We start from the raw sequence: 56308 nt of genomic DNA on the forward strand, positions 1-56308 counted from the left end.
CCCTCGCCGTTGGCCTCGTTGTGCTTCTCGTTGTAGGAGACGAGGTCGTTGAGCGTGAAGCCGTCGTGGGCGGTGACGAAGTTGATCGACGCGGACGGGCGGCGCCCGTCGTTCTCGTAGAGGTCGCTCGAGCCCGTGAAGCGGGAGGCGAACTCCCCCAGGCTGGAGGGCTGGCCCCGCCAGAAGTCGCGCACGGTGTCGCGGTAGCGCCCGTTCCACTCCGTCCACAGCGGCGGGAACCCGCCCACCTGGTAGCCGCCCTCGCCGACGTCCCACGGCTCGGCGATGAGCTTCACGCGCGAGACGACCGGGTCCTGCTGGATGAGGTCGAAGAACGCCGACAGCCGGTCGACCTCGTGGAACTGGCGCGCGAGCGTCGAGGCGAGGTCGAAGCGGAAGCCGTCGACGTGCATCTCGGTGACCCAGTAGCGCAGCGAGTCCATGATCAGCTGCAGGGAGTGCGGGTGCCGGACGTTGAGGCTGTTGCCGGTTCCGGTGTAGTCGGTGTAGTAGCGCTTGTCGCTGTCTTCCAACCGGTAGTACGCGGCGTTGTCGATGCCGCGGAAGCTGACTGTCGGACCCAGGTGGTTGCCCTCCGCGGTGTGGTTGTAGACCACGTCGAGGATCACCTCGATGTCGGCGGCGTGCAGGGCGCGCACCATCGCCTTGAACTCCTGGACCTGGCCGCCGGGGGTGCTCGAGGAGCTGTACTTGGCGTCCGGGGCGAGGAAGCCGATGGTGTTGTAGCCCCAGTAGTTGGTCAGGCCCCGGTCGAGCAGGATCGCGTCGTTGGCGAAGTGGTGCACCGGCATCAGCTCCAGCGCGGTCACTCCGAGTGACTTCAGGTGGTCGATGATCACCGGGTGCGCCACGCCGGCGTAGGTGCCGCGCAACTCCTCGGGCAGCTCCGGGTGCCGTTCGGTGAGGCCCTTGACGTGCGCCTCGTAGATCACGGTGTCGGCGTACTGCCGCTTGGGCGGGCGGTCCACGCCCCAGTCGAAGAACGGGTTGATCACCACCGACTTGGGCATCTGGGTGGCCGAGTCATCGTCGTTGCGGCTGTCCGGGTCGCCGAAGTTGTACCCGAACAGCGACTGGTCCCAGTCGAACTGGCCGTGGATCGCCTTGGAGTAGGGGTCCAGCAGCAGCTTGTTCGGATTGCACCGCAGGCCGTGCTCGGGGTGATGCGGGCCATACACCCGGTAGCCGTAGAGCTGGCCGGGCTCGATGCCCAGCAGGAAGGCGTGCCACACCAGGCCGTCGACCTCGGGCAGCTCGACCCGGGTCTCGACGCCGTCACTGTCGAACAGGCAGAGCTCCACCCGCTCGGCGACCTCGCTGAACAGGGCGAAGTTGGTGCCTGAGCCGTCATAGGTGGCGCCCAGCGGGTACGCGGTTCCTGGCCAGATCTGCATGTGTTCCCCTCATTGCACGCGAACGCCGAAACCTTCAACGTCGCCGGATGCTCGCAGTTGGCCAGGCGAGCGGTCGCTCGGGCCTTGGCGCCGAGCCTTTGCGGTCAAGTCTAACCGAGCGCCGATCAGGCCCCGGAAGCTCCGGTGCGCGCAGGCCTGACGCGCGCACCGTGCTAGGTGATGATGTGCGGTGCGGCCTTACCGCTCCTCGGCCGGGCGGACCTGGGCGGTGGCGGGCTCGGCGCCGTCGGCCGAGCCGGCTGGCAAGGCCGAGGCGGTGCTCGCTGAGGCCGTGCCGGCTGAACCGGTCGACCCGGCCAAACCAGCTGAACTGGCCAACGCCGCCGCGGTGAGTCCCTGGTGCGCCAGCAGCGAGTCCGGATCGCTGTCCGAGCCGCGCACGATGGCGGCCTCGGGCTGCAGGGCGGCCGGCGGGAGGTTGGAGTCGAACCAGCCGTCGGTGGCGATCTTGTCGCCGGGCTCGGTGTCGGCGGAGGTGGCCGGGCCGGCGCTGGTCGCGGACAGCCAGCTGGGCGTCGAGCCGCCGGGCTCAGAACCCGAACCGCCACCGGCCACACCGGCCAGTCCTGCCAAACCCTCCAAGGCCTTGGAGAACTCGCTCGGCACGATCCACATCTTGTTCGCGTCGCCCTGGGCGATCTGCGGCAGGGTCTGCAGGTACTGATAGGCCAGCAGCGCCGGGTCGGGCTTGGCGGCGTGGATGGCGTTGAAGGTGGTCTCGATCGCCTTGGCCTCGCCCTGGGCGCTGAGGTAACGGGCTGCCCGCTCACCCTCGGCGCGCAGGATCTTGGACTGCCGCTCGGCCTCGGCCGACAGGATCGCCGCGGTCTTGGCGCCCTCGGCGTTCAGGATCTGCGCCGCCTTCTGGCCCTCGGCGGTCTTGATCGCCGATTCGCGCTGCCCCTCGGCGGTCAGGATGATGGCGCGCTTGTCACGGTCGGCGCGCATCTGCTTCTCCATCGCGTCGCGGATCGAGGGCGGCGGTTCGATCGCCTTGATCTCGACCCGGGAGACCCGGATGCCCCACGGCCCGGTGGCCTCGTCCAGCACCCCGCGCAACTGGGTGTTGATGCCGTCCCGGCTGGTCAGCGTCTGCTCCAGGTTCAGCGAGCCGACCACGTTGCGCAGCGTGGTGATGGTGAGCTGTTCCACGGCCTGGATGTAGTTCTGGATCTCATAGCTGGCCGCCCGCGGGTCGGTGACCTGGAAGTAGATGACCGAGTCGATGCTGACGGTCAGGTTGTCGGAGGTGATCACCGGCTGCGGCGGGAAGCTGACCACCTGCTCGCGCATGTCGATCAGCGGGCGCATCCGATCCACGAAGGGCAGCAGGATCGCCACGCCCGGACCCTGGGTGCGGGTGTAGCGGCCCAATCGCTCGACCACGGCCGCGCGGGCCTGCGGAACGATCCGCACGCTGCGCGCCAGGGTCACGATCACGAGCACCGCGATGATCAGGACGGCGAACAGAATCGCATCCATGCCGGCTTCCCCCTTGTTGGAGCTCCGTTGTTCGAGTTTTGTCGATGACGGTTCGTGGGTGGAGTTGTAGATGACGGTTCGTGGGTGGAGCTGTAAGTGAGAGATTAGTCGGTGGGAAGGTGTCGCCGGTGGCGGTGTGGAGAGGGAGAGTCACCGGTCCGGGCTGGTGATACCGCCGGGGCTCAGCGTGAGCTGTCCCAGACCAGCGCGGTGGCGCCGTTGATCTGGATGACCTGGACGTGGCTGCCCACCGGGATCACCTGGGTCTCGTCATAGGCCCGGGCCGACCACTCGCCGCCGGCGAGCCGGACCCGGCCATCGCGCGCGTCGACCTGGCTGGTCACGATCGCCTGGGTGCCGATCAGCGCCTCGACGCCGGTCCGGGCGGTTCCACTGCCCTGCAGGTGGCGCTTGGCGACCGGCCGCACCACCAGCAACAGCGCCAGCGCGCCGCCGACGGCGACGGCCACCTGGACGGCCGGTGGCGCTCCGGCGGCGGCCGCGATCCCGCCGGCCGCGGCGCCCCCGGCGCACATGATCAGCACGAGATCGAGCGAGAGGGTTTCTGCCCCTGCCAGTACGGCGGCCACGATCAGCCAGATCAACCAAGCCTGCATGAGCACATCGAACCACGGTCTCCTGAGGGCGACATCTCATATCACCTGCCGCAGGCACAATGGTGCGGTGTTCAGCTCGCTGGCTCCGGCCCGCCGCCGCCTTGCCCTGGGCAGCTGCGCCGTGGTCCTGATCCTGCTGGTGGCGGCGGTGATCGCGGTGCTGGCCGGCCGCGGCGACGGCCAGGCCACGGCGCGGGCGGTGCCCCAGGACCAGCCCGGCCCGGTGCTGCTGGTGCCCGGCTACGGCGGCTCGGTCAGCGGGCTCAACGTGCTGGCCGGCCGGTTGCGCGAGCAGGGCAAGGACGTCGAGGTGCTCAGCCTGCCCGGCGACGGCCAGGGTGACCTGGCGGCCCAGGCGAAGGTGCTGGCCGCAGCCGCCGAGGCCGCGATCGAGCGGACCGGCGCGCCGTCGGTCGACGTGGTGGGCTACTCGGCCGGTGGCGTGGTGGCCCGGTTGTGGCTGAGCCAGGCCGACGGCGCGGCCCCGGTCCGCCGGCTGATCAGTCTGGGATCGCCGCAGCACGGCACCGCGCTGGCCAGCCTCGGCGCGCTGTTCGCCGGGCAGTGCCCGATCGCCTGCCAGCAGCTCGACCCGGCAAGTGACCTGCTCGCCAGGCTGAACTCCGGTTCCGGCAGCGAGGTGCCCGAAGGCCCGGTGTCCGTCTCGCTGTGGACTGCCCGTGACCAGGTGGTGATCCCACCGGAGTCGGCGGTGCTGGCCGGGGCGCTCAACATCAGGATCCAGAGCGTCTGCCCGGCTTCGGCGGTGACCCATTCGGGACTGCTGAGCGACCCGCTGGTGGCGGCCATGGTGGCGGCCCAGTTGCAGCCCTCGGCGCCGGTGCCGCTGACCGCTCACGACTGCGCCCGGCTCAGCTCGTGACGGCGCTCCGGCTGGTGACGGCGCTCCGGCTGGTGACGGCGCTCAGCTGGTGACGTCGCTTCGGCTGGTGACGTCGCTCAGCTGGTGACGTCGCTCAGCTGGTGATGGCGCTCAGCTGGTGACGGCGCTCAGCTGGTCACGTCTTTGGTGGTGAAGTTCGCCCAGGCCGCGCCGAGCAGCACGCCTACGTAGACACCCTGCAGCGCCACCCCGCGCAGCACGTTGCGCCACATGATCGGATCGCGGAACAGGTCGATGAAGGACAGCCAGTACCTGGTCGGCAGGTAGGGCTGCAGCGCGCGTGAGGCGTCGATGGTGATCAGCAGCGAGGACCCGATCAGGATCGCCAGCGCCCCCATGCTGGCCGACAGCGCCGAGTCGGTCACGGTCGACAGGAACAGCGCGACCGCGGCGACCCCGAGCATCGAGAACGCCACGTACGCGATGGCGATCAGGGTCCGGGCGGTGATCTGGCCGGAGGTCAGGCTGGTGCCCGAGACGCTGGTGACCGCCGCGGTCGCCGGCTGGTTGCCCAGCAGCAGCCGGCCGACGAAGTACCCGGTGCCGGCCACCACCACCACCGCCACCAGGACGAAGGCGAACACCGAGACCAGTTTGGCGACCAGCAGCCGGGTCCGTCCCACCGGCCGGATCAGCAGGTAGCGCAGGGTGCCGCTCTGGGCCTCGCCGGCGATGGTGTCACCGGCGACCACCGCCACCGCGACCGGCAGGAACAGCGGCAGCACGATGGCCAGCGCCGCCACCGCGAACAGCGAGCCGTTGGACAGCACCGCCGACAGGAACGCCGGCCCCTGACCCGGCCGCGGGCCGACCCCGGTGATCGCCAGCAGGATCGCCACGATGGTCGGCAGCGTGTCGAGCAGGACGATGGTCATCCAGGTCCGCGGCCGCCGGAACAGTTTGAGCAGTTCCACCCTGATCATCGGGGCTCCGCCGTGGTCATCGGGGCTCCGCCGTGGTCATCGGACCTCCACCCGGTCATCGGACCTCCACCCGGTCAGCGCTGGGCCCGGTCAGTTCCAGCACCGCCTGCTCGAGGGTGCGGCGTTCCGGCCCCAGCTCGCGCACCCGGATGCCCTGCCCGACCAGCAGCGCGTTGAGGGCCGCCGGGTCAGCGCCGCGAACCAGCAACGTCTCGCCGTCGCGATGCTCGACCCGGCCGTCGAGCAGTGCCAGCGCCGCCGCGGCGTCCGGGGTACGCACCAGCGTTCGTCCGGTCGGCGCCTGCAGCTCCTCGAGCTGGGACTGCACGATCAGCCGGCCCCGATCCAGCACCCCGACCCGGGTGCACAGCTGCTCCACCTCGGCCAGCAGGTGACTGGACAGGAAGATCGTGGTGCCGCCGGCGTGCAGCTGCAGCAGCAGGTCGCGGATCTCGCGGATGCCCTGCGGGTCCAGGCCGTTGGTGGGCTCGTCGAGCACCAGCAGCCGCGGCTTGCGCAGCAGCGCCGCGGCCAGCCCGAGCCGCTGCCGCATCCCCAGCGAGTACGCCTTGACCGGCCGCCGGCCCACTCCGCCCAGGCCCACCTGGTCCAGCGCCGCGGTCACCCGGTCGGATCGGTCGGCCCGGGCGCCGCGAGCCCGCCGCGGACCGCTGGCGTCGAGCAGGCTCAGGTTGGCGCGACCGGAGAGGTGGCCGTAGGCAGCGGGACCTTCGACCAGTGCCCCGACCTGGTCCAGCACCCGACCGGCCGCCGACGGCACCGGTTGGCCGAGCAGTTCGATGCTGCCCGCGGTGGCCATCACCAGGCCGAGCACCATCCGCACGGTGGTGGTCTTGCCCGATCCGTTGGCACCGAGAAAGCCGTAGATGTCACCGGCCCGGACGTCGAGGTCGACCGAGTCGACCGCGGTGAGCGAGCCGAACCGCTTGGTCAGAGCGCGGGTCCTGATCACGGGCCCAGCTCCGAATGGGCGGGCAGCTCGGCGGCGGCCCCTCTCAGCGTCGCGGCGGTCAGGGTGCCGATCAGCAGCCAGGCCGAGTCAGGTTGGGCGGGGACGGACAGCAGCAGGTTGAGCGGGCCGACCGACAGGCGCAGCTGCGACGCATTCGGGTCGCCGCCGGTGGCCTCGGCCAGGTCCTCGATCAGCGAGTACGCGATCCGGTCCGGCAACGGCACGGCGAGCAGCTCGGTCACCCCGCGGCCGTACACCCCGACGCTGCCCAGCGTGGGCAGGCGCTGGTTGCGTTCCAGGCCGGCCAGCCGGTCCGGGGGCACCACGCCGGCCCACTGGTCGATGGCGGTGACCAGGTCCCGCGATGACCTGTTGGAGATGTTGGCGTCGGCCGGCGGCAGGAAGGCGGTGACGGCCGCCGAGGGCTCGGCGGGGGAGAAGTCGAGAAAGGTGCTGGTCAACGCCGGGGCGCTGGACTGCTTGCCTCGCGCCTGAACCCGTAGCGGCAGCCCGGTTTCAGGGTCGGCCCAGACCTCGACGTGGGCGATGCTGCTGGCCGGCTGGTCGGGGGTGACCCGCAGGCCTTGCGCATCGCGGCCGGCGATCCGGTCCGAGCCGATCCGGGTGGCCTCGCGGGGCAGTGCCTGGCTCAGCAGCCGGCGGCCGAGTTCGGGGGGCAGCAGGTCGGCCGCGGTCGGAAACCGGACGTCGGCAGCCACCGCCGAGCCGGTCCGGTCCACCGTGTTGGACTCGTAGTTCCAGGTCCAGTCGCCGTACTCGTCGTGATGGATGCCGGTTTCGCCGGCGAGGCTGATCGCGTCGACCCGCCAGTCCGTGCTGGAGCGGTGCCAGACCCGAAGCTGGGTGCGCCCGCCGAACAGGTCCGCTATCGAACCGAACCGGTCGGTGACTGGCAACGCCAGCCCGCCGGTGGCCTCGGCGTAACCGCTGTAGGGCCGGTTGCCCGATGCGTTGATCAGCCGCAGCAGTTCGGCCGCCGACAGGTCGCTGTTCCTGGCGGGAACAGCGGCCACCAGTGCCGGCAACGCGGCCAGCACCGCGGTGGCGGCAAGCACGGCGAGCCAGCGCCGGACTGTGGTCATCCCTCACCGTACTTCGAGTGCGGGCCGGCGGCTCAAGCTTCTGGACTGGACGGGTGGATGCCATGAGGCTGGGGCTATCCGCGGCTATCCGCTGCGGCATAGTGGCTGGCATGGCGCACCCGATGACCGACGAACAGGCCAGAGCGTTCCTGACCGAGGGCACCCGGACTGGCAAGCTGGCGACCACCATGGCCGATGGCCGCCCGCACGTGGCGCCGATCTGGTTCATCCTGGACGGACCCGACCTGCTGTTCATGACCGGCGCGAACACCGTCAAGGGCCGCAGCCTGCGGCGCGACCCGCGGGCGGCGCTGACCGTCGACCTCGAGGAGCCGCCGTACGCCTTCGTGATGGTGCAGGGCAGCGTCGAACTCTCAGAAGACCTCGACGAGATGCTGCCGGTGTCGACCGCGATCGCCCGCCGCTACGTCGAGGAGTCCGAGGCCGAAGCGTATGGCCGACGCAACGCGGTAGCGGGCGAGCTGCTGGTGCGGTTGCGTCCGGACAAGATCGTCGCGGTCGCCGACCTGATGGGCGAATGAGGTCACCGACCTGATGAGTGAGCGAGACTCACTGAGGTCCTCGCAACGCCGATATCTCGATCCGGGCGCCGCCGGTGCTTCCGCCGCCGATCATGCGCTCGGCGCTCCGGTCAGCCATCCCGGCCATGATCGATGGGAATGGCCAAGCCAAGGCGAGGCCGAGCCTAGGCGAGGGCGAGGCAGGCGAGGCCGAGCCAGGTCAGGCGAGGCAGGGTCAGGCGAGGCAGGGCCAGGGCGAGGCAGGGTCAGGGCGAGGCAGGGGTCAGGGCGAGGCAGGTCAGGCGGGTATCGCCGTCAGTGTCACCGGTGATTGCGTCGGGGTGTTTGGCCGGCGTCGATCCATCGCGGCGGCACAAACCAGGGCACCCCGGCTTGCATGACGATGCGCCAGCCGTGACTGTCGATTCGATCATGGTGGTGATCGCACAGCAACACCAAGTTGTTCAGATCAGTCTGGCCGCCTTGGGACCATGGGATTACGTGATGCTTTTCGGTCCATTCCGGAGGATCGGTGCAGCCCGGAAAGGCGCAGCCCTTGTCTCGGGCGATCAACGCCAATGTCTGCTTCTCGGTAGCGCACCGCTGGGTGGTGCCGTAATTCAGGACGCCACCCTTGCTGTTGTGCACCACCCAGGCGACGCAGGCCTGATCGGCGATCCGCAGCGCCTGATCGACGGACATCTTCTGTCCGAAGCTGGTTGCCGCGAGGCCGGTCCGGGTTTCGAACTGCTCGACCGTCATGGTGATCAGCACGGTCGCCGGCAGGCCCGCTGATCTGGGAAGCTCCGCTGAACGTTGGGCGATCTTCAATACCGACCGTAATGCGTCGTGCATGCGCTGCCCGGCGGTGCGCTCGTCGCGGTCACCGTCGGCGGAGGGCTTCGGCGCCGCCAGCGAGTGCAGGACCGTCAACGCCAGGGCGGCCGTTTCGGTATCGAGGTCCGCGGTGAGCCGATGCATTCCCTCGCCATTCGGCACGCAGCTCAAGAACCGACGCCGCTGCTGCAACCGCTCGTCAGCCAGCGTGCCGTCCGGAAGCAGGGTGTCCAGCAGTTGCTTGGCGATCCCCGCCAGCGTCGCGGCGTCGAAGAGTTCAGCCTGTTCGACCAGGAACATCTCAGCCTTGGCCAGTTCATCGACGGGCAACTGGGCACCGCGCAGTGTGCCCAGGCACCGGATGATCACGTCCACCTGCTTGCTCGTCACCATGCCCGCGGCGCGAGCAGCCGCCAGCCCGGGCAGCAGCGGCGGGCTGATCTGGCCGGACAGCTGCACCCGGGCACCGAGCTCATGGGCATGCCTGACACGTGCGCCGCTCTCTGAGGGCGCCAGATTGAGCAGCCCCGCGACGAACTGGCTGGTGCCCCGCAGCACATACCGTGCGGGGATGCCGCGGGCTTCCAGTTCCGGGATGGTGACGTTGTCGAACGACTCGGCCATGCGGCGGATCTTCTCCACTGCGCGGATCACGTCCAGCAGTTGGCGCTCATCAAGGGCCGTCAGATCGCACGAGGTCAACTCGGACACGGCGGCCAGTGCGGCGTCGGCTGCAGCCACCACCTCGCCCGCCAACGCCGTTGTCATACCTGAAATCTAGAGCAGGGGTACGACAGAACCGGCCAGACAAAGCCATATGAGCAAAGGCAAATACGGCGTTGAGCGAACTGCCAGGTGACGGCCAACCAGGCAGCCGCCCAACCAGGCAGCCGCCCAACTATGCAGGTGGCGTCGGAACCTCGGCGGTGATGCTGACCTCGCCGGGTTGGGCCTTGGGCATCAGGATCCAGAGGATGGGGTAGAGAAGCACCTGGCAGCCGGGTAGCACGAGCAGGACGAGCAGGAACAGCAACCGCGCGGGCCAGGGCTCCAGGCCGATCCTGCGGCCGAGGCCTGCGCAGACGCCGCCGAGGATGCGCCCTTCGCTCGGGCGGGTGAGCCCGTGGCGGCGGAACAGGTCGTGGATGGACCCCATGATGTTCGTTTCTCCTTCGATTCGTTGGCCGGTAGGCCCGCGCCGCTCGGTGCGGCTCGATGTACCAAGCATCGGCCGCAGGTGGCATCCAGGCATCGGGGACGGCCCTGAGAATCACCCTCGTTGTCGCGCCCGGCTGGTCAGGGTGGGGGAGGGGTAGCCACCCGCTGTCGTGTGCTCGCGCGCCAGCTGACTCGCCGGTCAGAACCGGTCAGAACCGGTCAGAACCGGTCAGAACCGGGCAGGATCGGCGCCGTCCGGTTCGGCGCCGTCGAGAAAGCTCCGGACCACGGACAGGAAGCGCTCGGTCTCCTCGACATGAGGCATGTGGCTGGATTTGTCGAAGATTCGCCAGCGCACATCGGGAATCTGCTCGAAGAATGGCCGCACCGCGACCGGTGCCGCCTCGTCGTAATGGCCGGAGATGATCAGGGTGGGAACCTCGATCTGCGGCAGCCGGTCGATGACCGACCAGCTTCTCAGCGAACCGATGCAGTGGAACTCACTCGGTCCGTTCATGGTGTGGTAGACGGTCGGGTTGTCCTCGATCGCGGCGAAGCTCATCGCAACCTCGGGTGGATTGGGAACCACTCGACACACGTGGCGGTCGTAGTACACCTTCATCGCCTCGTGGTACTCCGGTGAATCCGTGGTTCCGGCCCCCTCGTGCTGACGCAGGGTCTTCTCGACCTCGGCCGGCAATTCAGCGCGCAGCGAATCCGCCGCCACGCTCCACAGCCGCATCGAAGCCGGTGAATCGGCGATCACCAGCCGCTGCAGGCCGGCTGGTCGGCGAACCGCGAACTCAGCGCCCAGCATGCCGCCCCAGGACTGACCGAGCAGGTGATAGGAGTCGGCTATTCCGAGGCCCGCCAGCAGGTTGTCCAACTCGGCGACGAAGAGTTCCACCGTCCAGTAGCTCGGGTCCGCGCCTGGCAGGTGGGTGGATCGGCCGTTGCCGATCTGGTCGTAGTGGATCACCGGGCGCCCGTCGCGGGCCAGCGCGCTCAGCCGCAGCAGGTAGTCGTGGGTGCAGCCGGGCCCGCCGTGCATGACCACCAGAGGGACGACTCCGCTGTCCAGGTCACCGGTGACGCGGTACCAGGTCCGCGAGCCGTCGAAGGCGATGGTGCCCTCGCGGTCCGCCGGCAGGATGTAGTCCGGCTGATCGTGCATACAGAGCCCTCTCGACGCCGGTGCAATCGCTGACTTTCCACCCAACCACCAGTCGCCGGAATGTCAAGATCGGGTCAGCGCCGCCGAGTTCAGCGCCGGCGGACGTGGAAGATGTGCGCCGGCTGGTCCGGGGTGAGCCGGACGAAGTTGTGCTCGCCCCACTCGTAGTTGGCGCCGCTGAGCAGGTCGGCCACCAGGAAACCCTCGTCCCAGCCGACGCCGAGCTCGTTCAGCCGCAGGTGCACCCAGCCTTCGCGGACGTTGTGCGGATCGGTCGAGCAGGCCACCAGGATGGTGTCGCCGGTGGCGGCGTCCTGCTTGGAGAACACCAGGATGGCGTCGTTCTCGCTGCTGTGCAGTCGCAGGTTGCGCAGCTGCTGCAGGGCCGGGTGCGCCCGGCGGATCTCGTTCAGCCGCTTGAGCAACGGCGCCAGCGACTCACCGCGCTCGATCGCGCCCTGCAGATCGCGGGGCCGCAGCTGGTACTTCTCCGAGTTCAGGTACTCCTCGCTGCCCGGGCGCACCGGGGTGTTCTCGTACAGCTCGTAGCCGGAGTACACGCCGTAGGACGGCGCCATCATGGTGGCCAGCACGGCCCGGATCGCGAACGCCGGACGGCCGCCGTTGACCAGGTATTCATTGAGGATGTCGGGGGTGTTCGGAAAGAAGTTGGGGCGCATGTAGTCGGCGGCGGCGACCAGCTCCTCGCCGTACCGGCCCAGCTCCCAGGCGGTGTTGCGCCAGGTGAAATAGGTGTAGCTCTGGGTGAATCCGATCCGGGCCAGCTCGTGCATCATCGCCGGCCGGGTGAAAGCCTCGGCCAGGAACAGCACGTCCGGATGCTGTGCCTTGACGGTGCCGATCAGCCACTGCCAGAAATTCAGCGGCTTGGTGTGCGGGTTGTCGACCCGGAAGATCTTCACCCCGCGCGAGACCCACAGCAGCGTGATCCGCAGCACCTCGGCGGCCAGGCCGGACGGGTCGTTGTCGAAGTTGAGCGGGTAGATGTCCTGGTACTTCTTCGGCGGGTTCTCGGCGTAGGCGATGGTGCCGTCGGGCAGCGTGGTGAACCACTCCGGATGCTCGCTGACCCAGGGGTGATCCGGCGCGCACTGCAGCGCGAGGTCCAGCGCCACCTCGAGGTCCAGCTCACGGGCCCGAGCCATGAACGCGGCGAAGTCGGCCTCGGTGCCCAGCTCCGGATGGATCGCGTCGTGGCCGCCCTCGGCCGAGCCGATCGCCCATGGTGAGCCGGTGTCGGTCGGCTTGGCGTTCAGCGTGTTGTTCGGGCCCTTGCGGTTGACCCGGCCGATCGGGTGGATCGGCGGCAGGTAGACGACGTCGAAGAGCAGGTCGGCGACGTAGTCCAGGTGCCGGGTGGCGTCGGCGAAGGTGCCGTGCCGCAGCGGCCGGGCCGGATCCTCGGGATCGTTGGCGAGTTCGGCGCCGATCGAGCGCGGGAAGAACTCGTACCACGCCCCGTAGAGCGCGCGCTGCCGGTCGACCCAGACGCTGTAGCGGGGTGAGCGGGTGATCAGCTCGCGCACCGGGTGGTCGTGCGCCAGCGCGCGCGCCTCGGCGCTCATCGCCCGGGTGATCCGCAGCGCGAGGTCCGCCTCGCTGCGGCGCAGGTCCTTGGCCACCGCGCGCGCCAGTTCGGCGTCTGACGGATCGGCGCCGGCGGTGATGATGTCCGTGGTGCCGGCCTTGCTGGCCGCGGCTCCCTTGCCGACCACCGTTTCGGGCTTCTCGCCGGCCGCGTCCGTGGCCAGTGGGGCGCCGGCGGCGAGCGCGTCGGCCACCCGCTCGAACAGCCGGGCGCCGATCTCGAGGTCATTGGCCAGCTCGTCGGCGCTCTGGCCGGCGTCGACCTTCACCTCGACGGCGTGGTACCAGGTGGCCAGCGGGTCACCCCACGCCTCGACGACGTAGTGCCAGGTGCCGGTGCTGTCGGGCACCACCTCGGCACGCCACCGGTCCGAGCCGCCGCCGAGCGGGCGCAGCCGGTTGAAACCGGCCTCGACGCCTGTTGGTGAGCGCCACAGCACGGACGCCGCGACCGCGTCATGTCCCTCGCGAAAGACCGTCGCCTCGATGCCCACCGGTTCGCCCACCACCGCCCGTGAGGGCAGCTCGCCGTGCGCTATCACCGGGTGTAATGAGTTGAGTCCCATGCGTCCGACCACGACGCTCACCGTATCGTCCCCGGGCTGACACCTCGTAACTGGAGCCGGGCGATGGCTGTAAGCGCTACCGCATGCCGCTATCGTGTGGGGAATGAAGGCATTACGACGGCTGACTGTCCGCGCGGCGCTGCCGGCCCCGTTGGCCCCGCTGGGTGACATCGTGGCCAACCTGCGGTGGTCCTGGCATCCGGACTCCCTGGACCTGCTCGAATCGGTCGACCCGGAGCTGTGGTCGGAGTGCCGGGCCGACCCGGCTCGCCTGCTGGGCGGGGTCAGCACCGACCGGCTCGCCGGCCTGGCCAAGGACCGCAAGTTCCTGCGACGCCTGCAGGACGTCTCCGACGACCTGCGCGACTACCTCGAGCAGCCGCGCTGGTACCAACGCCAGCAAGAAGCCGAACCCGGCTCGCTGCCGAACTCGGTCGCCTACTTCTCGCCGGAGTTCGGCATCACCGAGGTGCTGCCGCAGTACTCCGGCGGCCTGGGCATCCTGGCCGGTGACCACCTCAAGGCAGCCTCGGACCTGGGCGCGCCGATCATCGGGGTGGGGCTGCTGTACCGGGCCGGCTACTTCTCCCAGTCCCTCTCGCGGGAGGGCTGGCAGCAGGAGCGCTACCCGTCCCTGGACCCGCAGGGCCTGCCGCTGACGCCGCTGCGCGACAGCGACGGCAACCCGGCCCGGGTGATGTTCGAGCTGCCCGAGAACCGGACGCTGCACGCCCAGATCTGGCTGGCCTCGGTCGGCCGGGTGCCGCTGCTGCTGCTGGACTCCGACGTCGAGGAGAACGACGCGGCCGCCCGCGGGGTGACCGACCGGCTCTACGGCGGCGGCCCGGAGCACCGGCTGCTGCAGGAGCTGCTGCTGGGCATCGGCGGCGTCCGGGCGCTGCGCTGCTACTGCGCGATCACCGGCCACCCGGCGCCCGAGGTGTTCCACACCAACGAGGGGCACGCCGGCTTCCTGGGCATCGAGCGGATCAGCGAGCTCAGCGACGGCCCGGCCAAGCTGAACTTCGACGAGGCACTGGCCGCCGTGCGGGCCGGCACGGTGTTCACCACCCACACCCCGGTCCCGGCCGGCATCGACCGCTTCGAGCGCGATCTGGTGCGGGCCCACCTGAGCGAGGTGCCCGGCGTGCCGGTGGACCGGATCCTGGCACTGGGCGCCGAGGAGGACCCGACCAAGTTCAACATGGCCCACATGGGCCTGCGGCTGGGCCAGCGCGCCAACGGCGTCGCCCAGCTGCACGGCCGGGTGAGCCGTTCGATGTTCAACGACCTGTGGCCGGGCTTCGACGCCCAGGAGGTGCCGATCACCTCGATCACCAACGGCGTGCACGCCCCGACCTGGATGGCGCGGGAGTTCCTGGACCTGGCCGAGCGCACCGCCGGCTCGGACGACCTGGCCTCCGGCGAGGGTTGGGATGCCATCGACCAGATCTCCGACGTCGAGCTGTGGGAGCTCAAGCACGAGCTGCGCGAGCGGCTGGTGGACGAGATCCGCCGCCGGATCAGGCAGTCCAGCATCGAGCGCGGCTTCTCCGGCGTCGAGCTGGCCTGGACCGCGACCGCCTTCGACCCGGACGTGCTGACCATCGGCTTCGCCCGCCGGGTGCCCAGCTACAAGCGGCTGACCCTGATGCTGCGCGACCCGGCCCGGTTGAAGAAGCTGCTGACCGACCCCGAGCGTCCGGTGCAGATCGTGGTGGCCGGCAAGTCGCACCCGGCCGACGACGGCGGCAAGGAGCTGATCGCCCAGCTGGTCCGGTTCACCGACGACCCCGAGGTGCGCGGCCGGATCGCCTTCCTGCCCGACTACGACATCGGCATGGCCCGCTACCTGTACTGGGGCAGCGACGTCTGGCTGAACAACCCGCTGCGCCCGCTCGAGGCTTGTGGCACGTCCGGCATGAAGGCGGCCCTGAACGGCGGCCTGAACCTGTCGATCAAGGACGGCTGGTGGGACGAGTGGTGCGAGGACGGCAAGAACGGCTGGGAGATCCCGTCGGCCAACGACTCGCTGACCGGCACCACCGATGACCATCGCGACGCGGTGGAGGCGGCCGGGCTGTACGACCTCATCGAGCACCAGGTGGCCCAGCGCTTCTACACCCGTGACACCCGGGGCATTCCGACCCAGTGGGTGGCGATGGTGCGCTACACGCTGAAGTCACTCGGCCCGAAGGTGGTCGCGACCCGGATGGTGCGCGACTACATCCGCCGGCTCTACGCCCCGGCGGGCAACTCCGCGGCGGTGCTGGTGGCCGATGACTTCCGCGCCGCGAAGGACCTGGCCGCCTGGAAGAACTGGGTGGCCGGCTCGTGGAAGGACGTGGCGGTGCGCCACGTCGAGTCCATGGTCGAGGGCGATCCCAGCCTGGGTGGTTTCTTGCAGCTGCGCGCCGAGGTGGCGCTGTCGGGCCTGTCCGCCGGCGACGTCGAGGTGCAGGCCGTCTACGGCCCGGTGGACGCCGACAACCGGTTGACCTCCTTCGAGATCCTGCCGTTGACGCTGGCCGACGAGCGCGATCAGACCGGCTTCTTCGCCGGCGACATCCCGCTGAAGAAGGCCGGCCCGTTCGGTTACACCGTGCGGGTCCTGCCCAAGCACCCGCTGCTGGCCAACCTCGCCGAGACCGGGCTGATCGCCACCGCCACCCAGCTCTAGCGGCCGCGGGCGAGACAGCTCTGGCGCGATGCGGCAGGAATCTGCTGATGCGAGCACGGGGGTAGCGATGCGGGTGCTGGTGACCGGGGCTCGGGGCAAGGTCGGCCGGGCTGCCGTGGCCGAGCTGGTCGACGCCGGGCATGACGTGCTGTGCACCGACCTGGCCGTGCCGACCTACGAGCGGGGCTTGCCGGGCGTGCCGCGCTACGTCCGGGCCGACCTGACCGATGCCGGGGCGGCGTTCGGACTGGTCCGGGGAATGGACGCGGTGCTGCACTGCGCGGCGATTCCCGAGCCGTCGCAGGACATTGCGCACGCGGTGTTCGCCAACAACCTGCTGGCGGCGTTCAACGTGATCGAGGCCTGCGTCCGGTTCGGGGTGGCGCGGCTGGTGAACCTGTCATCAGAGACGGTGCCCGGCATGATGTTCGCCGAGCGGCCGTTCGAGCCGGCCTACTTTCCGATCGACGAGCAGCACCCGGTGCGCCCGCAGGACCCGTACGCGCTGGGCAAGCACTTCGCCGAGCAGCTGTGCACCGCGGCGACGCAGCGCTCGGACCTGCGCTGCGTCTCGGTGCGGCCGACCTGGGTGCAGGACTCGACGTCCTACGCCCGCAACCTGGGGCCGATGATCGCCGCTGCTGTCGCGGGCACGCCGGAGCCGACGGTGAACGGCTGGTCCTACATCGACGCCGATGACCTGGCGGTGGCGTTGCGGCTGTGCGTCGAGTCGGAGCTGGCGGGGCACGAGGTGTTCTACATCTGTTCCCCTGATGCCGCAGGGGTGTCTGACACGGTTGCCGCTTTGCGGATGCAATACGGCGACGGGGTGGAGTACCGCCCGTTCGCCCGGCCCGATGCCAGCGGGACGTCGGCGGCCAAGGCCGAGCGGATGCTGGGCTGGCGACCGACTCGCAGCTGGCGAGACTACCTCACCGAGGACGGCCAGCCGCTGCGTTGATGCTCAGGTGCGTTGATGGCTCAGGTGGACAGCAGCGGGACCAGCAGCTCGGCCTCCGACAGCGCGCCATGATGCCCGATCAGCGTCGCCGAGCGAGACTCGGCCTTGCGGCGGACAATCGCGACCTCGGACACCGCGACCGCGACCAGGTCACCGATCCGGTGCCTGGCCTGCTCGCTGACGGCCGCGCCGAACCAGCCGCACCCGATCGCCTCGTCCCGGCTCAGCAGGGCCACCCGATCACCGAGCACGTCGGCCCAGCGGGCACGGACCGGCTCGATCTCCTGGGCCGCCGCGTAGAGGTAGCGCACCCGCGCCTCGCCCGCGATCAGGTCGACCCCTTGCTTGAGCAGCGGCTCGGCGTCGTAGTCGACCTTGGCTGACTCGGGCACGTCGAGCATGCCGTGGTCGGCGGTGACCAGCAGCCGGGTGCCGGCCGGCAGCCGGTCGGCAAGCAGCCGGGCGCCGTGGTCGATCAGCTCCAGCTGGGCGAGCCAGGCCTGCGAACGGCAGCCGTGGACATGCCCGATAAGGTCCAGGTCCGCGATGTAGCAGTAGATCAGGCCGCCCCTGGTCCTGGCCGCCGTCGCGACCTCGGTCGCGGTGTCGGCGGCAGTGAAGGCGCGGTGGTACTGCCCGCCACGCAGCGCCGCGCGGGTCAGCCCGCTGTCGCGGAACAGGGGCGCGAACACCACGGAGGCGTTGACGCCGGCCCGCTCGGCCCGCTCGAACGAGGTCAGGACCGGCTGGACCTGCTCGGGCGGGTGGCCATCGGTCAGGTCGGCGCCGGAGAAGGCGCCGCGCCAGGTCAGCCAGTTGGCGGGCTCGGTCAACCCGTCGGCACGGGTGGTGTAGCCGGTGATGCCGTGCTGGCCGGGCGTGACGCCGGTGCCGAGCGAGGTGATGCTGACCGCGGTGGTGGTCGGAAAGCCGGCCGTCAACGGGCGGCCCGCCAGGCTCGACAGGAACGGGGCATGCCCGGCGTGCTCGCGCAGCAACTGCCAGCCGAGGCCGTCCACCAGCAGCACCACGACGCACTCGGCCGGCTCGATCCCCAGCGGGTTCGGCTCGCCGGCCACCCCCAGCGCGGCCAGCGCCGACGGCAGCACGTCAGACAGCGAGGACTGCCCGTACTCGACGATGCCGGCGGCCGGTGGCGCTGCGGAGCTCATCACCCCATCCTGCCCGAGGGGCGCCTCGCGCGCCGAGGCCGTCGACGCGCCGCTCAGCTCATGGGGACAGTCGTAAGTCTCATCAGGATCGCCGTGAGTCATAGTGTCGAGGACGACCGATCGGCTCCGACCTAGGTAGGTCAGGCCCGGGCACGGGCTACGGAAACGGCAAGGAGACTGCTCGTGAAGTACGTGATCCTGATCCACAGCAACCCCGACCCGTGGGGGCACCCCACCTCGGCCTACACCGCCGAGGGACGGGCGATTCCGAAAGAGCGGCACGAGGAGATGGACCGCCAGTTCGAGGCGCTGCTGACCGAGCTCTCGGCGTCGGGGGAGTTCGTGACCGCTGAGGCGCTGGGCGATCCCGCCTCGTCCACGATCTACGCCTGGAGCCCGGAGGGCTCCTTCGCCACCGACGGCCCCTACGCGGAGGCCAAGGAGCAGCTGGCCGGCTTCTTCCTCATCGACTGCCAATCCCGCGAGCGCGCCGAAGAGATCGCCGCGCAGTTCGCCGGTCCCGGCAGCACCGTCGAACTCAGGCCGGCGATGTGGTCCGGCGGCGAGGACCAGTAGAGCCATCAGGAACAGCCAATCGGGAACAGGCAATCAGGAACAGGCAATCAGAAAAAGGCATCAGAAAAGGCATCAGAAAAAGGCAATCAGTGACAGGGGACGTGACGGCGCCGGTCGGCGCGCGGCAGCTGGAGCAGCTGTGGCGCGACTGCGCGCCGACCGTCCTGGCCGCGCTGACCCGCCGCTACGGCGACTTCGACACCGCCGAGGACGCCCTGCAGGAGGCGCTGCTGGCCGCCGCCCAACAGTGGCCGGCCGAGGGACTGCCGGCTGACCCGACCGCCTGGTTGATCACCGTCGCCTCCCGACGGCTGGTCGACCAGTGGCGCTCGGACCACGCCCGGGCCGAGCGGGAGCAACTGGTCACCAGCCGGACGCCGCCGGCGGAGTTCCTCGCCCCGGCGGCCGACAGCACCATCGCGGCCGACACCGTCGACAGCGCGAACGCGGTGGATGACTCGGTGGCCCTGTTGCTGCTGTGCTGCCATCCCGCGCTGCCCCGTCCCGCGCAGGTGGCCCTGACGCTGCGCGCCATTGGGGGACTGAGCACCGCGCAGATCGCCCGGGCCTTTCTGGTGCCCGAGCCCACCATGGCTCAGCGGATCAGCCGGGCCAAGGCCAAGCTCAGGCAGGCCGGCGCTCGGTTCAGCGCCCCGCCCGCGCACGAGCTGCCGGACCGGGTCGCCGCCGTGGCGCAGGTGCTGTACCTGATCTTCACCGAGGGCCATACCAGCACCGCCGGCGCGAGCCTGTACGACGTCAGCCTCACCGACGAGGCGATCCGGCTGACCCGGCAGCTGCACCGGCACCTGCCCGACGCCGGTGAGGTCAGCGGGCTGCTGGCGCTGATGCTGCTCACCGACGCCAGGCGGGCCGCCCGGATCAGCGCCGACGGAGCACTCGTGCCGCTGGCCGAGCAGGACCGCGCGCTGTGGGACCAGGCTCGCATCCGCGAGGGCGTCGGGCTGATCGAGGCCGCGCTGCCGGCCGGACCGGTCGGCCCGTACCAGCTGCAAGCCGCGATCAGCGCCGTGCACGCCGAGGCAGCCCGCGCCGAGGACACCGACTGGGCCCAGATCGAGGCCCTGTACCGGATGCTGGAGCGCCTCGCGCCGAGCCCGATCCTCACCCTCAACCACGCCGTGGCCGTTGCCATGCTCGACGGTCCCGCCGCCGGCCTGCGGATGCTGGAGCCGCTGCTGAACGACCCGCGGCTGCGGCGCTTTCACCGCTTGTACGCCGTCCGCGCCCACCTGCTCGAGCTGGCCGGCCACGGCGAACAGGCGCAGGCAAGCTATGCCACCGCCGCGCGGCTGGCTACCAGCATCCCCGAGCAGCGCTACCTCAACGCCGCCGCGGCGCGTGCCCCGATCACCCGTTGAGGGCCGATCCCCATTGAGAAAGGACGTCATGTCTGACTCGATCAAGCTCAGCTCAGTCGCGCTGGACTGCCCGAACGCCGGTGAACTCGCCGCCTTCTACGCCGGCATCACCGGCGGCGAGGTGGTCTTCGTCAACGCCGAGTGGGCGACCGTCAACGGCCCGGGCGGTCGGATCGACTTCCAAACCGCCGCCGGCTACACCCCGCCGACCTGGCCCGACCCGGCGTCCTCGATGCAGCTGCACCTGGACTTCGTGGTCGATGACCTGGCCGCCGCCGAAGCGCGGGTGCTGGCCGCCGGCGCGACCAAGTAGGCCGACCAACCCAATGCCGATCACTGCCTGGTCTTCGCCGATCCGGTGGGGCACCCGTTCTGCCTGACCACCTGGGACACCGTGCCATCCTGAAGGCGAGCCGGCTCAGGCGCGCGTCAGGATCACCACCGGAATAGGGCGATCGGTCTGCTGCTGGTGGTCGGTGAAGAACGGGTAGTTCTGCGTGAGCAGGCTCCACAGCCGCTTCCGCTCAGCGCCCTCGGCCGTGCTGGCCACCGCCTCGTAGGTCTGGTCGCCGACCTCGACGGTGACTCGGGGATCGGCCATCAGGTTGAGATACCAGGCCGGGTGCTTGGCGGCGCCCATGTTGGAGGCGATGACCAGCAACCGGTCACCGTCCGGGTGAAACATCATCGGCGTGGTGCGGCGCTGACCGGTCCTGGCCCCGACCGTGGTCAGCAGCAGCAGCCGCTCACGGTGCATTCCCTCGATCTCACCGCCGGCACGGAATTGCTCGATCACCTGACGATTGATCTCTTTGACGTCCACATCCACTCCCCGTAGCGAAGATCAGTTCCGCCGACGCCGATCATCCTCGGACCCGCGGTGCCGAGCAATCCGTCTCGACCTGAATCCGGCTCGGCGCGAGTACCGTTCAGCCATGTCGGTCCTCGCCGCGGGCCCCTGCCGGTTGATGCTGGTCGCCGTGCTCGCGGTGGCGCTCAGCGGCTGCGGGCACTCCGATGACAGAGACCGGGAAGTCCCGGGTGCGAGCACCCCGACCCGGCAGGCCTCCGCAGCCACCCCTACCCGGGCCCCCGTCACTGCCACCCGGGGCGCAGCCACCGCCACTCAGGAATCCAGCGGCTTCAAGGCAGCCAGCGGTTCAAAGGCATCCAGCGGTTTCAATACAGCCGGTACCGCCGGCGCCGGCAACACCGCGGCGCCCGGTGGCATCCAGCCCTCCACCCCCTCTCCGGCCCCGGCTCGCACGGTGACCGTGCTGGGCTCCGGCGACGTGCTGATCCATCCACCGCTGTGGCAGCAGGCGGCGGCCGACGCCCGGGCCGCGGGCAGGTCCGGCTATGACTTCGGTCCGATCTACGCCGGAATAGCGCCGGTCACCCTGGCCGCTGACCTGGCGATCTGCGAGCTGGAGACCCCGCTCGCCGCGCCCCAGGGACCGTTCTCGGGCTGGCCGAACTTCAACGCGCCGCCGCAGGTGCTGACCGCGCTCAAGGCGGCCGGTTACGACAGCTGCAGCACCGCCTCGAACCACACGCTCGACCAGGGTTACGCCGGGGTCAAGCGGACCCTGGACCTGCTGGACGCGGCCGGCCTGCGGCACACCGGCAGCGCCCGCTCGGCAGCCGAGGCGGCCCGACCGCTGATCATGAGGACGGCCACCGGGGTGCGGGTAGCTCAGCTCGCCTTCACCTTCGACTTCAACGGCATCGCGGTGCCGGCCGGCCGGCCTTGGCTGGCTAACCCGATCAGGATTCCGGCGATCCTGGCCGCTGCGCACCGCGCCAAGCAGGCCGGTGCTGACATCGTGGTGCTCAGCATGCATTGGGGCGCGGAGTACGACCACGACCCGACCGCGGAGCAGGCTGATCAGGCTGATCGGCTGCTGGCCTCGCCCGACATCGACCTGATCCTGGGGGCCCACTCCCATGTGGTGCAACCGTTTCAGAAGCTGCACGGCAAGTGGGTCGCCTACTGCATGGGCAACCAGGTGTCGCGGCACGCGGTGCCCAGCGAAGGAAGCCGCGAAGGTGTGATGGCCCGGTTCACCTTCACCGAGGTGGCTCCGCACCGGTTCGTGACCACCAGGGCGGAGGCGATCCCGACCTGGATGCAGATCTCGCCGCGACTCCGGCTGATCGAGCTGCGGTCGGCGATCGCCGACCGGCAGACTCCCGCGGGACCTCTCGCGGTCTACCGCGCGGCGCTCGGACGGATCACCGCTCACCTCGACTCGCTCGGCGGCCGTCGCCAGGGACTGGTCATCGCCTGAGGCGCCGGCTGGTCTGCCGCTGTGGCAGGTCGGGCGATGACGCCGGACGCTGATCGCAACTCCCTGGCCGGAACTCTCTGGCCGGAACTCCGTGGCCGGAACTCGGTGATCGGGCGGCTCTGATGGATAATCTTCGGTGTGCGAGGGCGAGGCTTCGAGAACATGGCCACGGTGCTGGTCAACCCGGAAGTGCTGAGCGACTTCGAGCTCGATCTGATGTCGCACGACTTCCGGGTGTGGACCGTGCACACCACCTCGACCTTCCCCGACGCCCCGCGGGCGGCGATGCAGATCCGCCGCGCCCTGATCGACTGGAGCAGGGGCCGGTGGAACGTGGCGGCCGACTGGACCGTCGTCTGGATCACCTTCGGTGACAGCTGGCTGGACGGCGACAACCCGATCCCGTGGCCGGCGCATGCGGCGCTGTGGAAGAAGCTGGCGGAGTACTCCGAGAACGTCCGCTACAACCTTGGCCTGGGCGGCATGCCGAAGCTCGGAGTCCCGCGCGAATCCCGTTAGGTCTGCGAGGCGAACGGCGCCATCACCAGCGCGGCGCCGTCATTGGCGAGCGCGTCCGCGCGCTCGTTGCCGAGGTCTCCCGAGTGCCCCTTGACCCAGCGCCAGTCGATGGCGTGCCGCGCGGACACCTCGTCCAGCGAGCGCCACAGGTCGGCGTTCTTGACCGGCTGCTTCGAGGAGTTCTGCCAGCCGTTGCGCTTCCAGCCATGGATCCAGCTGGTGATGCCCTGGAGCACGTACCGGCTGTCGGTGTAGAGCACCACGGCGCACGGCCTGGTCAGGGCGGTCAGCGCCTGGATGGCGGCCATCAGCTCCATCCGCTGATTGGTGGTCTGCGGCTCGCCGCCGAAGAGCTCCTTCTGGTGGCCGCCGCTGGTGAGCCACACTCCCCAACCACCCGGCCCCGGGTTGCCCTTGCAGGCTCCGTCGGTGTAGATCACCACTGAGGGCTGACCGGGCGGGGTCGGCGGTGGGGTGTTGGATGGGTCGACACTCACCTGCAGCACGGTACCGGCGAACGAGGGAACTCTGGCGGAGGCAAGTCATGGCGAAGCTGCTGTATTCGGCGTCGATGTCCCTGGACGGTTTCATCGCCGGCCCGGGCGGCGACATGTCGTGGCTGACCGCGCACCTGGGACCGAACCCGATCGCGGACAAGCTGATCACTCAGATCGGCGCCCTGCTGATCGGCAATCGAACCTATGGCGGCGATGACCCGAATCGGGGCACCGACAGCGAGGGTCCGTTGGGCGGCCGGTGGGCCGGCCCGCAGTTCGTGCTCAGCCACCGCGCTGCGGAAGCCACGACGCCCGGCGTCACCTTCGTCGATGACCTGTCCACCGCTGTCGCCGCGGCCAAGGCCGCCGCCGGTGAGAAGGAGTACGTCAACATCCTCGGCGCCAGCGTCGCCCGGCAATGCCTGCAGGCCGGTCTGCTCGATGAGGTCCTGGTCTTCGTCGTCCCGGCGCTGCTCGGCGACGGGGTGCGGCTGTTCGACCAGCCGGGCGGGACCGAAGTCAAGCTCGAACAGCTCAGCGTCAGCCAGCTGCCGCACACCACCGGGCTCTGGCTGCGCGTCCTGACGTGATCGACCCGGGTCTCACCGGTAGGGCCGGCCACGATCGTCCCGGCGGGATAGTCGCCCGATCAGCAGCATCACGATCAGGTAGGCCGCAGGCGCAGCCGGTGGCCATCGCCACCTGCCGGGCCGACAGGTGACAGCGTCAAGCGGCAGGGCCGTCAGCCGAGGGCGAGCTTCAACGCCAGCACGCCGATCAGGGCGCCGGAGACCAGCGCTGCCAACCGCCGGCCGCGGTCACTGGTGAGCGCCCGGCCGAGCAGCGCGCCACCGCAGGCCAGGACCAGCTGCCAGCTGGCCGAAGCGAGGAGGACGGCTGTCACGAACAGCGCCTGGCCGAGCGCGCTGGGCGTGCCGCTGGATCGAAGCCCCACCACCAGCGCGACGAAGTAGATCACCGTTCCCGGGTTGATCGCCGTCAGGCCGGCCAGCGTCGCGTAGGCGCGCGCCGGACCGAACTCCCGCGTCGAGCCGTTGCCGGTCAGCTGCCCGGCAGGCCTGCGAAGCCCTGACCAGAGCGTGCGCGCCGCCACCGCGATCAGCACCGCGACCGACACCCAGCGCAGCCCACCGAGCGCAGAGCTGAGGGCATCGGCCAGCGCGGCGCCGCCCAGCATGGCGGCCGCCGCGTAGACGCCGTCGACGGTCGCGACGCCGAGCGCCGCGGCCGCGCCGACCCGCAAGGACGTCCGGGCGGTGAGCTGGACCAGGTAGGCGCCGACCGGGCCGACCGGGATGGCGACCGAGTAGCCGGCGAGCAGGCCGGCCAGCAGCTCGGCGGTCACGGCTGAGCCGGTGTCGACTCCCGCCCGAGACTCCGCTGCTGACCGGCCGGCGCCAGACAGGCGACCGAACCCGCCACAACCCAGCCCACGTCAGTGATCATGGCGACGATGATGGTCGGGCGCCGGGCCGGTGGCAACCGACTTTGCCGCCTAGGACGGCGGCGGCTGCTGGTTGATGTTCATCAGCCAGTTCACGCCGAACTTGTCGGTGCAACTGCCGAACAGGTCACCCCACGGGGCCTTTTCCAGGGGCACGGTGATGGTCGCGCCGTCGGACAGCTTGTCCCAGTAGCCGCGCAGCTCGTCCTCGTCCTCGCCGCTCAGCGAGATGGCGAAGGTGTTGGTGCCCGGGCTGAAGTCCATCTCTTTCGGCGTGTCGGCGGCCATCAGCGTGATGCCGTTGTCGGTGATCAGCTGCGCGTGCATGATCTTGTCATGCTCGGCCGGGTCGTCGCTGCCGTTCATCTCGCCGTAGGTGTTCTTGCTCAGCTCGCCGCCGAACACCGAGTGGTAGAAGTCGATCGCCTGGCTGGCCGTGTCACGGAAGTTCAGGTAGGGGTTGAGCCGGGTGGGCATGAGCTGGTCCCTTCGATAGCGTTTCACCGATGCCGCCTGTCACGGCGGCGTACCTATGATTCTGGCCCTCCCTCGTATCGGCGCGACAGTGGGGTTGCCCGGTTTGACGCATTCCGCCTAGCAGGCGCTCAGTCCCGGTCGGCGCGCAGCAGCAGCACCGAGCGGCCCATGACGGTGATCTCGGCGCCGCCGTCGACCGGGTCGGCGAAGGAGCAGCCGCCGGCCTCGGCCGTGTCGATCACCACCTGGTAGCGATCGGCCCAGGGCAGGCCGGGCAGCGCGAACCGGACCGGCTGCTCGCCGGAGTGCAGCAGCAGCAGGTAGGACTGGTCCCGGATGATCTCGCCGCGCCGCCCGCGGTGCCGCAGGCCGCGACCGTCCAGGTACATGCCGATGGTGCGCAGGCCCCGGTCGAACCAGTCCCGCTCACCCAGTTCGTGCCCGTGCGGGTGGAACCAGGCCAGGTCCTTGCAGCCGTCCGCATCGACCGCCCGGCCCTCGAAGAAGGCACGCTGGCGCAACACCGGAGAGGCCCTGCGCAGCGCGATCAGCCGCCGGGTCAGCTCCAGCAGGTCGGCACTGGCCGGAGTGTCCTCCCAGTCCAGCCAGGAGATCTCGTTGTCCTGCACGTAGGCGTTGTTGTTGCCCTTCTGGGTGCGGTAACGCTCGTCGCCGGCCACCAGCATCGGCGCTCCCGTGGAGAGCAGCAGCGTGGTGAGCAGGCTGCGGACCTGCTTGAGTCGCAGCGCGTTCACCGTCGGGTCGGGCGTCTCGCCCTCGACCCCGAAGTTGATCGAGCGGTTGTCGTCGGTGCCGTCGGCGTTGCCCTCGCCGTTGGCCTCGTTGTGCTTGTGGTCGTAGCTGGCCAGGTCGCGCATGGTGAAGCCGTCGTGGGCGGTGATGAAGTTGATCGAGGCGAACGGCAGCCGCCCGTCGTCGGCGTAGAGGTCTGAGGACCCGGTCAGCCGGAATGCCAGATCCCGGACGCCGCCGGCCCCGTGCGCCCAGAAGTCGCGCACCGTGTCGCGGTACTTGCCGTTCCACTCGGTCCACAGCGGGGGGAACTCCCCGACCTGGTAGCCGCCGTCACCGATGTCCCAGGGTTCGGCGATCAGCTTGACCCGGCTGATGATCGGGTCCTGGTGGATGGTGTCGAAGAACGCGGACAGCTTGTCGACGTCGTGCAGCGACCGGGCCAGCGCCGAGGCCAGGTCGAACCGGAAGCCGTCCACGTGCATCTCGGTGACCCAGTAGCGCAGCGAGTCCATCACCAGCTGCAGCACCGCCGGCGTCCGGACGTCCAGGGTGTTGCCGCAGCCGGTGTAGTCCAGGTACTTGGCGGGATTGGCGGGATCCACCCGGTAGTAGCCGGTGTTGTCGATGCCCCGGAACGACAGCATCGGCCCGTCCGGGGTGCCCTCGCCGGTGTGGTTGTAGACCACGTCCAGGATCACCTCGATGCCGGCGGCGTGCATCGCGCGCACCATCGCCTTGAACTCGCGCACCTGGTTGCCGCCGAGCCGGCCGGTGTGGGTGGCGTAGGCGGCGTGCGGGGCGAAGAAGCCGATCGAGTTGTAACCCCAGTAGTTCTTGGCGCCGCGCCGCTGCAGCGCCGGCTCGTTGACGAAGTGGTGGATCGGCAGCAGCTCGACAGCGGTGATGCCCAGCTGCTTGAGGTAGGAGATGGCCGCCGGGTGCCCGAGCCCGGCGTAGGTGCCGCGCAGGTCGGCGGGGATGTCGGGATGGCGAGCGGTGAACCCCCGGACGTGCAGCTCGTAGATGATGGTGTCTTCCCAGGCGGTGTTCGGCCGGGGGTCGCTGCCCCACGGAAAGCCGTCGACGGCCACCACCGACCGCGGGACGAACGGCGCGGAGTCCAGGTCGTTGTCGGCGTAGCACGCGGCGTTGTCGAGAAAGTCGCCCTCGATGGCGCGGGCGTACGGGTCGATCAGCAGCTTGGCCGGGTTGTGCAGCTGGCCGACCGCCGGGCGGTGCGGGCCGTCGAGCCGGAAGCCGTAGCGCTGTCCGGGGTTGATCCCCGGCAGGTAGCCGTGCCAGATGTGAAAGCTCTTCTCCACCAGCCGCACCCGGGTCTCGGCGCTGGCGCCGGCGAACAGGCACACCTCGGCCCGGGTGGCGCTCGGTGACCAGATGCTGAAGTTGGTTCCCTCGCCGTCCCAGCTGGCGCCCAGCGGAAACGGCTGCCCCGGCCAGGCGATCAGGTTGTCCGGGGCAGCGTCCAGCCGGTGCGCCAGGCTGTGGCTGAGGTCGGGTGCGGGTTCCATACGAAGGCGACCTTACGCCGCCACAGGCGTGCCGTTTTCTCACCGGTTGTGAACATGCGGTTGGATGGGGGAGTGGTAAGCCCCGACTTCCAACCAGACCCCGACGCCATCCTGCAGCTGAATCAGGTGACGGTCCGGCGGGGCTCCAAGCTGCTGCTCGACTCCGTGGACTGGACGGTGGAGGAGGACGAGCGCTGGGCGGTGCTCGGCCCCAACGGCGCGGGCAAGACCACCCTGCTGCAGCTGGCGGCCACCACCATGCACCCCACCACCGGCACAGTCGTGGTGTTCGGTGAGCGGCTGGGCACGGTCGACGTCTTCGAGCTGCGCCCCCGGATCGGGCTGTCCTCGGCTGCCCTGGCCCAGCGGATCCCGCCGGGCGAGCTGGTGATCGACGTGGTGGTCTCGGCCGGCTACGCCGTGATCGGGCGCTGGCGCGAGGCCTACGGCCGCCTGGACGTCCGGCGGGCCCGGACGCTGCTGAACCGGTTCGGGGTCGCCGAGCTGGCCGAGCGCACCTACGGCACGTTGAGCGAGGGCGAGCGCAAGCGGGTGCAGATCGCCCGGGCGATGATGACCGACCCGGAGCTGCTGCTGCTCGACGAGCCCGCTGCCGGGATGGACCTCGGTGGCCGGGAGGACCTGCTGCGCAGGCTGGCCAGGCTCGCCGCCGACCCGGAGGCGCCGGCCATGATCCTGGTGACCCACCACGTCGAGGAGATCCCGCTGGGCATCAGCCACGCCCTGCTGCTCGGCGAGGGAAGGGTCGTCGCCCAGGGCCTGATCGCCGACGTGCTGACCTCGCCCCACCTGTCCAAGGCCTTCGGGCTGGACCTCGTCGTCGAGCACGAGGACGGCCGTTTCTTCGCCCGTGCTCGTTGAGGTGGATCGCGCACGATAAGGTCGGCTGCCCTGGGTAGGCTCGCGCCATGACTGAGTTCGTGACGCTCGAGGTCGCCGACGGCGTGGCCACCATCCGGATCGACCGGGCCCCGGTGAACGCCCTCAACATCCAGGTGCAGGAAGAGCTGCGCCAGGCGGCCGCCGAGTGCGACCGGCGCGACGACATCCGGGCGGTGATCCTGTGGGGCGGGCCGAAGGTGTTCGTGGCCGGCGCCGACGTCAAGGAGATGCACACCATGTCCGCCCAGGACATGCAGCGGCGGGGCGGCGCGGTGTCGTCCTCGCTGGACGCCATCGCCCAGCTGCCGATGCCGGTGATCGCGGCGGTGACCGGTTACGCCCTGGGCGGCGGCTGCGAGCTGGCGCTGACCGCCGACTTCCGGATCAGCGCCGACACCGCCAAGTGGGGCCAGCCTGAGGTCCTGCTGGGCGTCATCCCCGGCATGGGCGGCACCCAACGGCTGGCCCGCCTGATCGGCCCCGCCAAGGCCAAGGACCTGATCTTCACCGGACGCTTCGTCGACGCCGCCGAGGCCCACCAGCTCGGCCTGGTGGACGTCGTGGTCGGCGCCGACGAGGTGTACCCGACCGCCCAGGCGATGGCCGCGAAGTTCGCCCGCGGCCCGGCGCTGGCGTTGCGCGCGGCCAAGACCGCCATCGACGTCGGCCTGCAGACCGACCTGGCCAGCGGGTTGAGGCTGGAATCGCAGCTGTTCGCCGGCGTGTTCGCCACCGAGGACAAGCAGCGCGGGATGAGCTCCTTCATCGAATCCGGGCCCGGCAAGGCCGAGTTCGTCGGTAACTGACCATGTCCGCCGAACCCAACCCCGCTGTCAGCGACGTCAGCCTTCCCCGCGACGTCAGCGTGATCGGCGCTGCCGACGTGATCGGCGCCGCCAGCGCTGAGCAGGTCGAGGCCGCCTGGCGTGATCCCAAGCTCGCCAACGTGCTCTACCACGACTGGGAAGCCGGCACCTACGACGAGAAATGGTCGATCAGCTTCGACCAGCGCTGCATCGACTACGCCCGCGACCGGTTCGCCCACGTCGCCGGCGCCGCCGGCTGGCCCTACGGCCGGGCGCTGGAACTGGGTTGCGGCACCGGGTTCTTTCTTCTCAACCTCAAGCTGGCCGGCGTGATCGACTCCGGCGCGGTGACTGATCTGAGCCCCGGCATGGTCGAGGTGGCCCGCCGCAACGCCGCCAATCTCGGCTTCGAGATCGAGGGCCGGGTCGCCGACGCCGAGTCCATTCCCTACCCGGACGACAGCTTCGACCTGGTGGTCGGGCATGCCGTCCTGCACCACATCCCCGACGTCGAGCAGGCGCTGCGCGAGGTGCTGCGGGTGCTCAAGCCGGGCGGCCGGTTCGTCTTCGCGGGCGAGCCGACCCGGTACGGCGACTTCGTCGCCCGCCGGCTGTCCCGGTTGACCTGGTGGGCCACCACCCGCCTCACCCGGCTGGACCGGCTGAAGTCCTGGGCGCGGCCCAAGACCGAGCTGGACGCCTCATCCCGGGCCGCCGCGCTCGAGGCCGTCGTCGACCTGCACACCTTCGACCCGGCCGAGCTGCGCCGGGTTGCCGAGCGGGCCGGCGCCACCGGCGTGCGCACCCGCACCGACGAGCTGACCGCCGCCTGGTTCGGCTGGCCGGTGCGGACGTTCGAGGCGGCCGTCCCGCGCGAGAAGCTCGGCATCGGCTGGGCGATGTTCGCCTTCTCGAACTGGCAGCGGCTGCACCGGCTGGACTCGGCGGTGCTGGCCCGATTCGTGCCGGCCCGGCTCTTCTACAACGTAGAGATCACCGGAACCAAACCGGCATGATCAACACCGTCCTGTTCGATCTCGACGGGACCCTGAGCGATTCGGCGCCCGGAATCCTCGGCGCGCTGCGGACCAGCTTCGCCGAGGCAGGCCTGGACTGGGTCGACGACGACACCGCCCGGTCGCTGCTCGGACCACCGTTCTGGCACTCGCTGCCGCCGCTGGTCGGCGAGCACCTGGTTGATCAGGTGGTGGCCTCCTACCGCCGGCACTACGTCGAGCGCGGCGCCATGTTCGACACCACCCGCTACGACGGCGTGCTGGAGACCCTGCAGATGCTGGCCGAGCACGGTCACCGGCTCGCGGTCGCCACCAGCAAGCCCGAGCCGCACGCCAGCCGGATCGTGGCGCACCTGGGGCTGGCCGACTACTTCGAGACCGTGTGCGGTGACACCCTCGACGGTGGCCGGGACTCCAAGGCGCTGGTGGTGGGCGAGGCGCTGCGCCGGCTGGGCGACCCCGACCCGGTCACCGTGCTGATGGTCGGGGACCGCAGCCACGACGTGCTCGGGGCGGCGGCGCACGGGCTGGACTGCGCCGGCGCGCTCTGGGGCTACGGCTCGGCCGCCGAGCTGACGGCGGCCGGCGCGTCCCGGCTGTGCGCCAAGCCGTCCGAGGTGCTCGACCTGCTCGGGCTTGTGGACTGAGCCGTGTTCGGCCGATGGCGGTTCCGTGCCCGCGCTGCCGGCCAGCCGCGCTGGCTCAGCCCGGCCAGCCTGCGCTGGGTGCTGCGGCACCGGGCCTACACCCCCTGGTACCTGCTGCGGTACTGGCGGTTCTGGCGGTTCAAGCTGGCCAATCCGCACGTGGTCACGGCCGGCTTCGTCTTTCTCGGCAAGAACGTCGAGCTGTACGCCCGGCCCGGGTTCGGACGGCTGGTGCTGGGCCGCTGGGTGCACCTGGGTGACGGCACCTCGCTGCGCTGCCACGAGGGCACCCTGAGGATCGGGGACAAGGTGGTGTTCGGCCGCAACAACGTGGTCAACGCCTACCTCGACATCAGCATCGGGGCCGCCAGCATCATCGCCGACATGGTCTACGTGACCGATTTCGACCACGTCTTCGCCGACATCGAGCGCCCGATCAAGGACCAGGGAATCGCCAAGTCGCCGGTGCGGATCGGCGCGGACGTGTGGCTGGCGAACAAGGTGTCGGTGGTGCGCGGCACGGTGATCGGCGAGGGCTGCGTGGTGGCGGCCAACGCCGTGGTGACCCGTGACCTGCCGCCGTACTCGGTCGCCGTCGGGGTTCCGGCCAGGGTGGTCCGCAACCGGCGCGATGACCACGCGGCCGGCGCCGACACCCGGGCCGCGATCGCCGACATGGCCGCCAAGCTGGGCCTGGACTGACGCTCCGCGTTTCAGCATTGTGCGGCATTGTGCGGCCCGAAACTGCGCTAGCGGAGACGTTCAGCGCGGTTTCGGGCCGCACAATGGGGCCAGGGAAAGACGGCCGGCTAGGGCTGGACGGCCGCGTAGACCTCGGCCGTCCGGCTGGCCACCGCGGCCCAGCCGAACTCGTCCCGGGCCCGCTGCTGCGCCGTCGCCGCCCACCGGCGGGCCGCGGCCGGGTCAGCCATCACTTCGCGGACGGCGGCGGCGATCGCGACCGGGTCCTGCGGGGCGAACCGCAGGCCGGTGCGGCCAGGCTCCACCAGCTCGGCCAGGCCGCCGGTGTCCGAGACCGCCACCGGGGTGCCGGCCAGCTGCGCCTCCAGCGCCACCATCCCGAACGGCTCGTACAGCGAGGGCACCACCACCAGGTCAGCGGCGGCCAGCAGCCCGGCCAGTTCGGCGGCGTCGAGAAAGCCGGCCCAGCAGATCAGGTCACTGACCCCGTACCGGGCCGCCCGGTCCTGCTGGTCGGCCAGTTGCTGGCCGGCGCCGGCCACCACCAGCCGCAGCCCGGGCAGCTCCCGGCGCAGCAGCGGCAGGGCTTTGATGAGCTCCTGCAGGCCCTTCTCGTGCACCAGCCGGCCGGCGAACACCAGCAGCGGCTCGCCCTGGTACCCCTTCGAGTCGGCAGTCTCAACTTGAGATCGAGATTCAGCCATCGGATCGAAGTCAGCTCCGTTGCCGATCACCCGGATCTCGCTCGGTTCGAGCTGGAACAGCTCGCTGACCTGGCCGGCCATGAACCGCGAGCAGGCGATCACCGCCGCGGCCTCCCGGCACAGCCAGCGTTCCACCGAGTGGATGGCGCGGGGCACCGGCTCGGTCAGCCAGCCCTGCTGCCGGCCGTGCTCGGTGGCGTGCACGGTCACCACCACGGGGCTGCCGGTGACCTGGCGCAGGGTGTGCGCGGTCTGGGCGACCAGCCAGTCGTGGGCATGGATGACGTCGGGCCGCCAGTCCGCCACCAGCAGCAGGCCGGCCCGGGTCAGCGAGTGCTCGAAGGCCTGGGTCCAGGCCAGCACGCTCTCGCTGCCGAAGTTGATCGCCAGCTCGTCCGCCGCGGCCCGCCAGACGCTGACCCCGTCATGGCTCTGCCGCTCGGTTTCGGGCCGGGTGCCTCGGGTCAGCACCCGGACGTCATGGCCGAGGGCGGCCAGCTGCCCGGCCAGCTGCCCGACATGCCGGCCGAGCCCGCCGACCACCAGCGGAGGGAACTCCCATGACACCATCAACACCCGCACACGAGAGATGGTGCCTTACTCCGATGACGCAGCCGACGCCGCCGCAGGGCGCGCAGCCGATGCCCGCCGCCGAGTCCGGCAGCCCGCAGCGGGGTGTGCGAGGCGGCTCGACGCTGGCCGCCGGGGTGGCCCTGCTGCTGCTGGCGCTGGTGCTGTTCGGCGGCTCCCGGGTGGTCGCGGCCGGCCAGCAACACGCCTATGACCCGGCAGCCACCCCGCCGCAGTCCTATCGCCTCACCGCCGGCCAGACCTACCAGCTGTCATCGGCGCGGCCGGTGGCCGAGCTGAAGCAGGCCGGCGTGCTGCCCAACCTGGCGTGCTTCATCACCTCCGGGTCCGGAACGCCGACCCCGCTGGCGCTGGCCTCGACGACGGACGACGACCGCAACCTGCATATCTTCGCCACCATGGTGGCTCCCAGCACCGGCCAGTTCCGGCTGAGCTGCACCGGAATCGCCGAGGTCTTCGTCGATGACGCCGACGACGCCGAGCCGGACCTCAGCGCCCTGCTGGTGCTGCTGTCGATCGCAGTCGGGCTGCTGGGTGTGATCGCGGCGTGCTCGGGCGGCTATGCGCTGGGGCGGCGAAGCGATCAGCCGGCCGGGCGTCGCGATCAGCCGGCCGGGCGTCGCGGCCAGCCGGCCGGGCGTCGCGACACCGAGTGAGGTACGCCGCGCGCTGACCTGCCCGTCGAGCTAGCGCCGAGCCCGGTCCGCGAGGGCGACCGGCCTGGTCAGGGCAGCTCGATCGTCTCGGCGCGTTCCAGCTCGGCGAAGGCCGCGTCCAGGTAGCCGGTCAGCGGGCTGCCGGCCGCGCCCAGCAGGTCAGCGGTCAGCAATGCCGCACCGTGGCTCAACGCCGCCGATCCGACAGCGGCAGATGCCTCGTCCGGATCGGCCAGGCCGAGCGCGCCGGTCAGCACCAGCACCAGGACGCTCGGATCAGCCTGCGGGTACCAGGCCGCGGCTGACAGCAAGCAGCGTCGCAGGACGTCCTGGGCGTCAGCGCTGGACAGGCCGTCCGGATGCAGCTGCTCCAGCAGGCAGCGCAGCACCCAGGCCTGCACCAGGGCCAGCCGTTGCTGGTCCTGGATGTCCAGCCGACCGGCCGCCAGGGCGAACCGGTCGGCGTCGCGGCTGAGCGCGGCCTCCACGGCCTCGCTGACCGCGCGGCGAAGCCCGGTGACCGTGGAGGTGGCTGGCCGGCGCATGTCGTGCGGCTCCTCGGGATGGTTGCGGTGGCAGGGCGAGCGGATCGAGGGTAACGCCGCGAGGAACCGGGCACGCCAAGTACCGGGCACGCCAAGTACCGGGCACGCTCAGTACCGGGCCCGCCGACTACCGGGCACGCCGCGGCACGAAAGCGTGATCACCGGATCCTAGGATCGGCGCATGCTGAGTCCTGCCGAGATCAGCCGGGTGCTGTGCGTGGCAGCGCACCCGGACGACATCGACTACGGGGCGGCCGGCACGGTCGCGGGCCTGGCCGGTCGCGGCGTCGCAGTCAGCTATTGCGTGATCACCGACGGCCAGGCGGGCGAGGCGGCCGGCGCCCCGCGCGAGAAGGTGGCGGCGCTGCGCCAGCGGGAGCAGCGGCTGGCCGCGCACCTGGTCGGGGTCAGCGACCTCACCTTTCTGAGCTATCCGGACGGCGCCCTGACGCCGGGCCTCGAGTTGCGCCGCGAGCTGGCCGGACAGATCCGCCGGCTCCGTCCCCACGTGGTGATCAGTCACTCGCCGCGCCGCGACCTGGACCGGCTGATCATGTCCCACCCCGACCACCTCGCTGCCGGCGAGGCCACCCTGTGCGCGGTCTATCCCGACGCCCGCAACGGACACGCCCACCCCGAACTGGCCGAGCGCGGCCTGCGGCCGTGGACGGTGTCCGAGGTCTGGCTGGTGGGCGACCCCGATCCGAACCTGTTCATCGACGTCACCGACGACTATCCGGCGAAGCTGGCCGCGATCAGGGCACACGCCTCACAGCACGATCCGGCGCGTCCGGCCGAGCTGCTCGATCAGATGATGCGGGGGATGCTCGGCGCCCAGGCCCGCGCTGCCGGGTACGCGGCGGGCCGGCTGGCCGAAGCGTTCCGGCGGGTGGCCAGCGGATGACGCTCGAGCACGGCCAGGCCGGGCCGCGAACCGACTGGAACGCCTGGCACGACGACTACGCCGACCCGGGTTCGGCGCTGTCGGCCCGGCTGGTCGTGGTCCGGTCCGAGATCCGTCGCGCGCTTGCCGACCACGCTGCCAGCCAGACCGACCACGCTGCCAGCCAGAGCCAACCGGTGACGGTGCTCAGCGCCTGCGCGGGCGATGGCCGCGACATCCTCGGCGTGCTGGCCGAGCAGGACGAGCGGCTGCCAGGTCGGGTCGAGGTCACCCTGCTGGAGACCGATCGCCGGAACCTAGACCGGGCCGAGCGGTTCTGCCGCGACACCGGCCTGACCGGGGTGCGGTTGCTGGACCGCGACGCGGGCCTGTCCAACTCCTACCTCGACGCCGCGCCGGCTGACCTGGTGCTGTTCTGCGGGGTGTTCGGCAACCTCACCGACGCCGATGTGCGCCGGTCGATCGAGTCCCTGCCAGCCCTGTGCCGGCCCGGCGCGACGCTGATCTGGACCCGGTCCCGCCGCGCGCCGGACCTGACTCCGTCCATCCGGGAATGGCTGACCGCCGCCGGTTTTGCCGAGCTGTCCTTCACCGCGCCACCGGGCGTGCAGGGCTCGGTCGGGGCGAACCGCTTCGACGGAGAACCCGCGGCGGTACCACCGAATCAGCGGCTGTTCAGCTTCGTCCGCTGAGGCGTTGACGCCGGGGCAGAGCGGACATACGTTTCGGGTCCGCCAGCCGGTCGGCTGACTCGCTCTGCTAACCGGCTGACTCGCTCTGCCAGCCCAGTTGGCAGGCCCCGCCCCTAGCCGATTGCTGACCGCTCTAGCAGGTGCGGGCGTCCAGCCGGCCGAACGGGCCGTCCACGGCGCGCAGTTCGGCAGCCAGCCGCTCGGCGCCGACGCCCGATTCGATCGCGTCCGCCAGCGCGGTGAACTTCTCGGCGTGCCGGCGGGCGCGCTCGCGGGCGTAGTCGGCGGCCGAGTTCCGGCTGACCATGAAGGCCCAGTCGCTGGAACTGAGCAGGAACGCCTCGCGCACCAGCTGATCAGCCGCCGGGTCGCGCCCGCTTCCCTCCGGCCGGTTGTCCAGCAGCGAGAACAACCGTTTCTGCATATGGGCAATCTCGTCGTTGAGCTCGGCCACCACATCGTTGTCCCAGACCCGCCAGTCCTTGCCGGCGCCCCACGACGAGCTCGGCAGGTCGATCCGGTCGGCGACCAGGCCGGCTGAGCATGCCCCGCGCAACGTGCTCAAGCGGACCCCGGCCTGCGGTAGCAACCGCAGCACCGCGTCCAGGAATTCGGGTCCCTCATACCACCAGTGCCCGAACAGCTCGGTGTCGAAGGCGGCCACCACCAGCGCCTCGCGGCCGTGCCGGTCACGCAGTTCGGTGAGCCGGCGCACCACCGCCGCGACGAAGTCCTGGGCGTCGCGCAACACCGCCGCCGAGGCCAGCCGCCGATCCCAGGGCTGCTTGGCCTCGGTCGGCACCGACCCGCCGGTGACCCTGGCCGGCCGGAAACCCGAGGCGTGGTCGAAGGTGTGGAAGTCCCGGTAGCTGCCGCCGCCGGGGTAGCCGGTCCGCGATGACCAGATCCGGTAGGAGATGTCGAGGTCACGGGCGAAGGCCAGCACGCCCGAATCGCCCACCGGGCGCGCGAAGCCGGTGTCGCCGTGCATCGCCGGGCCGTCCACCAGAAAGTGCGACACCCCGTGCGCGGCGTAGAAATCCTCCATGCCGGGGGCGTAACCGCACTCCGGCGCCCAGATGCCGGCCGGCCGGCTGCCGAACCGAAGCTGGGCGTCGGCCAGCCCGGTGCTCAGCTGCGCCGCTGCGAATCGCTCGGTCAGCAAAGGCTGGAACGGATGGGTGGCAGGCCCCGACAGCAGCTCGACGACGCCGGAGTCGACCAGTGGCCGCAGCACCGTCGAGAGCCCGCCGGTCAGCCACCGGCGCTGTAGGTCCTCCAGGCAGGCCACCGCCTCACGGCGCTCATGGTCTGCGAGCGCGGCGAGGTCCGGCGAGCCCGGCCGCGCGCTCAGCTCCTCGGCGCGCAGCTGCCAGCGCCCGGCCCACGAATGGATCTCGGACAGGCAGTACGGATCATCGAGCATGGCGGCCACCACCGGCGTCACCCCGAGCGTGGCCACCTCGCGATAGCCATGTTCGGCCAGGGTTTCCAGCACCCGCAGCACTCGCCGCCAGGAGCCGGTGAACGCCTGGTGCAGCCACTCCTCACCGACCGGCCAGGTGCCGTTGTGCGCCACCCACGGCAGATGGGTATGCAGCACCAGGCTGAACCTGCCGAGCTGTTTCATGCCCGCCTGGCCAGCAATATCAGGTCCAGGCACTCGTCCAGCGCCGTCAGGTCGTCCTGACCGCCCGGGCCGACCTGGAAGTCCGGGCCGACCTGGAAGTCCTGCCAGCCGATCGAGGCGACGTCGGCGGCCAGCCCGGCCGGCCACTGCTCGGGTGGCTCGGCCAGCTGCGCCGCGACGAAACCCCCGTTCGCGCTGTGACGGCTGTCCAGAGCGGCCAGCCGCGGGCCGGCGAACAGCCCGCGGACGGCGAGCACCGACCGGCCGCTGCCGGCTACCAGCCGGCACAGCTCGGCGGCGGTGAACTCGTGGGTGTGAAAGGGGTTCAGCGGCTTGTCGGTGGGGCCGGCGCCGGGGGAGAAGGTCAGCCGGTTGGGCGTGCTGAGCATCAGCAGACCACCCGGCCGCAGCACCCGGGCGCACTCGGCCACGAACTGCGGGTGGTCCCAGACGTGCTCGATCACCTGCAGCGACACCACGGTGTCGAAGGAGGCATCGGCCACCGGTAGCGCGGCCAGGTTGGCACGGATCGCGGCCAGACCGGGGTAGCGCTGCACCAGGTGGGCCACGGCGAGCCCGTCGTAGTCCAGGGCCAGCACCGCGGGCGCCCGTTCGGCCAGCAACGCCGAGCCGTAGCCCTCGCCGGCCCCGACCTCGAGCAGCCGCGGCCCCTGGACCTCCTCGCGCAGGTGCAGGTAAGCGGCCTGGTGGCGGCGGAACCAATAGTTCTCACTCGCGATCCCGGGCACGGTCCGCTCACCGGTCAGCGGCAGGCTGCCTGTCGGGATGGAGCTTGTCGCCTCGATCGCCGCGGTCCTTTGCATCGTGATGGCCGTTCCTAGAAGTCAGAACTACGCCGGATGACCGTAGCGAGGAAGCGCCGCCACCCCATACCTGCGCATTGCTCAGTCATCAGTCACCAGCCGGCGATCAGATCGGAGGCGACGCATCGTGCCCGCCCGACAGTTCCACCGCCCGACAGCCGCGCTGCCGACAGCCGCGCTACCCGACAGCCGGCCGCGACGGCGGCTGCCAGGACCGTCCACTCAGCCGGCCTCAGTCGACCTCAGCCGGCTCAAACCGGCCTCAGACAGGCTCGGGCTCGCCGAACGGCACATTGCCCGGGTCATCCGGCCCCGGCATCGGCTCGGCCGGGGCCGGGGGCAGGGTCTCCGGAGTGTCCGGTGAGAGCTCTCCCGGGTCGTCCGGAACCGGCTCGTCCGGGTCGATCGGCGGGTAGTTGTCGGGGTCCGGTCCTGGCATAACCATGTCTCTTTCCTACACCAGCCCCCGTTCCGGCGCACGGCTCGTCAGCGCCCGGGAGCCGTGTAGGACAATGGTGGGCGCCGCCTTCGGCGCCTGAGCCGCAGGTGACCGGAAACACGCCCATCGCCGCGACGCCTCACCTGCTACTGACCGGTAACATCGAGGACATCGCAGCACGGTGTCGCGGCAGAAGCATCCGCGGCAGAAGCACCAGCGCTGACCTCGAACTCGAGAAGAGAAGGTAGGACGATCACCGGATGAACATCGTTGTTCTGATGAAGCAGGTGCCCGACACCTACGCCGAGCGCAAGCTCAGCCCCACCGACAACACCCTGGACCGCGAGGCCTCCGACGCCGTCATCAACGAGATCGACGAGTACGCGATCGAGGAGGGCCTGCGGCTCAAGGAGGCCCACGGTGGCGAGGTCACCATCCTGACCATGGGCCCGGAGCGGGCCACCGAGTCGCTCCGCAAGGCGCTGTCGATGGGTGCGGACAAGGGCGTGCACGTGGTCGATCCCGCCCTGCACGGCTCCTGCGTCATCACCACCGCCAAGGTGCTGGCCAAGGCGCTGGGCACCCTGGAGTACGACCTGGTGATCGGCGGGTTCGAGGCCACCGACTCCCGGCTGTCGGTGCTGCCCGCGCTGGTCGCCGAGGCCACCGGGTTGCCGCAGCTGTCCGGCGCCCGCAAGGTCACCGTGGACGGCTCCAGCGTCACCGTCGAGCGGGTCACCGACGTCGGCTATGACGTGGTGCAGGCCAGCACCCCGGCCGTCCTCAGCGTGGTGGAGAAGATCAACGACCCGCGCTACCCGTCCTTCAAGGGCATCATGGCCGCCAAGTCCAAGCCGGTCACCACCCTGACCCTGTCCGAGCTGGGGTTGGCCGAGAACGAGGTCGGCCTGGCCGCCGCGACCACCACGGTGGAGTCCTTCGAGCTCGCCCCGCCGCGCGCCGCCGGCGTCATCGTCAAGGACGACGGCAACGGTGGCGCCGCGATCGCGGAGTACCTGGCAAGCAAGAAGCTCATCTGAGCCTGCTGACCCAGACGACCGACCTACCGAGACTGACTCACCGAGACGACTGAGGACTCGATACCCATGGCTGAAGTACTCGTACTGATCGATTCGGCGGACGGCAAGCTCAAGAAGTCCGCGCTCGAACTGCTCACCGCCGCCCGCTCGCTCGGTGAGCCGTCCGCCGTCGTGATCGACGCGCCGGGCACCGCGGCGGCGTTGCGCGATCAGCTCGCCGAATACGGCGCGGCCAAGGTCTATGCCGCCGAGAGCGATGAGGTCGCCGGCTACCTGGTGGCGCCCAAGGCCGAGGTCCTGGCCGACATCGCCAAGCAGGCCTCGCCGGCCGCCATCCTGGTCGCCTCCACCGCCGAGAACAAAGAAGTCGCCGCCCGGGCCGCCTTCAAGCTCGACTCCGGATTCCTGGCCGACGCGGTCGAGGTGAACGCCGACGGCACGGCCAAGCAGTCCATCTTCGGCGGCGCCGTCACGGTCAGCTCGCGGGTCGCCCGCGGCATCCCGGTGATCAGCCTGCGCGCGAACTCGGTGCCGCCGCAGGCCTCCTCCGGCGCCGCGGAGCTGGTGAACATCGAGGTCGCGCTGTCCGAGGGGGCCAAGGCCGCCAAGGTGGTCGACCGGGTCGAGGAGGCCAAGGGCTCCCGGCCCTCGCTGCAGGACGCCTCCGTCATCGTCTCGGGCGGGCGTGGCGTCGGCTCGGGCGACAACTTCTCGGTGGTCGAAGGCGTCGCGGACTCGCTCGGCGCCGCGGTGGGCGCCTCGCGGGCAGCCACCGACGCCGGCTGGGTGCCGCACCAGATGCAGGTCGGCCAGACCGGCGTCACGGTCTCGCCGCAGCTCTACGTGGCGCTCGGCATCTCAGGGGCCATCCAGCACCGCGCCGGCATGCAGACCTCGAAGACCATCGTCGCGGTCAACAAGGACGCCGAGGCCCCGATCTTCGAGCTTGCCGATTTCGGGGTGGTGGGCGACCTGTTCACGGTCGCCCCGCAGCTGGCCGAAGAGGTGAGCAAGCGCAAGGGATAGTGGCCGCCGGGCCGTTACACTGGGCCCAGTGAGTGTGGCATCGAAGTCCGTCGAGCAACCCGGCTCCGGAAACGAGTCGATTTTCTCGCCCCGCTACCGGATCACCACGCTCGGCATCCTGATCCTGATGACGATCATCGCCTTCGAGGCGCTGGCCGTCGCGACCGCGCTGCCGACCGCCGCCCGCAGCCTGAACGGGTTGGCCTCCTACGGCTGGGCCTTCACCGGCTTTCTGGTGGCCAGCGTGGTCGGCATGGTGGTGTCCGGGATGTACTCCGACATCCACGGCGCCCGCCGGCCGTTGCTGGTCGGCCTGGTGCTGTTCATCATCGGCCTGGTGATCGGCGGGGTGGCCGAGTCGATGTGGGTGCTGGTGGTCGCCCGGTTCGTGCAGGGCCTGTCGACGGGGCTGCTGATCACCGCCATGTACGTGGTGATGGGCGAGGTCTATGAGGACCAGGTCCGGCCCCGGATCTTCGCCGCGCTGGCCAGTGCCTGGGTCATCCCCGGACTGGTCGGCCCGGTGGTGGCCGGCTGGATCACCGAGCAGCTGTCCTGGCGGTGGGTGTTCAGCGGGCTGGCGCCGTTCGTGGCGCTCGGCGGCGTGCTGATGCTGCCGTCCCTGCGCCAGCTGCGCCGCTCCACCGGCCATGCCGGCCGGATGGACCGGCGCCGGATCGGCTACGCGCTGCTGACCGCCTTCGGCGTCGCCGGGGTGGCCAACCTCGGCGAGAACCTGAACTTGCTCGGCGCGGGCATCGCGGCCGTGGGACTGGTCGCGATGGTGGTCGGCCTGCGCCGGCTGCTGCCCGCCGGAACCCCCCGCTTCGCCCCCGGGGTGCCGGCCGCGGTCGCCTTCCGCGGGGTGCTGGCCGGGATGTTCGTCGGGATGGAGGTCATCCTCCCGTTGACCCTGTCGGTGCAACTGCACTACTCGCCGACCATGGCCGGCATGCCGTTGATGCTCTCGGCCCTCAGCTGGGCGACCGCGTCGGCGATCCAGGGCCGTCTCAAGCAGCCCAACCGGTCGGCGCTGGTCGCGCTCGGGCTGGTGCTGATGGCCATCGGCGGCGTGGGGATGGCGCTAGTGGCGATGCGGATAGTGCCCGGCGCCGTCGCCTTCGCGGTCTGGCCGTTCGCCGGCTTCGGCGCCGGTTTCGCGATCACCAGCGTCAGCGTGGTGATGCTGGAATGCACCACCGACGCCAAGCGGGGCTCGGACTCGGCGGCGCTGCAGCTGTCGGACTCCTCGGTCAGCGCCCTCTCCGCCGCCTTCGCCGGCGCCCTGATCGCCCTGGCGGTGCACGACCGGATCTCCTACGGCACCGGCTTCGCGGTGGTGTACCTGAGCATGGCCGCCCTGGGAATGCTGGTGATCAGCCGGTCCTCCCGGCTGCGGGCCCCGACCGGCGGCCCGTTCGCGGCCGGCGGCGAGCTGGCCATCGGTGGCTGCCAACCGGCGGGCGGCGGCGGCCAACCGGTCACGGCATCGGTCGAGCAGAGCCGTCCCGGCTCAGTAAGCTCCTAGCGATGCCTTATCTCGACCATGCCGCCACCACTCCGATGCTGCCGGAGGTCATCGACGCGATCTCCGCGGCGATGCTGGCCTCCAGCACCGGAGCCGTCGGCAACCCCTCGTCGGTGCACACCTCCGGCAGGCAGGCCCGCCGGATCATCGAGGAGTCCAGGGAGCGGCTGGCCGGCGCCCTGGGCGCCCGGCCGTCGGAGGTGATCCTCACCAGCGGAGGCACCGAGGCGGACAACCTGGCGGTCAAGGGCATCTACCTGGCCCGCCGCTCGGCTGACCCCGGTCGCCGCAAGCTGCTGGTCAGCGCGGTCGAGCATCACGCGGTGCTCGACTCCGCGGACTGGCTGGTCACCCACGAGGACGCCGAGCTGGTGCTGCTGCCGGTGGACTCCGACGGCGTGGTGCGGCCCGAGACGCTGGCCGCGGCGATCGCCGAGGACCCGGCCGCGGTGGCCCTGGTCAGCGTCATGTGGGCCAACAACGAGGTCGGCAGCATCCAGCCGCTCAACGAGCTGGTCGAGATCGCGCACAGCCACGGCGTGGCGTTCCACACCGACGCGGTGCAGGCCGTCGGCACCCTCAGCGTGTCGTTCGCGGCCTCGGGCGCCGACGCCATGACGGTCACCGCGCACAAGATCGGCGGGCCCTACGGCGCCGGGGCGCTGTTGCTGGGCCGCGGGGTGGACTGCGTTCCGGTGCTGCACGGCGGCGGTCAGGAACGCGACGTCCGCTCGGGCACCCTGGACACCCCCGGCGCGGTCGGGTTCGCGCTGGCGGCCGAGCTGGCGGTCAGCAGGCGCGCCGAGCTGGCCGCGCGGCTGACCAGCCTGCGCGAGCTGCTGATCGAGGGCGTGCTGCAGACGGTCCCGGACGCCGTGCTCAACGGCCATCCGACGCACCGGTTACCGGGCAACGCCCACCTGTCCTTTCCCGGCTGCGAGGGCGACGCGCTGCTGATGCTGCTGGACGCCCGGGGCATCGAGTGCTCGACCGGCTCGGCCTGCTCGGCCGGCGTCGCCCAGCCCTCGCACGTGCTGCTGGCGATGGGCGCCGACCAGCAGCGGGCCCGCGGCGCGCTGCGGCTGTCGCTGGGCCACACCTCCACCGAGTCCGACGTCCGGACCGTGGTCGAGGCGATCGGGCCGGTGGTCGAGCGAGCCCGCCGAGCGGGAGCGGCGGCCAACCTCGCCACCCTGGCCGGACGCGGCGCGTGAGGGTCCTGGCATGAAGGTCCTGGCATGAAAGTCCTGGCAGCGATGAGCGGCGGCGTCGACTCGGCGGTCGCCGCGGCCCGGGCGGTCGCGGCCGGCTGGGACGTGACCGGGGTCCACCTGGCGCTGTCACGCCAGCCCGCGACGCTGCGCACCGGAGCCCGGGGCTGCTGCTCGCTGGAGGACTCCCACGACGCCCGGCGCACCGCCGACATCCTCGGCATCCCGTTCTATGTGTGGGACTTCGCGGAGCGTTTCCAGGCCGACGTGATCGACAACTTCGTCTCCGAGTACGAGGCCGGCCGGACGCCCAACCCCTGCCTGCGGTGCAACGAGCAGATCAAGTTCTCGGCGCTGCTGGACCGGGCGCTGGCCCTCGGTTTCGACGCGGTGGTCACCGGCCACCACGCCCGGCTGGTGGACGGCCGGCTGTACCGGTCGGTGGACGCGGCCAAGGACCAGTCTTACGTGCTGGCGGTGCTGACGCCGGGGCAACTGGCGCACGCGGTCTTCCCGCTCGGGGACTCGACCAAGGACCAGGTCCGTGCCGAAGCGGCCGAGTTGGGGCTGGCGGTTGCCACCAAGCCCGACTCGCACGACATCTGCTTCATCGCCGACGGCGACACCCAGGGCTTTCTGGCCCGCCGGCTGGGGGAGCGGCCCGGCGACATCGTCGACACCGACGGCGCGGTGCTCGGCGCGCACACCGGAACCTTTGGCTTCACCGTCGGCCAGCGCAAGGGCCTGAACCTCAGCACTCCCAGCCCGACCGGCGAACCGCGCTACGTGCTCTCGATCCAGCCCAAGTCCAACACCGTGGTGGTGGGCAGCGCCGCGGACCTGGAGGTGGCCGAGGTCCGCTGCGACCGGCCGGTCTGGATCGCCGATCCGCCGGCGGCGGCCTTCGACTGCGAGGTCCAGTTGCGGGCGCACGGCATGGTGTCCACGGCGCGCGTCCATCCCGGCGCTGACGGGCTGCGCGCCGAGCTGCGGCAGTCCCAGCGCGGGGTCGCGGCCGGCCAGGCGCTGGTGATGTATGACGGCGACCAGGTGCTCGGCTCGGCCACCATCATGGGCGCCGGACCGGCCAGCGCCCCGTCACCGGATGCCCTGTCACAGGCCAGCGACCAGTCATCGGTTGCTCAGCCGGCCAGCGATCGGTCACCGGCCCGGCGTCCCGCTGTCAGCGCCGGATGAGCCATCCCTGGCCGGCCGGCGCGGTGACCGGCATCGGCTCGCTGCCCGGCGCCGATCCGGTCGAGGCCGTCCGGCTGGTGCTGGGCGAGGTCGGCGACCTGCCCTACCTGCCCGAGCTGCCCGGTCGCGGCTTCGGCGCCGACGTGATCGCCCGGACCGGCGCGCTGCTGATCGACTTTCCGGTGGAGTGGCAACCGCACGGCTGGACCGTCACCAGCTCCGCCGGACGCGACCTGGCGCGAGCCCGCGATCACCTCAACCGCGATCTGGACGCCCTCACCGAACAGGCGCAGGGCGTGGCGCTGATGAAGGTCTCGGTGTGCGGGCCGATGACGCTCGGCGCCGCCCTGGAACTGCCCAACCTGCACAAGGTGCTGACCGATCCGGGAGCGTTCCGCGACCTGGCCGGGTCGCTGGCCGAAGGCGTCCGGTCGCTGCTGTCGGACCTGGGCTCCGGGCTGCCCGGCACCGCCTTCGTGCTGCAGGTGGACGAGCCCAGCCTGCCCCAGGTGCTCAGCGGCCAGGTGCCCACCCCGTCCGGGTACGGCACCGTCCGGTCGCTGCCCCGGTCGGTGGCCGGCCCCGCCCTGACCAATCTGCTCGAGGTGGCCGCTCCCGGTCACCGGGTGGTGCACTGCTGCGCCGAGCGGGTGCCCTATGACCTGCTGGCCAGCTCCGGGGCCTCGGCGGTCTCGGTCGACGCCGGCCTGATCATCGATGCCCACCTCGACGCCATCGGCGAGCTGGTCGAGGCCGGCGTCTCGATGTGGCTGGGGGTGTTTCCGGGCACCGACGCCCCGATCTCGGCCGAAGCCGCCCGCAGCCGGATCCAGGGGCTGTGGAGCAAGCTGGGCTTCGACCCGAACCTGCTCGCCGCGGCGGTCGTCCCCACGCCGTCCTGCGGCCTGGCCGGGGCGTCGCTGCCCTACGTCCGTCAGGTGATGACGGCGCTGACCGAGGTCGGCAAGTCACTGCGGGACGGGTTGGACTAGAGCGTCGCGCCGCCGCTGGGGCGGTCGGGATCGCTGCCGGTCAGCCGAGTGAGCTGGTGACCGGGCCGTCGGCCGCCAACCGCACCGCCAGCGGCCGACCGGCGAAGCGCAGCCCGGTCACCGCCAGCTCGCCCAGCGGCAACTCACCCGCCGGCAGCTCACCCTCCGGCGGCTCACCCTCCGGCGGCTCGCCCACCGGCGGCTCGCCCACCGGCAGCTCGCCCACCGGCAGCACCTCGGGCTCCGATCGCAGCGGCTGGAACCCCAGCGAGCCGGCGGGCGCGTCCGGTCTCGGTCCCAGCAGCGCTGTCAGGATCGCGATCGAGGACGCGGCTGCCCAGGCCTGGGGCCGGCAGGAGGCCGGGTAGGGAACCGGGCGCTGACCGGCTTCGGCGCGCTGGCCGCCGTGCAGCTCCGGCATCCGGTAGTCGAAGGCGGGGGCGGCGGCCAGCAACCCGCGGATCAGGCCGGCAGCCGCCGCGCCGGCGCCCGGCGTCCCCTCGGCGGCTGCCGCTGCCAGGCCGGTGATGGCGATCGCGGTGTCATGGGTCCACACCGAGCCGGCGTGGTAACTCAGCGGGTTGTAGCCGGCTGACGAGCTGGCCAGCGTGCGCAGGCCGAAGCCCGAGGACAGCTCCGCCGAGCCGAGCCGCCGGACGACCAGCGCCGACTCGGGCCGCGACAGCAGCCCGGTACCCAGCAGGTGCCCCATGTTGGAGGCGACCGAGTCCACCGGCTGGCCGTGGCCGTCCAGGGCCAGCGCCGGGTAGCCGCCCTGGTCGTCGCTGAGCCAGAACCGCTGCCGAAAGCGCTCGGCCAGCTCAGCGGCCCAGCCGCGCCAGCATTGCGCGCCGGGCCGGCCGAACGCCTCCAGCAGCGTCGCCCCCGCGACCGCCGCCGCGTAGCCGTAGGCCTGCACCTCGCTGAGCGCGACCGGGGCCTCGGCCAGCCGGCCGTCACGGAACTGGATCGCCTCGGCCGAGTCCTTCCAGCCCTGGTTGGCCAGGCCGTGCCCCGAGCGGTCGACGTAGCTGAGAAAGCCGTTGGCGTCCAGGCCGAAGTCGGCCATCCAGGCCAGCGCCCGCTCCAGGTGCGGGAGCAGCCGCTCGACCTCCGGCTCGGCCAGGCCCCACCGCCAGCTGTCGTGCAGCAGCAGGATCCACAGCGGGGTGGCATCGACGGTGCCGTAGTAGGTGGCCGGCAACCGCAACCGCCGGTCCTGCTGGTGTCCCGGGCCGTGATCGGTCGCGGCGGCCCGGATCTCGTGCAGGATCTTGCCCGGCTCCTCGGCCGAGTCCGGGTCGACCCGGCTGCCCTGCCGGCGGGCCAGGGCGCGCAACGTGCCGGCTGCCAGCCCGGTGCCCAGCGGCAGCGACATCCTTGCCGAGATCAGGCTGTCCCGGCCGAACAGGGTCAGGTACCACGGGGCCCCGGCGGCGAGAAAGTGGTCCTGCGGGCCGGCCGGGTCGGCCAGCTCCAGCGCGGCCAGGTCGGCCACCGACCGCGCGATCAGGCTGCTCAGCCGGCTGTCGCCGGACACCACGCTCGGCTCCGCCAGCCGGGACCTGCCGCTGGGCGCGGTCACCACCGGCGGGACCGGGTCGGTGACCGCGTACCGGATCTCGATCAGCGCGGTGTCGCCGTGGCCCAGCTCCACGTCCCAGCTGAGGGTGGCCGGCGCCAGGCCGATCTCGGCGGGCGCGGGCGTCGCGGTGGCGCTGACCCGGACGCCTTCCCGACCGGTCCAGCTGAGGCCGTCGGCCAGCCGGGCGGCGGCCAGCGCCCTGCCGGGCAGGCCGGCCTTGACCGCGGCGATGCCGGCCAGGTCGCAGGCCAGTTCGAGGGTGAGCCGGGTGCGCACCGGCAGCCTGGCCGCCGAGGTGATGGCCACCGACTCGCCGGCGCCCGTCGGTGAGACGGTCCGGCGGCGCTCGATCCACACGGTCGGGTCAGCGCCCGGGTCGCCGAGCCCGCGCGCCACCGACACGCCGCGGGTGCCGCTGGAACCGGCCGGCTCACCCGAGATCGCCGCCAGCTCGGCGCCGGCCACCGTCAGCACCGACCGGGACAGGATCCGTCGATCGGCCAGGTAGATGCCCCGCACGCCGCTGTCGCGGAGTTGGCCGTCCGGATCGGCCAGTGCCAGTGCCGGCGCCGCCACGCAGGCAAGCAGTTCGTGCAGGTAGGGCTGCTGGCCCGGCAGGCCGGTCATTCCAGCTGGCTCGGTCATCACCGCCGCCTTTCGTCGTTGCCGCCAGCGTGCCAGGCCGGCAGGACTGTCGGCGCCGGGCGGTAACTTGAAGCCGTGACGACAGCCGATGACATCTCACCGCAGGCCGCCGAGCCGGCCGAGCTGACCGAGGCCCGGCAGCGCCATGCCCAGCTGTCCGAGCAGCTGGCCGACGCCGCCTACCGGTACTACATCGCCAACGCCCCGACCATGTCCGACGCCGACTACGACACGCGGATGCGCGAGTTGCAGGCGCTCGAGGAGCGCTTTCCCGAGCTGCGCACGCCGGACTCGCCGACCCAGCGGGTCGCCGGTGACTACTCCTCGCAGTTCGCCGCGGTGGAGCACCTGCAACGGATGCTGTCGCTGGACAACGCCTTCACCGCCGATGAGTTGGCCGCCTGGCTGGTGCGGGTGGAGCGTGAGATCACCACACCCGAGTTCCTGTGCGAGCTCAAGGTCGACGGGCTGGCCATCAACCTGGTCTACGAGCGCGGCCGACTGGTGCGCGGCGCCACCCGGGGCGACGGCCGGACCGGCGAGGACGTGACCGGCAACGTCCGCACCATCGCCTCGATCCCGGACCGGCTGACCGGCGACGATGTTCCCGACGTCATCGAGGTCCGCGGCGAGGTCTACTTCCCGCTCACCGAGTTCGCGAGCCTGAACGCCCGGCTGGTGGCCGAGGGCAAGGCGCCTTACGCCAACCCGCGCAACACCGCCTCCGGCTCGCTGCGCCAGAAGGACCCGCGGATCACCGCCTCCCGCAAGCTTGAGATGGTGGTGCACGGGGTCGGCCACGTCGAGGGCGGCCCCAAGGTCGAACGCCAGTCCCAGTGGTATGAGTACTTGCGGCAGTGGGGCCTGCCCACCTCGGGGCGGGCCAAGGTGGTGGCGCAGCTGACCGAGGTGACCGAATACATCGAGCACTACGGCGAGCACCGCCACGACGTCGAGCACGAGATCGACGGCGTGGTGGTCAAGGTCGACTCGCTGTCGATGCAGCGCCAACTGGGCTCGACCAGCCGGGCGCCCCGCTGGGCGATCGCCTTCAAGTACCCGCCCGAAGAGGTCAACACCAAGCTGCTCGACATCCTGGTCAACGTTGGTCGCACCGGCCGGGTGACCCCGTTCGGAAAGATGGAGCCGGTGACCGTGGCTGGCTCCGTCGTCGAGATGGCCACGCTGCACAACGCCAGCGAGGTGGTGCGCAAGGGCGTGTTGATCGGCGACACAGTGGTGCTGCGCAAGGCCGGTGACGTCATTCCCGAGATCCTGGGCCCGGTGGTGGCACTGCGCGACGGCTCCGAGCGACCGTTCGTGATGCCCACCCACTGCCCCGAATGCGGCACCGAGCTGCGACCGCAGAAAGAGGGCGACGCCGACATCCGCTGCCCCAACCAGCGGTCCTGCCCGGCCCAGTTGCGTGAGCGGCTGTTCCATGTCGCGGGCCGCGGCGCCTTCGACATCGAGGTGCTCGGCTACGAGGCGGCGGTGGCCCTGCTCAAGGCCGGCCTGGTCACCGATGAGGGTGACGTGTTCTCACTCACGGCGGACGACCTGGCCCGCGCCGACTTCTTTCGCCGCAAGGACGGCGAGCTCGCCGCCAACGCCCGAAAGCTGCTCGACAATCTCGAGGCGGCCAAGAGCCGGCCACTGTGGCGGGTGCTGGTGGCGCTGTCGATCCGGCACGTCGGCCCGACCGCGGCGCAGGTGCTGGCCAGGGAGTTCGGCTCCATCCAGGCGATCGCGTCGGCCAGTCCCGAAGAGCTCGCCGCTGTCGAGGGCGTCGGCATGACCATCGCCGAGTCGATCCGCGAGTGGTTCTCGGTCGACTGGCACCAGGAGATCGTCAAGAAGTGGGGCGAGGCCGGCGTCCAGCTCGAAGAGGAGCGGGTGATCGACACCAGCCCGAAGCCGCTGGCCGGCCTGGCCGTGGTGGTGACCGGCTCGCTGGAGAACTACAGCCGCGACGAGGCCGCCACCGCCATCACCAGCCGTGGCGGCAAGGCGGCCGCCGGGGTGTCGAAGAAGACCGCGTTCGTGGTGGTGGGTGACACCCCGGGCAGCAAGTACGCCAAGGCAGTCGAGCTGAAGGTGCCGATCCTGGACGAGGACGGCTTCACGGTGCTGCTCGAGCAGGGGCCCGAGGCGGCCACCGCGGTCGCCCGGATCGGCGACTGACCGACTAGATCCGGGGCTCGGGCTGATTCGGGTCCACGAGCACGGTCGCGGCGATCGAGGCCAGGTGCGACAGCCGGATGATCTCACTCGCCAGCCAGCGCAACGCCGGCCGGCCGACCAGGATCGCGTCCCGGCCGAGCGGCACCACCGCCAGCTCGGTGCCCATGTTCGCCCATCCCGACGGCGCCCAGTCCTCCTCGGCGTCCAGGGCACGCGACGGGCTGGGCGGCCACCAGGGCGTCGGCAGCGTGTCGATCTCGGGCGCGGCCGAGCTGCGGGCGAGCACCACCGAGGCGGCGCCCTGGACGTCCGGAGCCTGCAGCACCAGCGCCCAGCCCGAGCGGAACAGCCGGCAGACCCCGTCGGCCAGCACGCTGGACGCGTCGTCGATGCTGATGGCCAGCTTCTCCAGCAGCTCCAGCTCGCGGAACGGGTCGATCACCCCGGCGTACGGCCGGATCGACTCGACCCGGACCCCCGGCACGCTGGCCGCGGCGCTCACCAGCGAATCGGCGAGCTTGTCCGAGGGCAGCTCGACCACCAGGTCATCGGTGGCCTGGCCGTTCGATCGCTCGACGATGTCAACGCTGAGAATGTCGCCCCCGGCGTGGCCCAGCGCGGAAGCGACCGCGCCGAGCGCGCCCGGGCGGTCGGGCAGAACCACCCGAATCAGGAATGACACCCGCTCAGTGTGCCGTGCCCAGGTCACCTCGGTGTTACGCGCGCCGCACCAATCCGGCCAGGAGCGCCCGCATGAAGAGCCTCCCCGGCGGCGAGGGCAGGTCGGTGCCCGGACGGCGGAGCCCTAGACTCTGCAGTCGTGTCTGACGATCGATCGACCCTGACCCGCGACGAAGTCGCGCACCTGGCCCGGTTGGCCCGGCTGGCGGTGACCGAGGACGAGCTGGACCTGTTCGCCGGCCAGCTCGATGTCATTCTCGGCTCGGTGGCCCGCATCGGCGATGTCGCCGCCGCTGACATCAGGCCGACCTCGCACGCGGTGCCGTTGCAGAACGTGCTGCGTCCCGACGTCGTCGCCCCGTCGCTGCCCCGCGAGGCGGTGCTCGCCGGCGCCCCCTCGGTGGAGGACGACCGGTTCCGGGTTCCGCAGATCCTGGGCGAGGAGGAGTAGTGGCCGAGCTCATCGAACTCAGCGCTGCCGAGACCGCCGCGACGATCGCCGCCGGCGACGCCAGCGCGGTAGAGGTCGCCCAGGCCCACCTGGACCGGATCTCCGACGTGGACCCGCAGGTGCGGGCCTTCCTGCACGTCGACACCGAAGGCGCGCTGGCCGCGGCCAGGGCGGTCGATGACCGGCGTCAGGCCGGCCAGCTGCTGGGCCCGCTGGCGGGCGTCCCGCTGGCCATGAAGGACGTGGTGGTCACCAAGGGGTTGCCGACCACGTCGGGGTCGAAGATCCTGCAGGGCTGGATCCCGCCCTATGACGCGACGGTGACCCGCCGGGTCCTCGAGGCCGGCATCGTGATGCTGGGCAAGACCAACATGGACGAGTTCGCGATGGGGTCCTCCACCGAGAACTCGGCCTACCACGTGACGCGCAATCCGTGGGACCTGTCCCGGGTGCCGGGTGGCTCCTCCGGTGGCTCCTCGGCGGCGGTGGCGGCCTTGCAGGCGCCGCTGGCGATCGGCACCGACACCGGCGGCTCGATCCGCCAGCCCGCCGCGGTCACCGGCATCGTCGGCCACAAGCCCACCTACGGCGCGGTCAGCCGGTACGGCCTGATCGCCTTCTCCTCCTCACTGGACCAGGCCGGCCCGTTCGGCCGGACGGTCGAGGACACCGCGCTGCTGCACCAGGTGTTGGCCGGCCCCGACCCGTTGGACTCGACCTCGATCCCGCAGGCCGGCCCCGACGTGGTCGCCGCGGCGCGCGCGGGCGCGCGGGGTGACCTGGCCGGCGTCCGGATCGGCATCGTCAACGAGCTGACCGGGCTCGGCGGCGGCTACCAGGAAGGGGTGCTCGCCTCGTTCCGTGAGGCGGTGCTGACCCTGCGGTCCCTGGGCGCTGAGATCGTCGAGGTGTCCTGCCCGCACTTCGACTACGCGCTGGCCGCCTACTACCTGATCGCGCCGAGTGAGGCGTCCTCGAACCTGGCCCGCTTCGACGCGGTGCGCTACGGCCTGCGGGTGGGCGATGACGGCAACCACTCGCTGGAAGAGGTGATGTCGCTGACCCGCGAGCGTGGCTTCGGCGCCGAGGTGAAGCGCCGCATCATGATCGGCACCTACGCGCTGTCCTCGGGTTATTACGACGCCTACTACGGCCAGGCGCAGAAGGTCCGCACCCTGATCGCCGACGACTTCGCCCGCGCGTTCGGCCAGGCCGACGTGCTGATCTCGCCGACCTCGCCGTTCGTGGCGTTCGAGGTCGGCGAGCGGGTCGCCGACCCGATGGCCATGTACGTCAACGACCTGTGCACGCTGCCTGCCTCGCTGGCCGGCACGCCGGCGATCTCGGTGCCGTGCGGGCTTTCCGAAGAGACCGGCCCGGCCCTGCCGGTCGGCCTGCAGATCATGGCTCCGGCGATGGCCGATGACCGCTGCTACCGGGTGGGCGCGGCCTTCGAGGCGGCTTACCTTGCCAGTAACGGCCCTATCCTGAAAGGCGTTCCTCGATTGGGCGCGGTCCCGGCCGGTACGGTCCCGGCCGGTAGGGAAGGAGCGACGCGATGACGACGCTGAGTGCGGAGGCAGGAGCTTACGACGACGTCCTGACCAGGTACCAGCCGGTGTTCGGACTGGAGACCCACGTCGAACTCGGCACCGCCTCCAAGATGTTCTGCGGTTGCTCCACCGTCTTCGGCGCCGAGCCGAACACCCACACCTGCCCGGTGTGCCTGGGCATGCCCGGCGCGCTGCCGGTGGTGAACGCAGCCGCCATCGAGTACACGATCAAGATCGGCCTGGCGCTGAACTGCACGATCGCCTCGTGGTGCCGGTTCTCCCGCAAGAACTACTTCTACCCGGACATGCCGAAGAACTACCAGATCTCCCAGTACGACGAGCCGCTGTGCGGTGAGGGCCATCTCGACGTCGAGGTCAACGGTCAGACGGTCCGGATCGGCATCGAGCGGGTGCACCTGGAGGAGGACACCGGCAAGAACACCCACGTCGGCGGCGCGACCGGGCGGATCCATGGCGCGGACTACTCGCTGGTGGACTTCAACCGGGCCGGGATCCCGCTGGTGGAGATCGTCACCAAGCCGGTCGAGGGCACCGGCGCGATGGCGCCGGAGGTCGCCCGGGCCTACGTGGCCGAGCTGCGCGACATCCTGCGCACCCTCGGGGTCTCCGACGTCAAGATGGAGCAGGGCAGCCTGCGCTGTGACGTCAACACCTCGCTGTCCCCGGCCGGCTCGTCGGAATGGGGTACCCGGACCGAGACCAAGAACGTCAACTCGTTGCGCAGCGTCGAGCGGGCGATGCGCTCGGAGATGATCCGGCAGGCCGCCATCCTGGACGCCGGCGGCCGGATCAAGCAGGAGACCCGGCACTTCCAGGAGACCACCGGCCAGACCCGGTCCGGGCGCAGCAAGGAGGAGGCCACCGACTACCGGTACTTCCCCGAGCCCGACCTGGTGCCGGTGGCGCCGGACGCCGGCTGGGTCGCCGGGATCCGCGCCGCGCTTCCTGAGCTGCCCGCCGCCCGCCGGACGAGGTTGCGCGCCGAGCTCGGACTGAGCGCCGAGGAGCTGCAGTCACTGGTCAACGCCGGGGCGGTGGACGCCTTCGCCGACACCGTCGCGGCCGGCGCGCCGGCCACCGAGGCACGCAACTGGTGGCTGGGCTACCTCTCCCAGCTGGCCAACGCCCGCGAGGTCGAGGTGTCGGCGCTGGCGATCACACCGGCACAGGTCGCCAAGGTCATCGCGCTGGTGAGCGCCGGAACGCTGTCCACGGCCCTGGGCCGGCAGGTGGTGGCGGCGGTGCTGGAGACCGGGACCGACGTCGAGCAGGTGATCGCCGATCGCGGCCTGGCCGTCGTGTCCGACACCAGCGCGCTCACCGAGGCTGCCGACGCCGCCATCGCCGCCAACCCCGACATCGCCGAGAAGGTGCGCGGCGGCAAGCTGCCGGCGGTCGGCGTGCTGGTCGGCGCGGTCATGAAGGCGACCCGCGGCCAGGCCGACGCGGCCACCGTCAAGGCCATCCTGCTCGAGCGGCTCGGCGTGGCCGCCACGTCCGACTGATCGGCGACCCGAGCAAGCGCATGGTACGAAGCGTCGCGGTGCCGTTCGAGGGAACCGGCTCGGGCGAGCAACCGCTGACCTGGGCGCAGAACGACGTCTGGCAGGGCATGGTGGCCACCGGTGAGGCGGCGACCCTCAGCGGCGTGCACGAGGTGCCGGCGGGCACCACGCTCGACGAGCAGGTCGAGCTGTGGAGCTTCATCCTCAGCCGGCACCAGGCGCTGCGCACCCGGCTGCGCTTCGATGCCGACGGCACGCCCCATCAGGTCTGCTCGGCGACCGGGCAGGCATCGATGACGGTGGCGGAGGCGGGTGACGCCGATCCGGCCGCGGTCGCCGAGGATTTGCGGCTGCAGCTGGAGCGGCAGCCCTTCGACTACCAGAACGACTGGCCGGTCCGGATGGCGGTGGTCACCTCGCACGGGCTGCTCAGCCATCAGGTGACGGTGTACCTGCACCTGATGGTCGACGGTGGCGGCATCGCCGCGGTGGTGGCCGATGTGGCCGGGCGTGATCCGCGGACCGGCGCCCCGGCCGGCCCGGTGACGGCCCTCCAGCCGCTGGAGCTGGCGCGCCGGCAGTCCCAGCCGGCGGCGCTGCGCCAGTCCGCCGCGTCGCTGCGGCACCTGGAGCACGTGCTGCGGGTGGTCAGCCCGCGACTGCTCGGTGAGCCGAAGCCCGACCAGCCCGCCGAGTACCGCAAAATACGCTTTATCTCGCCGGCCACCGCGCTGGCCGCCCGCCGGATCGCCGAGGATCACGACGTCTCGCCCTCGACGGCGCTGTCGGCGATGTTCGCGGTCGGCCTGGCCAGGCGGATCCAGGACGGCATGGTGTGGGCGATGGTGCTGGTGAGCAACCGGTTCCGGCCCGGGCTCGCCGACTCGGTCAGCCAGCTGGTGCAGTCGAGCCCGTTCCTGATCGATGTCGCCGAGGTGAGCCTGGCCACCGTCGTCTCCCGGGCTCGGGGCAGCCTGCTGCACACCTACAAGAACGCCTACTACGACGGCCGCCGATTCAATGAGGTCGTGGAACGGGTCAGCCGTGAGCGCGGCGAGCCGATCGAGTTCTGCTGCTATTACAACGACCGCCGGGACGGGCTGGCGGCCGACGACGTCGCGGACGCCCCGGCGGCCACCGACGGGCAACTGCGCCAGGCGCTGGCGCACAGCAGCTGGTCGCAGCTACACGAGCACGCGCTGCCTGCCGTCCCGCTGTTCGTCAACCTCGACCACCCGCCGGGCGCCACCGACTTCCAGGTGTCCTTCGACACCCGCTACCTCGACTTCGACGCGGTGCTCGCCTTCCTCCGGGGGATGGAGACGGCTGCCGTCGAGACCGCGATCACCCCGGACGCGCCGACCCGGGTGTCGTCGCGCCGGCAGGGCTGAACCGGCGGTTCGCGCGTTGTCGGCGCCGGCTGGTACACCAGATCGCATGGCCAGCTGGAACGAGATCGCGCAGGACGCCCCCGACTTCGCCGCCCGGGTCCGGGCCTGCTTCGACGCGGGCACCAACAAGACCCTGGCGACGCTTCGCCGGGACGGCTCGCCGCGGATCAGCGGCACCGAACTGCTCATCACCGACGACGAGGTGACGCTCGGCATGATGGGAGACTCGGTGAAGCTGGCCGACGTCCGGCGCGACCGGCGGGTCGCGGTGCACTCGCCGACGCTGGAGCCGCCCGAAGACGTGGGCAGCTGGCCTGGTGACGCCAAGCTGGCCGGCGTGCTCGTCGACATCGAGCCGGCGGCTGACGCGCCGGCCGGCTCGACCAGTTTCCGGCTGGACATCACCGAGGTGGTGCACACCCACGTCACCAGCTCCGAGCCCGGCGGCCCGGTGGACCTGCTGGTCGTCGAGTCCTGGCATCCGGGCATCGGCCACCGGCGCCGTAGCCGGACCTGAGCCTGAATTAGCATCAGCGGATGCCGGTGACCTTCACGCTCAGCAGCGATGTCCGCAGGTCGTTTCCCGAGGCGCAGGTCAGGCTGGTGACCGCGCGCGGGTTGCGCAACGCCAG

54 protein-coding genes (1 of these 54 cut by a window edge) are annotated in these 56308 nt (G+C 71.0%); 31 read left to right on the forward strand and 23 right to left on the reverse strand.

Annotated elements, in window-relative coordinates; genetic code table 11:
• The 3 genes from glgX (VF557_18705) to VF557_18715 all read right to left on the reverse strand — a co-directional run.
• On the reverse strand, positions 1 to 1415 hold a 1415-nt coding region (gene glgX, locus VF557_18705), incomplete at its 3' end, for a glycogen debranching protein GlgX (protein ID HEX8082245.1).
• Positions 1416 to 1613: 198 nt separating this feature from the next.
• Positions 1614 to 2918 (reverse strand): SPFH domain-containing protein, encoded by a 1305-nt coding sequence (locus VF557_18710; protein HEX8082246.1) that lies wholly within the window; start codon positions 2916 to 2918, stop codon positions 1614 to 1616.
• Between the two features lie 182 nt (positions 2919 to 3100).
• On the reverse strand, positions 3101 to 3535 hold the full coding sequence (locus VF557_18715) for an NfeD family protein (GenBank protein HEX8082247.1): 435 nt from the start codon (positions 3533 to 3535) through the stop codon (positions 3101 to 3103).
• A gap of 67 nt (positions 3536 to 3602) precedes the next feature.
• Between VF557_18715 and VF557_18720 the strand changes: the two genes are divergently transcribed.
• Positions 3603 to 4418 carry an alpha/beta fold hydrolase gene (locus tag VF557_18720; protein HEX8082248.1) on the forward strand — a complete coding sequence of 272 codons (816 nt, stop codon included), beginning with the start codon at positions 3603 to 3605 and terminating at the stop codon, positions 4416 to 4418.
• Positions 4419 to 4546: 128 nt separating this feature from the next.
• On the opposite strand, the gene VF557_18725 is transcribed toward VF557_18720, so the two are convergent.
• Genes VF557_18725 through VF557_18735 form a run of 3 tightly spaced genes read right to left on the reverse strand, consistent with a single transcriptional unit; the run spans position 4547 to position 7438 of the window.
• On the reverse strand, positions 4547 to 5362 hold the full coding sequence (locus tag VF557_18725) for an ABC transporter permease (GenBank protein HEX8082249.1): 816 nt from the start codon (positions 5360 to 5362) through the stop codon (positions 4547 to 4549).
• Between the two features lie 55 nt (positions 5363 to 5417).
• Complete coding sequence (locus tag VF557_18730) at positions 5418 to 6335, reverse strand: ABC transporter ATP-binding protein (protein HEX8082250.1); 918 nt, start codon at positions 6333 to 6335, stop codon at positions 5418 to 5420.
• The gene (locus VF557_18735; GenBank protein ID HEX8082251.1) at positions 6332 to 7438 is read right to left on the reverse strand and encodes a sigma-E factor regulatory protein RseB domain-containing protein; all 1107 of its coding nucleotides are present in this window, start codon (positions 7436 to 7438) and stop codon (positions 6332 to 6334) included. Before VF557_18735 ends, VF557_18730 begins: the two co-directional genes overlap by 4 nt.
• Positions 7439 to 7560: 122 nt before the next feature.
• On the opposite strand from VF557_18735, the gene VF557_18740 reads away from it, so the two are divergent.
• Positions 7561 to 7980, forward strand: a complete 420-nt coding sequence (locus VF557_18740) for a PPOX class F420-dependent oxidoreductase (protein HEX8082252.1) — start codon at positions 7561 to 7563, stop codon at positions 7978 to 7980.
• A 300-nt stretch (positions 7981 to 8280) separates the two neighbouring features.
• On the opposite strand, the gene VF557_18745 is transcribed toward VF557_18740, so the two are convergent.
• From VF557_18745 to VF557_18760, 4 genes are all read right to left on the reverse strand, one after another.
• Entirely contained in the window at positions 8281 to 9564 is a 1284-nt protein-coding gene (locus VF557_18745; GenBank protein ID HEX8082253.1) for a DUF222 domain-containing protein, read from the reverse strand.
• Positions 9565 to 9694: 130 nt separating this feature from the next.
• Positions 9695 to 9952 (reverse strand): PspC domain-containing protein, encoded by a 258-nt coding sequence (locus VF557_18750; protein HEX8082254.1) that lies wholly within the window; start codon positions 9950 to 9952, stop codon positions 9695 to 9697.
• 231 nt (positions 9953 to 10183) lie between these two features.
• Positions 10184 to 11128, reverse strand: coding sequence for a proline iminopeptidase-family hydrolase (locus VF557_18755; protein HEX8082255.1), 945 nt, complete (start codon positions 11126 to 11128; stop codon positions 10184 to 10186).
• An 89-nt stretch (positions 11129 to 11217) separates the two neighbouring features.
• Positions 11218 to 13323: an alpha-1,4-glucan--maltose-1-phosphate maltosyltransferase gene (locus VF557_18760; GenBank protein ID HEX8082256.1), complete on the reverse strand. Its 2106-nt coding sequence runs from the start codon at positions 13321 to 13323 to the stop codon at positions 11218 to 11220.
• Positions 13324 to 13405: 82 nt separating this feature from the next.
• On the opposite strand from VF557_18760, the gene glgP reads away from it, so the two are divergent.
• Both glgP and VF557_18770 read left to right on the forward strand, forming a co-directional pair.
• A complete protein-coding gene (glgP, locus tag VF557_18765; GenBank protein ID HEX8082257.1) occupies positions 13406 to 15982 on the forward strand; it encodes an alpha-glucan family phosphorylase in 2577 nt (858 codons plus the stop codon).
• A gap of 67 nt (positions 15983 to 16049) precedes the next feature.
• A complete protein-coding gene (locus VF557_18770) occupies positions 16050 to 16943 on the forward strand; it encodes an NAD(P)-dependent oxidoreductase (protein HEX8082258.1) in 894 nt (297 codons plus the stop codon).
• Positions 16944 to 16963: 20 nt separating this feature from the next.
• Here the strand turns inward: VF557_18770 and VF557_18775 are convergent, their stop codons facing one another.
• The gene (locus VF557_18775) at positions 16964 to 18115 is read right to left on the reverse strand and encodes a nucleotide pyrophosphatase/phosphodiesterase family protein (protein ID HEX8082259.1); all 1152 of its coding nucleotides are present in this window, start codon (positions 18113 to 18115) and stop codon (positions 16964 to 16966) included.
• Between the two features lie 183 nt (positions 18116 to 18298).
• On the opposite strand from VF557_18775, the gene VF557_18780 reads away from it, so the two are divergent.
• The 3 genes from VF557_18780 (at position 18299) to VF557_18790 (ending at position 20386) form a co-directional block, all read left to right on the forward strand.
• Positions 18299 to 18691: a YciI family protein gene (locus tag VF557_18780; protein ID HEX8082260.1), complete on the forward strand. Its 393-nt coding sequence runs from the start codon at positions 18299 to 18301 to the stop codon at positions 18689 to 18691.
• An 89-nt stretch (positions 18692 to 18780) separates the two neighbouring features.
• Positions 18781 to 20073 (forward strand): sigma-70 family RNA polymerase sigma factor, encoded by a 1293-nt coding sequence (locus VF557_18785; protein ID HEX8082261.1) that lies wholly within the window; start codon positions 18781 to 18783, stop codon positions 20071 to 20073.
• 28 nt (positions 20074 to 20101) lie between these two features.
• Entirely contained in the window at positions 20102 to 20386 is a 285-nt protein-coding gene (locus VF557_18790; GenBank protein ID HEX8082262.1) for a VOC family protein, read from the forward strand.
• Positions 20387 to 20491: 105 nt separating this feature from the next.
• Here the strand turns inward: VF557_18790 and VF557_18795 are convergent, their stop codons facing one another.
• Entirely contained in the window at positions 20492 to 20896 is a 405-nt protein-coding gene (locus tag VF557_18795; protein HEX8082263.1) for a nitroreductase family deazaflavin-dependent oxidoreductase, read from the reverse strand.
• 112 nt (positions 20897 to 21008) lie between these two features.
• On the opposite strand from VF557_18795, the gene VF557_18800 reads away from it, so the two are divergent.
• Together VF557_18800 and VF557_18805 are read left to right on the forward strand one after the other, a co-directional pair.
• Positions 21009 to 22364: a CapA family protein gene (locus VF557_18800; protein ID HEX8082264.1), complete on the forward strand. Its 1356-nt coding sequence runs from the start codon at positions 21009 to 21011 to the stop codon at positions 22362 to 22364.
• A 138-nt stretch (positions 22365 to 22502) separates the two neighbouring features.
• Positions 22503 to 22883, forward strand: coding sequence for a hypothetical protein (locus tag VF557_18805; protein ID HEX8082265.1), 381 nt, complete (start codon positions 22503 to 22505; stop codon positions 22881 to 22883).
• Here the strand turns inward: VF557_18805 and rnhA are convergent.
• The gene (gene rnhA, locus VF557_18810; GenBank protein ID HEX8082266.1) at positions 22880 to 23380 is read right to left on the reverse strand and encodes a ribonuclease HI; all 501 of its coding nucleotides are present in this window, start codon (positions 23378 to 23380) and stop codon (positions 22880 to 22882) included. The two genes, VF557_18805 and rnhA, sit on opposite strands and share 4 nt — an antisense overlap.
• Positions 23381 to 23427: 47 nt before the next feature.
• Between rnhA and VF557_18815 the strand changes: the two genes are divergently transcribed.
• Positions 23428 to 23970, forward strand: a complete 543-nt coding sequence (locus tag VF557_18815) for a dihydrofolate reductase family protein (protein HEX8082267.1) — start codon at positions 23428 to 23430, stop codon at positions 23968 to 23970.
• A 152-nt stretch (positions 23971 to 24122) separates the two neighbouring features.
• Here the strand turns inward: VF557_18815 and VF557_18820 are convergent, their stop codons facing one another.
• From VF557_18820 to glgX (VF557_18830), 3 genes are all read right to left on the reverse strand, one after another.
• Positions 24123 to 24746: a LysE family transporter gene (locus VF557_18820; protein HEX8082268.1), complete on the reverse strand. Its 624-nt coding sequence runs from the start codon at positions 24744 to 24746 to the stop codon at positions 24123 to 24125.
• Between the two features lie 150 nt (positions 24747 to 24896).
• Positions 24897 to 25322, reverse strand: a complete 426-nt coding sequence (locus tag VF557_18825; GenBank protein ID HEX8082269.1) for a VOC family protein — start codon at positions 25320 to 25322, stop codon at positions 24897 to 24899.
• Between the two features lie 128 nt (positions 25323 to 25450).
• Positions 25451 to 27607, reverse strand: coding sequence for a glycogen debranching protein GlgX (gene glgX, locus VF557_18830; protein HEX8082270.1), 2157 nt, complete (start codon positions 27605 to 27607; stop codon positions 25451 to 25453).
• A gap of 72 nt (positions 27608 to 27679) precedes the next feature.
• Between glgX (VF557_18830) and VF557_18835 the strand changes: the two genes are divergently transcribed.
• Genes VF557_18835 through VF557_18855 form a run of 5 tightly spaced genes read left to right on the forward strand, consistent with a single transcriptional unit; the run spans position 27680 to position 31681 of the window.
• Complete coding sequence (locus tag VF557_18835; GenBank protein ID HEX8082271.1) at positions 27680 to 28489, forward strand: ABC transporter ATP-binding protein; 810 nt, start codon at positions 27680 to 27682, stop codon at positions 28487 to 28489.
• A 47-nt stretch (positions 28490 to 28536) separates the two neighbouring features.
• A complete protein-coding gene (locus tag VF557_18840; GenBank protein HEX8082272.1) occupies positions 28537 to 29316 on the forward strand; it encodes an enoyl-CoA hydratase-related protein in 780 nt (259 codons plus the stop codon).
• Between the two features lie 2 nt (positions 29317 to 29318).
• The gene (locus VF557_18845; protein HEX8082273.1) at positions 29319 to 30332 is read left to right on the forward strand and encodes a class I SAM-dependent methyltransferase; all 1014 of its coding nucleotides are present in this window, start codon (positions 29319 to 29321) and stop codon (positions 30330 to 30332) included.
• Entirely contained in the window at positions 30329 to 30979 is a 651-nt protein-coding gene (locus VF557_18850) for an HAD hydrolase-like protein (GenBank protein HEX8082274.1), read from the forward strand. Before VF557_18845 ends, VF557_18850 begins: the two co-directional genes overlap by 4 nt.
• 3 nt (positions 30980 to 30982) lie before the next feature.
• Positions 30983 to 31681, forward strand: coding sequence for an acyltransferase (locus VF557_18855; protein ID HEX8082275.1), 699 nt, complete (start codon positions 30983 to 30985; stop codon positions 31679 to 31681).
• A gap of 107 nt (positions 31682 to 31788) precedes the next feature.
• Here VF557_18855 and VF557_18860 read toward each other — a convergent pair whose 3' ends face one another.
• The gene (locus VF557_18860; GenBank protein ID HEX8082276.1) at positions 31789 to 32967 is read right to left on the reverse strand and encodes a glycosyltransferase family 4 protein; all 1179 of its coding nucleotides are present in this window, start codon (positions 32965 to 32967) and stop codon (positions 31789 to 31791) included.
• A 23-nt stretch (positions 32968 to 32990) separates the two neighbouring features.
• On the opposite strand from VF557_18860, the gene VF557_18865 reads away from it, so the two are divergent.
• Positions 32991 to 33632 (forward strand): hypothetical protein, encoded by a 642-nt coding sequence (locus VF557_18865; GenBank protein ID HEX8082277.1) that lies wholly within the window; start codon positions 32991 to 32993, stop codon positions 33630 to 33632.
• A 68-nt stretch (positions 33633 to 33700) separates the two neighbouring features.
• On the opposite strand, the gene VF557_18870 is transcribed toward VF557_18865, so the two are convergent.
• On the reverse strand, positions 33701 to 34177 hold the full coding sequence (locus VF557_18870) for a hypothetical protein (GenBank protein HEX8082278.1): 477 nt from the start codon (positions 34175 to 34177) through the stop codon (positions 33701 to 33703).
• Positions 34178 to 34358: 181 nt separating this feature from the next.
• Between VF557_18870 and VF557_18875 the strand changes: the two genes are divergently transcribed.
• Positions 34359 to 35081: a PIG-L deacetylase family protein gene (locus VF557_18875; protein HEX8082279.1), complete on the forward strand. Its 723-nt coding sequence runs from the start codon at positions 34359 to 34361 to the stop codon at positions 35079 to 35081.
• On the forward strand, positions 35078 to 35773 hold the full coding sequence (locus VF557_18880; GenBank protein ID HEX8082280.1) for a class I SAM-dependent methyltransferase family protein: 696 nt from the start codon (positions 35078 to 35080) through the stop codon (positions 35771 to 35773). Before VF557_18875 ends, VF557_18880 begins: the two co-directional genes overlap by 4 nt.
• A 133-nt stretch (positions 35774 to 35906) precedes the next feature.
• Here the strand turns inward: VF557_18880 and VF557_18885 are convergent, their stop codons facing one another.
• The 3 genes from VF557_18885 to VF557_18895 all read right to left on the reverse strand — a co-directional run bounded on the left by VF557_18885 (position 35907) and on the right by VF557_18895 (position 38672).
• Complete coding sequence (locus VF557_18885; protein ID HEX8082281.1) at positions 35907 to 37403, reverse strand: glycoside hydrolase family 57 protein; 1497 nt, start codon at positions 37401 to 37403, stop codon at positions 35907 to 35909.
• Positions 37400 to 38227: a class I SAM-dependent methyltransferase gene (locus tag VF557_18890; protein HEX8082282.1), complete on the reverse strand. Its 828-nt coding sequence runs from the start codon at positions 38225 to 38227 to the stop codon at positions 37400 to 37402. Before VF557_18890 ends, VF557_18885 begins: the two co-directional genes overlap by 4 nt.
• A 262-nt stretch (positions 38228 to 38489) precedes the next feature.
• Entirely contained in the window at positions 38490 to 38672 is a 183-nt protein-coding gene (locus tag VF557_18895; GenBank protein ID HEX8082283.1) for a hypothetical protein, read from the reverse strand.
• 254 nt (positions 38673 to 38926) lie between these two features.
• Between VF557_18895 and VF557_18900 the strand changes: the two genes are divergently transcribed.
• The 6 genes from VF557_18900 (at position 38927) to VF557_18925 (ending at position 45660) form a co-directional block, all read left to right on the forward strand.
• The gene (locus tag VF557_18900; GenBank protein ID HEX8082284.1) at positions 38927 to 39706 is read left to right on the forward strand and encodes an electron transfer flavoprotein subunit beta/FixA family protein; all 780 of its coding nucleotides are present in this window, start codon (positions 38927 to 38929) and stop codon (positions 39704 to 39706) included.
• Between the two features lie 66 nt (positions 39707 to 39772).
• Positions 39773 to 40732 (forward strand): electron transfer flavoprotein subunit alpha/FixB family protein, encoded by a 960-nt coding sequence (locus VF557_18905; GenBank protein HEX8082285.1) that lies wholly within the window; start codon positions 39773 to 39775, stop codon positions 40730 to 40732.
• 28 nt (positions 40733 to 40760) lie between these two features.
• On the forward strand, positions 40761 to 42260 hold the full coding sequence (locus tag VF557_18910; protein HEX8082286.1) for an MFS transporter: 1500 nt from the start codon (positions 40761 to 40763) through the stop codon (positions 42258 to 42260).
• A 2-nt stretch (positions 42261 to 42262) separates the two neighbouring features.
• Positions 42263 to 43474 (forward strand): cysteine desulfurase family protein, encoded by a 1212-nt coding sequence (locus tag VF557_18915; protein ID HEX8082287.1) that lies wholly within the window; start codon positions 42263 to 42265, stop codon positions 43472 to 43474.
• A 24-nt stretch (positions 43475 to 43498) separates the two neighbouring features.
• Positions 43499 to 44668 carry a tRNA 2-thiouridine(34) synthase MnmA gene (mnmA, locus tag VF557_18920; protein ID HEX8082288.1) on the forward strand — a complete coding sequence of 390 codons (1170 nt, stop codon included), beginning with the start codon at positions 43499 to 43501 and terminating at the stop codon, positions 44666 to 44668.
• On the forward strand, positions 44665 to 45660 hold the full coding sequence (locus tag VF557_18925; GenBank protein ID HEX8082289.1) for a methionine synthase: 996 nt from the start codon (positions 44665 to 44667) through the stop codon (positions 45658 to 45660). Before mnmA ends, VF557_18925 begins: the two co-directional genes overlap by 4 nt.
• A 40-nt stretch (positions 45661 to 45700) precedes the next feature.
• Here the strand turns inward: VF557_18925 and VF557_18930 are convergent, their stop codons facing one another.
• Complete coding sequence (locus tag VF557_18930; GenBank protein HEX8082290.1) at positions 45701 to 47890, reverse strand: glycogen debranching N-terminal domain-containing protein; 2190 nt, start codon at positions 47888 to 47890, stop codon at positions 45701 to 45703.
• A gap of 75 nt (positions 47891 to 47965) precedes the next feature.
• On the opposite strand from VF557_18930, the gene ligA reads away from it, so the two are divergent.
• The gene (gene ligA / locus VF557_18935) at positions 47966 to 50074 is read left to right on the forward strand and encodes an NAD-dependent DNA ligase LigA (GenBank protein HEX8082291.1); all 2109 of its coding nucleotides are present in this window, start codon (positions 47966 to 47968) and stop codon (positions 50072 to 50074) included.
• Positions 50075 to 50078: 4 nt separating this feature from the next.
• Here ligA and VF557_18940 read toward each other — a convergent pair whose 3' ends face one another.
• Positions 50079 to 50756, reverse strand: a complete 678-nt coding sequence (locus VF557_18940) for an ACT domain-containing protein (GenBank protein ID HEX8082292.1) — start codon at positions 50754 to 50756, stop codon at positions 50079 to 50081.
• A 159-nt stretch (positions 50757 to 50915) separates the two neighbouring features.
• On the opposite strand from VF557_18940, the gene gatC reads away from it, so the two are divergent.
• The 6 genes in view from gatC to VF557_18970 are tightly spaced (at most 46 nt apart) and all read left to right on the forward strand, a layout consistent with a single transcriptional unit that may run on beyond the window.
• On the forward strand, positions 50916 to 51206 hold the full coding sequence (gene gatC, locus VF557_18945) for an Asp-tRNA(Asn)/Glu-tRNA(Gln) amidotransferase subunit GatC (GenBank protein ID HEX8082293.1): 291 nt from the start codon (positions 50916 to 50918) through the stop codon (positions 51204 to 51206).
• The gene (gene gatA, locus VF557_18950) at positions 51206 to 52768 is read left to right on the forward strand and encodes an Asp-tRNA(Asn)/Glu-tRNA(Gln) amidotransferase subunit GatA (protein HEX8082294.1); all 1563 of its coding nucleotides are present in this window, start codon (positions 51206 to 51208) and stop codon (positions 52766 to 52768) included. Before gatC ends, gatA begins: the two co-directional genes overlap by 1 nt.
• Positions 52765 to 54285, forward strand: coding sequence for an Asp-tRNA(Asn)/Glu-tRNA(Gln) amidotransferase subunit GatB (gene gatB / locus VF557_18955; GenBank protein ID HEX8082295.1), 1521 nt, complete (start codon positions 52765 to 52767; stop codon positions 54283 to 54285). Before gatA ends, gatB begins: the two co-directional genes overlap by 4 nt.
• 20 nt (positions 54286 to 54305) lie before the next feature.
• Positions 54306 to 55676 (forward strand): condensation domain-containing protein, encoded by a 1371-nt coding sequence (locus tag VF557_18960; protein HEX8082296.1) that lies wholly within the window; start codon positions 54306 to 54308, stop codon positions 55674 to 55676.
• Between the two features lie 46 nt (positions 55677 to 55722).
• Positions 55723 to 56193 (forward strand): pyridoxamine 5'-phosphate oxidase family protein, encoded by a 471-nt coding sequence (locus VF557_18965; GenBank protein HEX8082297.1) that lies wholly within the window; start codon positions 55723 to 55725, stop codon positions 56191 to 56193.
• A 20-nt stretch (positions 56194 to 56213) separates the two neighbouring features.
• Positions 56214 to 56308, forward strand: the start of a protein-coding gene (locus tag VF557_18970) for a phenylalanine--tRNA ligase beta subunit-related protein (protein HEX8082298.1). Its footprint extends 622 nt past the window's final position; the window shows 95 of its 717 coding nt (coding positions 1-95); it begins with the start codon at positions 56214 to 56216; its stop codon lies beyond the right edge, outside the window.

Source organism: Jatrophihabitans sp., from assembly GCA_036389035.1.
GTDB lineage: Bacteria > Actinomycetota > Actinomycetes > Mycobacteriales > Jatrophihabitantaceae > Jatrophihabitans_A.

Bases quoted from the DNA above. Each gene is read 5' to 3' on its own strand.
- VF557_18710 (HEX8082246.1), bottom strand. From the start codon at position 2,918: ATGGATGCGATTCTGTTCGCCGTCCTGATCATCGCGGTGCTCGTGATC.
- VF557_18715 (HEX8082247.1), bottom strand. From the start codon at position 3,535: ATGCAGGCTTGGTTGATCTGGCTGATCGTGGCCGCCGTACTGGCAGGG.
- VF557_18725 (HEX8082249.1), bottom strand. From the start codon at position 5,362: ATGATCAGGGTGGAACTGCTCAAACTGTTCCGGCGGCCGCGGACCTGG.
- VF557_18735 (HEX8082251.1), bottom strand. From the start codon at position 7,438: ATGACCACAGTCCGGCGCTGGCTCGCCGTGCTTGCCGCCACCGCGGTG.
- VF557_18740 (HEX8082252.1), top strand. From the start codon at position 7,561: ATGACCGACGAACAGGCCAGAGCGTTCCTGACCGAGGGCACCCGGACT.
- VF557_18745 (HEX8082253.1), bottom strand. From the start codon at position 9,564: ATGACAACGGCGTTGGCGGGCGAGGTGGTGGCTGCAGCCGACGCCGCA.
- VF557_18750 (HEX8082254.1), bottom strand. From the start codon at position 9,952: ATGGGGTCCATCCACGACCTGTTCCGCCGCCACGGGCTCACCCGCCCG.
- VF557_18755 (HEX8082255.1), bottom strand. From the start codon at position 11,128: ATGCACGATCAGCCGGACTACATCCTGCCGGCGGACCGCGAGGGCACC.
- glgP (HEX8082257.1), top strand. From the start codon at position 13,406: ATGAAGGCATTACGACGGCTGACTGTCCGCGCGGCGCTGCCGGCCCCG.
- VF557_18770 (HEX8082258.1), top strand. From the start codon at position 16,050: ATGCGGGTGCTGGTGACCGGGGCTCGGGGCAAGGTCGGCCGGGCTGCC.
- VF557_18775 (HEX8082259.1), bottom strand. From the start codon at position 18,115: ATGAGCTCCGCAGCGCCACCGGCCGCCGGCATCGTCGAGTACGGGCAG.
- VF557_18790 (HEX8082262.1), top strand. From the start codon at position 20,102: ATGTCTGACTCGATCAAGCTCAGCTCAGTCGCGCTGGACTGCCCGAAC.
- VF557_18800 (HEX8082264.1), top strand. From the start codon at position 21,009: ATGTCGGTCCTCGCCGCGGGCCCCTGCCGGTTGATGCTGGTCGCCGTG.
- VF557_18815 (HEX8082267.1), top strand. From the start codon at position 23,428: ATGGCGAAGCTGCTGTATTCGGCGTCGATGTCCCTGGACGGTTTCATC.
- VF557_18825 (HEX8082269.1), bottom strand. From the start codon at position 25,322: ATGCCCACCCGGCTCAACCCCTACCTGAACTTCCGTGACACGGCCAGC.
- glgX (HEX8082270.1), bottom strand. From the start codon at position 27,607: ATGGAACCCGCACCCGACCTCAGCCACAGCCTGGCGCACCGGCTGGAC.
- VF557_18840 (HEX8082272.1), top strand. From the start codon at position 28,537: ATGACTGAGTTCGTGACGCTCGAGGTCGCCGACGGCGTGGCCACCATC.
- VF557_18845 (HEX8082273.1), top strand. From the start codon at position 29,319: ATGTCCGCCGAACCCAACCCCGCTGTCAGCGACGTCAGCCTTCCCCGC.
- VF557_18850 (HEX8082274.1), top strand. From the start codon at position 30,329: ATGATCAACACCGTCCTGTTCGATCTCGACGGGACCCTGAGCGATTCG.
- VF557_18865 (HEX8082277.1), top strand. From the start codon at position 32,991: ATGACGCAGCCGACGCCGCCGCAGGGCGCGCAGCCGATGCCCGCCGCC.
- VF557_18870 (HEX8082278.1), bottom strand. From the start codon at position 34,177: ATGCGCCGGCCAGCCACCTCCACGGTCACCGGGCTTCGCCGCGCGGTC.
- VF557_18875 (HEX8082279.1), top strand. From the start codon at position 34,359: ATGCTGAGTCCTGCCGAGATCAGCCGGGTGCTGTGCGTGGCAGCGCAC.
- VF557_18880 (HEX8082280.1), top strand. From the start codon at position 35,078: ATGACGCTCGAGCACGGCCAGGCCGGGCCGCGAACCGACTGGAACGCC.
- VF557_18885 (HEX8082281.1), bottom strand. From the start codon at position 37,403: ATGAAACAGCTCGGCAGGTTCAGCCTGGTGCTGCATACCCATCTGCCG.
- VF557_18890 (HEX8082282.1), bottom strand. From the start codon at position 38,227: ATGCAAAGGACCGCGGCGATCGAGGCGACAAGCTCCATCCCGACAGGC.
- VF557_18895 (HEX8082283.1), bottom strand. From the start codon at position 38,672: ATGGTTATGCCAGGACCGGACCCCGACAACTACCCGCCGATCGACCCG.
- VF557_18900 (HEX8082284.1), top strand. From the start codon at position 38,927: ATGAACATCGTTGTTCTGATGAAGCAGGTGCCCGACACCTACGCCGAG.
- VF557_18905 (HEX8082285.1), top strand. From the start codon at position 39,773: ATGGCTGAAGTACTCGTACTGATCGATTCGGCGGACGGCAAGCTCAAG.
- VF557_18915 (HEX8082287.1), top strand. From the start codon at position 42,263: ATGCCTTATCTCGACCATGCCGCCACCACTCCGATGCTGCCGGAGGTC.
- mnmA (HEX8082288.1), top strand. From the start codon at position 43,499: ATGAAAGTCCTGGCAGCGATGAGCGGCGGCGTCGACTCGGCGGTCGCC.
- VF557_18925 (HEX8082289.1), top strand. From the start codon at position 44,665: ATGAGCCATCCCTGGCCGGCCGGCGCGGTGACCGGCATCGGCTCGCTG.
- VF557_18930 (HEX8082290.1), bottom strand. From the start codon at position 47,890: ATGACCGAGCCAGCTGGAATGACCGGCCTGCCGGGCCAGCAGCCCTAC.
- gatB (HEX8082295.1), top strand. From the start codon at position 52,765: ATGACGACGCTGAGTGCGGAGGCAGGAGCTTACGACGACGTCCTGACC.
- VF557_18960 (HEX8082296.1), top strand. From the start codon at position 54,306: ATGGTACGAAGCGTCGCGGTGCCGTTCGAGGGAACCGGCTCGGGCGAG.
- VF557_18965 (HEX8082297.1), top strand. From the start codon at position 55,723: ATGGCCAGCTGGAACGAGATCGCGCAGGACGCCCCCGACTTCGCCGCC.